Origin of the sequence: Agrobacterium tumefaciens (assembly GCF_005221385.1) — a bacterium.
Taxonomy (GTDB): Bacteria; Pseudomonadota; Alphaproteobacteria; order Rhizobiales; family Rhizobiaceae; genus Agrobacterium; species Agrobacterium tomkonis.
Genome location: NZ_CP039903.1, coordinates 226,448 through 284,118, shown reverse-complemented (window position 1 = coordinate 284,118; position 57,671 = coordinate 226,448). Strand labels below are relative to the sequence as shown.

Genomic DNA, 57,671 nt, shown 5'->3' with positions numbered 1-57,671 from the left:
GTCATTGATATGACGCTCCAGCCAACGGCGCGACGAGGCCTTGAGCTTGGTCTTCTTGACCTTCTGGCCGATCTTGCGGCCGGTACGATTGGTGCTTGTCGGCGCCTTGCTCATGTCAAACCTTCCGTTCTGTCCTGCCGTACCATCTGCATGCGCCTTATGCGGTTGCGCCGCCAAGCGCCGTCATCCGCCATCATATCCGTCAAAAGCCCTTCGCGCAGGCCACGATCAGCCACCCGCATGCGGCGTGACGGCCAGCGGCGGCGAATGGCCTCAAGAATGGCGCAACCCGCCAGAACCAGATCGGCCCTGTCAGGACCGATGCAGGCATTGGCGGCGCGGCCGGCGAAATCCCATGCCAGAAGCTTGTCCTGCATCGCGGTCACCTCGGCATCGGAAAGCCAGAGGCCATCCACCTTGCGGCGATCATAGCGCGGCAGATCGAGGTGAACACCCGCAAGCGTCGTCACCGTGCCGGATGTTCCGATCAGATGGAAATCCTCGTGATGCAAATGCGGCGCCAGAGGCGGGCAATGGAAGGCATCCAGCAGCCCTTCAACTTCCCGCACCATGGCGGCAAAGACATCAGGCGTCACATCACGGCCGCCATGGCGTTCCGAGAGCGTGACGACGCCGACCGGAAGCGAGGTCCAGTGGGTGATGTGGTTGGCGAGCCGGTTCGACCGGTTTTCACCGACCTTGATGACCGCGATTTCCGACGATCCGCCGCCAATATCGAACAGCACAACGGAGCGTGCTTCACGCCCGACAAGCGAGGCGCAACCCGAGACCGCAAGCCGGGCTTCCGTCTCGCGGCTGATGATTTCGAGTCTCAAGCCGGTTTCGCGGGTGACGCGCGACAGAAACTCTTCACCATTGGTAGCCGCACGGCAGGCTTCGGTGGCGATCAGCCGCATGCGCCTTATCGGGCGACCGGAAAGTTTCGCCGAGCAGACCTTCAGAGCTTCGACGGCGCGATCCATCGCGTCGTCGGAAAGCCGGCCGGTGGACACCAGCCCCTCGCCCAGCCGGACGATGCGCGAAAAGGCGTCGACGACCCGGAACTGGCCTGGACGTGTCGGCTGCGCAATCAGCAGGCGGCAATTATTGGTGCCGAGATCGAGCGCCGCATACATATCCGCCGGCGTGTCCTGGCCATGCTCGTGATGACGACCCGCCTGACGTGCGGAATCCGATTGCTGCCGGTGCGGATCCTGAGAAGCCCCGTTGGCGCGACCGTTCTGCTTGCCGACATGTCTTGGTGCCTGGGAGGGAACCAGCGGGCGCCCCTGCGGATCCCGTCCACGCGGATCGCGGTGAGCACGCTTGCGGTTGCGCGATTTGCGAACACCGCCGGGCGGTGCGGAGGATGGATTTGTCGCGTCCGTTGCAACTGGATCCTGCGCCTGTTCACCGGATGCAGACACACTCTGCTGGGTGGACGCGCCTTTGCCGCGAGAACGCCGCCGGCGCTTTCTCTTGCGTGGTTCGGCATCCGGCTCGAGAGCCGACACGTAGGGAGAACCGGCCGGAACATCCGCGGCAACATCATGCGACAGCACAGCGGCGTCACGGGGCTTCCCGTCACGCTTGTGTTTCTTGCCACGACGGGATCGCTTCGCTTTCCCTTTGTTCGCCACCGATGCCCCTTGGTCCGACGGCTTTGGGCCGTTTCCGGGGTCGATCACTGTCTTGTCCATTTCGCCGCGCACAAGCGAAGACGCTATGCTGCTGGCTTTCATAAGGTTTCGTTGGGCAGACAATACCAGCGCAAGAGATTTTAGCCAAATGGTTTTTCCCGCACCGAAAACGGCAACGGTTCACTTGCGATGAGAAAGGCAGGCGCGGACTGCCACAATCGCTGTGATCATTTTCGCGAACTTTTGAAAACCGGGATATCAGACAGGGAGAAAAATTACTCCCATCTCCCGGTAAGTCGTTGTGACATATAGACTTATCGGGAGAAGGGAATGGTACGGTTGAGTGGGGTCGAACCACCGACCTCAGGTGCCACAAACCTGCGCTCTAACCAACTGAGCTACAACCGCACATGAAACGCCGAAGCGGCGTCACGGGGGGTGACATAAAAGGTGTTTCCCCCATTTGCAAGTGCCTCTGTGAATTTTGCGAAAAAAGGCGTCGAAAGGCAAGCGCTTTCATTGCGCCGAGACGGATAAGGGGCGGAGCCGAGGCCTGTTCATGTTAACTCTATTTGGCGATTCATCCGCCGGATGGTGGACCCCGCCGGCCTGTGAAGTTATTTAAAATTCTGTTAACGTGGTGCCATAGCGGGTTTACCTTTCAGCTTCATGAGGAGGCTGAAAAGCCCTCGAGGTCCGGTAGTGCCAGAATAGGTTTCGACATGCCCGCCGTCCAGTATCCCTTTATCGATATAGCAGTGCATGAACGGGTGCGTGAAGGTTTCGGGCGCGGCGAGGCGATGGCTTTGTTTTCGCTCGACCTTCAGAGCGCCCTTTGGGCCAACGGCCGGGGTGCGGCTTTGTTCGGCACGCCGATGGTCTACGATTTTCTGGAACAGGGCCCGAAGCGGCAGGATGTGACCTTCCGGCAGCTGGCGGCAACGGCGGCACGGCTTTCCCAGGCGGGCGACAGCCTGCCGTTTACCATTCGCATCAATGCCGGGTTCCGCAGCATTGCCGTGACCGCCAAGGCGGAAATCATTGAAGCGGAACCGGGCCAGCCCGCAATACTGTTTTCCGCCCTTACCGATCAGGCCGCGCCTGACACGGCGGAATGCGCCCGGCGCATGATCGAAGGTTTTGACGACCCCGATATTCATATGGCGGTTCTGAACGGCGAAAACGAGATTATCGCTGCTTCGCCGCGCTTCTCGTCACTCGGTATTACGCCGAATACGGCAAGGACGCTGGTGCGCATGGCCGCAGGCCAGTCCGGCCATCTCGTCAAACGTCCCGTGCCGACGGGCAAGGGTTATCTGCCGGCGGCTACGGGCCAGATCACGGCGTCACCCGAACTCAACCTGATGTTCGTGGTCGAGACCGCGCTTGGTACGCTCGATCCCGTCAACGGTTTTGCTGAAGACAAGCCGCAGGAAGCACCGGCTGCCGTTCAGCCAGTTTTGCCGGCCGCAGAGGCCGCACCTGTTGCCGCAGCCGCGGCCTCCTTTGATTCCGTGCTTGATGCCGTTGCCGGTATCGAGGATGTGGAGGACGTGCCGGAACTGCCTGCCGATATCGAAGACGAGATTGTGGCGGAACAGGAACTGGACGCCCTTCCCCTGCCGGCAGAAGAACAGGCCGAGGCCCTGCTGGATATTCCTGTCGAAGATGCCGATGCCGCCGCGCAGGAGGCCATGACGGACGATATTGCCGATCTCTTCGAACTCGATGCAGATGATGAAGAGGCGCCGGCAATCGAGCGTGCCGCCGGTCACGACCATGCTGAAGAGGCATTCGAAGAAGCTGAGAGCGCACCAGCGGAAGAGATCACCGAAACCGTGACTGCTCAGGCCGCCGCGCCGGCGGAAGGGGATATCCCGGCGGAAACGGAAGCCGCAGAAGAAGCACCGGCTTTTGTGTTTAATGCCGGTGCCCGCGCATCCCGTTTCGTCTGGAAAATCGATGCAGAGGGGCGCTTCAGCTCGATTTCGCATGAATTCGCAGAAGCTGTCGGCACAAAGGCGGCGGCTGTCGAAGGCATGGGCTTTGCCGATGTGGCCGCGCTTTTCAACCTCGATCCGGATGGCAAGATTCGCGAACTTCTTAGCCGTCGCGACACATGGTCGGGCAAGACGATCTATTGGCCGGTGGAAGGCACCTCACTGATGGTGCCGATCGACCTCGCCGCCCTGCCCACCTATACGCGCTCGCGCGAATTCGACGGATTCCGTGGTTTCGGCATCGTGCGGCTTGCCGACGCCGCGCAAGATCCGCATGCCACCGGCCTGACCTTCCTGGAAGGTCAGGAGATTTTTCCGACCGAGGCTTCGCCACAACCGGACACCGAGGATGAAAGCCACGAATTGCTGGCTTTTCTCGAAGAGGATGACGCCGCCGAAGACGATGCTGTTTCTGCCGGTGGCGATGAGACCCCGGTTGAATCTGACGGCACCACGGGCGAGATTTCAGACGAAGACCAGCATCACGATGACAGCCCGGCGGAATTCGAAGCGCCGACGCTGGCACCCGCTCCAGAAGCCGAGCCCTCCTATTCCGACAAGGTCGTTCATCTGGAAGAGCGCCGCTCACGCTCGAGAGAGGGTCTGACCGCAGGCGAACAGGCCGCCTTCAGGGAAATCGGCCGAACACTTGCGCCCATCGATGCCCTTGCAGACGAGAACCGCAAAGCGGACGAAGAGGCTTATTCCGCCGCGCCGGTTCCGCAGGATAGTCGTGAAGATATCGCCCCGGAAACGCCTGTGGACGAAACGCAGAACGCTCAAGAGGCTGCCAAGGCAACCGAAACGGCGGAAGAGGACGACCTTTTCGCCGATTATGTTCGCGGTGAGCGGCCGGCTGCCGCCCCCGCGCCGACGACTGAAATCGATACCGGCGAGAAGGAAGACACCGCAACGGACCAGCAGCCGACGGCCGATATTGCCGCCGCGATGGTTAGCCCTCCCCCTCGCCCCGCCGGTATACTCACGGCCGAGACACTGGATCAGATGCCGGTGGCGCTTCTTGTCCATGCCGGCGACAGGCTGATCCACGCCAACCCGGATTTCCTGCGGCTGACGGGCTACACCTCGCTTGAGGAACTCCAGGATGTGGGCGGACTGGAAGCGCTTCTGCAGCGGCAGGAGCTGGACGAGATGCCTGACAATGAGGGCGGCATGGTCGTGGTCAGCGCCGAAAACGACATCATTCCGGTCAAGGCGCGGTTACAGTCCATCCGCTGGGAAGAAACCAAGGCACTGATGCTGTCGCTGGTTCCGCTGGAAGAAAAGCAGACGCCGGTTGCAGCAGCGAACGAAAATACGGCAGCAACAGCGGGTGAAGAAGCCGGCAGTGTTTCCGTGCTGCAGGGCGAAGTCGAGGAACTGCATTCCATTCTGGAGACCGCCACCGACGGCGTGGTTTTACTGGGAGACAACGGCGAAATCCGCTCGCTCAACCGTTCCGCCAGCGCGCTGTTCAACTATGACAATGGCGAAATTGCCGGCAAGCCCTTCGTCACCCTGTTTGCGCATGAGAGCCAGCGCGCCGTGCTGGATTATCTCTCCGGCCTTGCCAATAATGGTGTGGCCAGCGTGCTGAATGATGGCCGTGAGGTGATCGGCCGCGAAGCGTCAGGAGGTTTCCTGCCGCTGTTCATGACCATCGGGCGGCTTAAATCCTCGCATGGCTATTGCGCCGTCATCCGCGACATTACCCAATGGAAGCGCACGGAAGAAGAACTCCGCAACGCCAAGCGCGCGGCGGAAACCGCCAATGCCCACAAGACCGATTTCCTGGCCCGCGTCAGCCATGAAATCCGCACACCGCTCAACGCCATTATCGGCTTTGCCGACATGATGGCGACCGAGCGGTTCGGGCCGATCGGCCATCCGCGTTATGCGGAATATTCCAATGATATCGGCCGCTCCGGCCGGCACGTGCTCGACATCGTCAATGATCTGCTCGACATTTCCAAGATCGAGGCCGGGCAGATGGATGTGGATTTCATCGCCGTGCCGCTGAACGAGACGGTGGCCGAAGCGGTCTCGCTGGTGCAGCCGCAGGCCAACAATCAGCGTGTCATCATCCGCACCGCACTGTCACAATCCGTGCCGCAGATCGTTGCCGACCTGCGCTCGATCAAGCAGATCGTGCTGAACATTCTGTCCAACGCCATCCGCTTCACGCCATCCGGCGGCCAGATCGTGGTGTCTACGGCCTACGAGGCGAATGGCAGCGTCTCGCTGCGCATCCGCGACACCGGCATCGGCATGACGCGGGCGGAGCTGGAACAGGCCATGAAGCCATTCCGGCAGGTGGCCTCATCCAGCAAGCGCGTGCGCGGCGACGGCACCGGGCTTGGCCTGCCACTGACGAAGGCGATGGTGGATGCCAACCGCGCAAATTTCTCCATCACCTCGACGCCGAATGAAGGCACGCTGGTGGAAATCACCTTTCCGTCGCAACGGGTTCTTGCCAACTGAGGTCATGCGGGCGTAGCAATGCGAAAGCCACCGGCGGAATGATCGCCGCTCGAGGCTTTCGCAAGACAGGCCCGCATGCCCATGACGGTTTCCCTTCCAGCCACAAAACGCGTTTCGATACTGCCTATCGCGGCGGTCATCGTCGCGGCCATTGCCGCCATGCCCATTCTGGCGATCTTCTGGCTGGCGCTGACCGGCAGTACGGAAGGATGGCAACACCTTCTCGCCAATGTCCTGCCGCGTGCGGGGTTTCGCACCTTCCTATTACTGGGGATGACGGCCGCAACGACGGCCTTTTTCGGCATAGCCTGCGCATGGCTCGTCACGACATTCGAATTTCCGCTGCGGCGTCTGCTGTCTGCGGCACTCGTGCTGCCGCTCGCCATTCCTTCCTATCTGGCTGCCTATGCCTTCGGCGAGTTCCTTGATTTCACCGGCCCGGTGCAGAGCGCAATTCGCGCCGCTTTCGATTATCACAGCATCCGCGATTACTGGTTTCCCGACATACGCTCGCTTGGCGGCGCGGTGATCGTCCTGAGTTCCGTTCTTTACCCCTATGTCTATCTCTCGGCCCGCGCCGCCTTTTCCATGCAGGGCCGGTTTGCGGCGGAAGCGGCCCGCACGCTTGGCGCAAAGCCGCTCAGCGTGTTCTTTTCCGTGCAATTGCCGATGGCGCGGCCGGCGATTGCCATCGGGCTTTCGCTAGTCTTGATGGAGACGCTGAACGATATCGGTGCGGTTGAATATCTCGGTGTCCAGACGCTGACCTTCACCATTTACGAGACCTGGCTCAATCGCGGCAATCTCGCCAATGCGACGCAGATCGCCGCTGTCATCCTCATCATCGTCGGCGCGCTGATCGTCATCGAACGCAATGCCCGCGAAAAACAACGCTTCGGCGCGCCGAAGGCGACAAGCATGGCGCAGCGTCACCGGCTGAAGGCGCTCACCGGCTGGCGGCGCTGGTGCGCGAGCCTGTTCTGCTTCGTTCCTGTCGCGAGCGGCTTTTTCATTCCCGTCATCGTGCTCGGCGGTTACGCCACCAGGAGGCTCGACGCACTGTTTGCGCCGAAGCTTCTGAAAGCGCTCGGACACAGTCTCGAAGTCTCGTTTTCCGCCGCCTTGGTGACGCTGATAGCCGCCTTCGTGTTTTCCTATGCCATCCGCACCGAGCGCTCGCGCACCTCGAAGGTGGCCGCCCGCTTCGGTTCCATGGGATATGGCGTGCCGGGAACCGTGCTCGCCATCGGGGTGCTCATTCCGCTGGCCAGTCTCGACAATAGCGTCGATGGCTTCATCCGCGCGCATTTCGGCTTTTCCAGCGGCCTGCTGCTTTCCGGCACCGCCTTCGCCATCATCTATGCGCACAGCGTGCGTTTCATGACCATGGCGGAAGGCACGCTCGATGCCGGTTTCCAGAAGCTTTCGCCGCATATCGACATGGCCTCGCGCACGCTTGGGCGCAATCGTTTGCAGACGCTGTTCAAGGTGCTGTTGCCGAATATGCGGCCGGCGGCGCTGACCGCTTTTCTGCTGGTGCTGATCGAATCCATGAAGGAACTGCCGGCGACCATCCTGCTCAGGCCTTTCGGTTTCAACACGCTTGCCACGCTGGTCTATGAGGATGCATCCCGTTCCAGGGTGCAGGATGCCGCCGTTCCGGCGATCATCATCATCATCGCCGGGCTTATTCCCGTGCTTCTCGTCTCGAAATCCATGGATCATCCGGAAAACAGCTGAGCAGCGCCCGGTATCTCAGCAAAAAGAAAGGCGGCCTTTCGGCCGCCTGTATTAGTTGTGCTTTTTTTAACGAGAGAAAGGGGGGACGACCTCGCCATATGGAAATTATCAATCCCGGCCGTCAGAAATTTGACAACCCTGCGTTAGGTTTACTTTCCGCCAACTCCTATTAACAAGCGGTTAAAACCAAAATCGAGCAATTACCGACGATAATTCCTATTTTGAGACCGTAGAGTCCCAAAACTAAATTACAGGTTTCTAATTTTATTGCGATTTCAACAGTAACGTGAGGAAATCGAAGCAGAGCCGATAATCAGTTGCGGGCGGCGGCGTGCTCGTCCCGCATCCGCTGCAGTTCGGTGCGTTTGGACGTGATGGAGGTGACAATGACGCCGATCGTCACAAGGCCGATGAGGATCGTGCAGATGGCATTGATTTCCGGCGTCACCCCAAGACGTACCTGCGAGTAAATCTTGATCGGCAGCGTGGTTGCGCCGGGGCCTGTGGCGAAGCTGGCGATCACCAGATCGTCGAGCGACAGCGTAAACGCCAGCATCCAGCCGGCGATGACGGCTGGGAAGATCAATGGCAGGGTGATGCGGAAGAAGGTCTTCACCGGTGGGCAGCCGAGATCAAGTGCGGCTTCCTCAAGGCTGCGGTCGAAGGTGAGCAGGCGCGACTGCACGACGATCGCCACATAACACATGGTGAAAGTCGTATGGGCGATGACCACCGTCCAGAAACCACGATCCACCCCGACAGCCACGAACAGCAGCAGCAACGACAGGCCGGTAATAACCTCCGGCATGACGAGCGGCGCATAGATCATGCCGGAAAACAGCACCCGGCCCGGGAAGCGCGCAAAACGGGTCAGCGATAACGCCGCCAGCGTTCCGAGGATGGTGCCGATGGTGGCGCTGAGGATACCGACGCGCAGCGTCACCCAGGCGGCATCCATCAGCCCCTGGTTCGACCACATGGAGCGGTACCATTGAAGCGAGAAGCCACCCCAGACGGTGACGAGCTTGGAGGCATTGAAGGAATAAACGATCAGGATGATGATCGGGATATAAAGAAAGGCAAAACCGAGGGTGAGGACGGTGATGTCGAATTTTCCGCGCTTCATGGCCTCACCCCACCTTCTTCTGCTGGTTCTGGAAGATGGCGATCGGCACCACCAGCAACAACAGGAGCAGCACGGCCACGGCCGATGCCAAAGGCCAGTCGCGGTTGCCGAAGAATTCCGTCCAGAGCGTCTTGCCGATCATCAATGTCTGCGCGCCGCCGAGCAGATCGGGAATAACGAATTCGCCTGTTATCGGGATGAAGCAGATCATCGACCCGGCGACAACACCCGGCAGCGACAGCGGGAAAGTGATCTTCCAGAAGGCTTTCCATGGCGGGCAGCCAAGATCGGCCGCCGCTTCCAATAGCGTATTGTCGAGCTTTTCCAGCGCTGAATAAAGCGGCAGCACCATGAAAGGCAGATAGGAATAAACGATGCCGATGAAGATCGCCGTCTCAGTGCGGAAGATATTGACCTGCTGGTCGGGTCCGAGAAAACCGAGCCATTGGAACAGCACCGTCAGCAGGCCTTCGGGTTTCAGAATGCCGATCCAGGCGTAAACGCGGATCAGGAACGACGTCCAGAACGGCAGGATCACCAGCATCACCAGCGTCGGCCGCACCGATGACGGCGCGCGCGCCATGGCCAGCGCCATGGGATAACCGATCAGCAGAAGCAGGCAAGTGGAGATGAAGGCGATGCGCAACGACGACAGATAGGCGTCGATGTAAAGCGGGTCTTCCGTCAGGAACAGATAATTTTCGAAATCCAGCTGCGAGAAGAACGCGCCGAGCTTCGAAAAGCCTTCGAAGACCGGCGTGTAGGGCGGCATGGATATGGCCGTATCCGACAGCGAGATCTTGAAGATGATGAAAAACGGCGCTGCGAAAAACAACAGCAACCAGAAATAGGGAACCGCAACGACCAGCCAGCGCCAGGGGCTTTGCCGGTTTTCGGGAGTGGTGACCGCCATGAAAGCCTCCCTCAGCGCGTCAGGACAAGACCTGAATCCGGTTTCCAGTTCAGCCACACCATATCGCCGAAGGTGATCGGGCGATCAACGAGACGTGACACATTCGCCTGCGCCGCGCGGAGGACACGGCCATCGGCGAGCTTGACGATGAAGACCGAGAAGTCACCGAGATAACCAATATCCCAGACCTCGCCATAGGCGGAATTGACGCTGCTGTCAGCCGGTTGGTCGAGCGAGATGCGGACCTTTTCCGGGCGGATGGCGTAAGCCACCTGACTGCCGGTCGCCGCAGCGCATTCCTGCTCCACCGCCACTTTCAGCCCGTCGCAATCGAGCGTCACCAGACCCGGCTTGCCGATATCGGAGGCATTGGCGACGACATTGGCGTCGAAAATATTGATGTCGCCAATGAAGTCAGCCACGTAGCGGCTGTTCGGCGCCTCGTAAATCTCGGCCGGCGTCGCCACCTGCACGACATTGCCCTTGTCCATGACGGCGATGCGATCCGACACCGTCATCGCCTCTTCCTGATCATGGGTGACGATCAGGAAGGTGAGGCCGAGATTGGTCTGGATGTCCATCAGCTCGAATTGGGTTTCCTCGCGCAACTTCTTGTCGAGCGCGCCGAGCGGTTCGTCGAGCAACAACACCTTCGGCCGCTTGGCAAGCGAACGGGCGAGCGCCACGCGCTGCCGCTGGCCGCCCGACAGCTGGCTCGGCTTGCGTTTGGCGAATTCCGTGAGTTTGACGAGCCGCAGCATTTCCTCGACGCGGGCGGCGATTTCCGCTTTCGGCAAGCCGTCCTGTTCGAGACCGAAGGCGATGTTCTTCTCCACCGACATATGCGGGAAAAGTGCATAGGACTGGAACATCATATTGGTCGGGCGCTTATAGGGCGGTACGCCGGAAATATCCTTGCCCTGCAGCAGGATGCGTCCATCCGTCGGCTCCTCGAAACCAGCCAGCATGCGCATCAGCGTGGTCTTGCCGCAGCCCGACGGACCGAGCAGCGAGAAGAACTCGCGTTCATAGATATCGAGCGTCAGATTGTTGACGGCGACGAAATCGCCGAAACGCTTGGTGACGTTTTCAAAGCGGATGAAGGGAACCGCATCGGGGTTGTCCCACGGGCTGAATTTGCGTTTGACCGGCCCCAGAGTTTTCGCCATTCACCCTACCCTCAAATCCCGTTGGTCTTTCGATCGATGCTTCGGGGCGGGCAGCGCCGGCAGGGTGACCTGCCGGCAAAGCTATCAGAGAAACAGGCCCGCCGGCCGTTCCTCAGCCAGCGGACGGAGATGTCAGCTGCCGGTCTTTATCTGCGTCCAGACGCGGTTCAGCACGCGCTGTTCCTTCGGTCCGTAAGGCGAGATGGTGAAGAGCTTCTTCATGGTGTCGGCATCGGGATAGACCGCAGGATTTTTCGAAACCGACTCATCCATCAGCGCCTGCGAGGCAAGGTTGCCGTTGGCGTATTGAACGTAGTTCGACGCCTTGGCGATGACTTCCGGCCGCATCAGATAATTGATGAAGGCATGTGCTTCCTCGACATTCTTGGCATCCGCCGGGATGGCAAGGTTGTCGAACCACATATACGTGCCTTCCTTCGGGATGACGTAGTTCACTTCGACGCCGTTCTTGGCTTCTTCCGCACGGCTTTTTGCCTGCAGGATATCGCCCGACCAGCCGATGGTGATGCAGCTGTCGCCATTCGCGAGTTCGTCGATATAGGCGGAGGAATTAAACGTCTTCACATAGGGGCGAATCTTCGAATAGACCTCGCCGCCCGCTTCCAGATCGGCGGTTTCCTTGCTGTCGGGGTTCTTGCCGAGATAATTCATCGCAATGGCGAAGGTTTCGTCCGAAGCATCGAGAATATTGACGCCGCAGGATTTCAGCTTTTCGGCATTTTCCGGCTTGAAGAGAATATCCCAGCTGTCGACCGGAACATCGCCGAGCGCCGCCTTCACCTTGGCGACGTTATAACCGATGCCTGTGGTCCCCCACATGTAGTTCACGGCATATTCGTTGCCGGGGTCGTATTTCGCCAGGCGCTCGGAGACTTCAGGCCACATGTTCTTCAGATTCGGCAACTTGGACTTGTCGAGCTTCTGGAACACGCCGGCATTGATCTGGCGGGCGAGGAAGGGGCCGGTCGGCACCACGACATCATAACCGGAGCTGCCGGCCAGAAGCTTGGTTTCCACAAGCTCGTTGCTGTCGAACACGTCATAGACGACCTTGATGCCGGTTTCCTTGGTGAAATCGGCAAGCACTGATTCGTCAATATAATCCGACCAGTTATAGACGTGGACGACCTTTTCCTGGGCCATTGCCGAGCCTGCTGCAACGAGCGCGGTGGTGAGAGCCAAGGTCAGGCGGAGAGAACGGTTTTTCATGATGTCTCCTGTTAACGCATCCTCACGGTGGGAGCGTGATCCCCTTTTTTGGGAGAGACTAGAAAGGAAAACAAAAGGGAGCAAGCGGGAAATGTGCAGCACAGCATTTTCAACCGAATGTTTTCCGGCCACAAAAAAGCGAATGGAAACACCTACTGGAAGTCGAAAACACTGAGACCGGTGACCATTTCATCGAGGCCGAGCGGCCTTGTGAGCGGCGCTTCGGCCCGCGACAGACAGCCCTGCCTTTCGCACAGCCGGCACGAAGGGCCGACGGCGACGGGCGCAGCACCCGAAGCGGCGGGGCCATAGACGGTCTCTCCGGCCTGGGCGAGATCGCAGCCGAGAAGCACGGTCGTTCGCCGCACCCTTTCGCCGAAACCCGCCTGAGGACCTTCCAGCGTGCGCGACACTGTGAGGAACGCGTCGCCATCCGGCATCTCCACCGCCTCCACCAACACCTGTCCCGGCTGGGCGAAAGCGGCATGGATATTGAGCCGCGGACAGAGGCCGCCGAAACGCGCCCTTGGAAAACCGCTGGCCCCAGCGAGGCGGAAACGGTTGCCGGCATTGTCGATCTCCATCAGGAAAAACGGGATCGCCGCAGCTGTCGGCCGTTGCAGGCTGACGAGGCGGTTGGCTGCCTGTTCGAAAGAAACGTTGAAGCGCGACCGCAAAACATCGAGATCGTATTTCGCCCGCTGCGCGGCGCTCAGGAACGCGCCATAGGGCATCATCAGCGCATGGGCGGCATATCGCGCCAGTTCGAAACGGGCAATGCGCCGGGCTTCCTCGCCCTTCAGGCCAAGCGCTTCCAGTTCCGTACCGATCTCTTCGCGAAGGGCCAGAAGACAGGTCTCCATCGCCATTTCCCGCAGCTGATCCGGCTGCGACAGGCGCTCGGACAAAAACAGCCGCATGGAATGGCGGTCATAACGTCGCCGCAGATTGGGCATGGCATGCACTGGCAGGGTTCTGACGACGATGCCGTGGTTTTTCTGTAACCATGCGCGCAGACCGGAGGCGAGATCATCGCCGGTCGACAATTGTTTATGGAGTTCTTCAGCCGCCGCATCGATGGAATGAAAATATGCCGGGCGGTTTTCAAAGACGTGCCGCACCTCGTCGATCGGCAGACGGGTGGAGGAAAGCGCCGTTTCATGCCCCTCGCGCGCCAGAAGATCGGAAAGATCCGAAAGGCGCTGCGCCTGTTCCCGATAGGCCCGGTAAAGCTTGAGGACACCGCTTGCCGCATTGGGCGCGGCATCGGCAACCTCGATCAACTCCTGCGGTGACGGCACCTCGCCTACAAGCAGCGGATCGGCGAAGACCTCGCGCAGCTGCCCGGCGGAACCGGCGCTTTCGCCCTGCAGATCATCCAGATCGACCTTATAGACCGAGGCAAGCTTCAAAAGCAGCTGCACCGTCAGCGGCCGCTGGTTGCGCTCGATGAGATTGAGATAGGACGGCGAAATCGCCAGCGCCTCGGCCATGGCCGTCTGCGTCAGCCCCAGACCGTTGCGAATGCGGCGCACGCGCGGGCCTGCAAAAATCTTGTTTTCCGACACCGCCTCACCCCCTGTGCCTGCGACTCATACAAATCTGTTACAAATTCTTGGGGCGAAGGACTTTTACAAAATTTACAATTTTACATCTCCACCCTGTCACGCACACTACAGGATAACCTCTTTCAAGTCACTGTTTTTGTGTTTGTTCTGGCGCTCAAATCTCGAAAAATGTAAATGTAGTCACATCAAACGGCGCCATATGATGTTGAATTCGGCCCGTTACGGAAACCGCATTTATCATGGGAGAGAGAAGTATGACGGATTTTTACAAACTTGTTCCGGGTGCACCGCAGGGGCGCTACGACGGCATTGAGCGCACTTACACTGCCGCCGATGTCGAGCGGCTGCGCGGCTCCGTCGAAATCCGCCATTCGCTGGCCGAAATGGGCGCCAACCGGCTGTGGAAGCTGATCAACGAGGAAAATTTCGTCAATGCGCTCGGTGCGCTTTCCGGCAACCAGGCCATGCAGATGGTTCGTGCCGGGCTGAAGGCGATCTATCTTTCCGGCTGGCAGGTTGCTGCGGATGCCAATACGGCATCGGCCATGTATCCGGACCAGTCGCTTTATCCCGCCAATGCCGCACCGGAGCTTGCAAAGCGCATCAACCGCACCTTGCAGCGCGCCGACCAGATCGAGACGGCGGAGGGCAAGGGCCTTTCGGTCGACACCTGGTTCGCGCCGATCGTTGCCGATGCGGAGGCCGGTTTCGGCGGGCCGCTCAATGCCTTCGAGATCATGAAGGCCTTTATCGAGGCGGGTGCTGCGGGTGTTCATTATGAAGACCAGCTGGCATCGGAAAAGAAATGCGGCCATCTCGGCGGCAAGGTTCTGATCCCGACGGCGGCGCATATACGCAACCTGACGGCGGCGCGTCTCGCAGCTGATGTCATGGGTGTGCCGACGCTGGTCATCGCCCGCACGGATGCGGAGGCCGCCAAGCTCCTGACCTCCGATATCGATGAGCGCGACCAGCCCTTCGTGGATTACGATGCCGGCCGCACCGTCGAGGGCTTCTATCAGGTCAAGAACGGTCTCGAACCCTGCATCGCCCGCGCCGTTGCCTATGCGCCCTATTGCGACCTCATCTGGTGCGAGACATCAAAGCCGGATCTCGAACAGGCGCGCAGATTTGCCGAAGGCGTGCACAAGGTGCATCCCGGCAAGAAGCTCGCCTACAATTGTTCGCCGTCGTTCAACTGGAAAAAGAACCTCGACGACGCGACGATTGCCAAGTTCCAGCGGGAATTGGGTGCGATGGGCTACAAGTTCCAGTTCATCACGCTTGCCGGTTTCCACCAGCTGAATTTCGGCATGTTCGAACTGGCGCGCGGTTACAAGGACCGGCAGATGGCGGCCTATTCCGAGCTTCAGGAAGCGGAATTCGCAGCCGAGGCCAATGGCTACACCGCCACCAAGCACCAGCGCGAAGTCGGCACCGGCTATTTCGACGCGGTGTCTCTGGCGATCTCTGGCGGCACGTCGTCCACGACAGCCATGAAGGAATCCACCGAGCACGACCAGTTCCGCCCGGCGGCCGAATAAATCGAAAAACTGCCCTTCCCGGTGACGGGAAGGGCTTGCAAACTTAGAGCGTAATCCGCTCTAAGTTTTTGTTCAAGCATGGGATTTTCCGAAAACCGCGTAACACTTTTCGGTCCGATGCTCCAATCAAGAACCCCAACCAATAATGAGAGGAGAAATGCCATGAATGCCCATAACCCCATCAAGACCCACGTCAAGGAACGCGCCGAGGAGCAGTCCTCCGCCATGACGCAGGATCAGCAGGCCGCCATCCGCATGCTGGCCAACGATCTGCACCGCCTCAACCAGGCTGTCATGAAAGCCGTTGAGGCCGGCGTTTCCGTCGAGCTGGTTCGCTCGGCCCGCCACCATGGCGGCGGCGGCAACTGGGGCGATCTGCTGATCCCGGTCATCGTCGCGCAGGGCGCTGCGGCCTGAAACGGTTAGAGTTTTTCCGCATTTCCGGACGTAAAACCGCGACACACTTTTACTGGAAATGCTCTCTCACGCCGGGCGGCTCTTGCGCCCGGCATATAAATCGGAATGTCCCTTGATCAGACGGGTCATCCGGTCCGCCACCGTCCGTATATCGCGGCGGTGGCGATCGTCATTGTTCATGACGATCCATTGATTGTGGCGAAGGGTTTCCATCTCGTCACCTTCCCGAGCAAGCCGGGCATCCGCATCGCCCACGAAGCATGGAAGCACGGCAACGCCTGCCCCCGCCAGCACAAGGTCGAGAAGCGCCGTCGGCCGGTTCACGGTTACCGCGATATCATTGCGGCGGTTCTCATGCGGCCAGCGCAGATAGGTTGAAATGGCGTTTTCCTCCGCCACCGCCAGCCAGCGGTCGGCAACCGATGCAGCAGCATTGCGCAACCTGTAGGGCGCATAGGCTACCTCCCCCGTCTTGATGGCGGCGAGGTTCTTTTCCTGCGGCTCGAAAGCGCGGATACCGATGTCGTTTTCGCGATGGGCAAGAGACGCCCTCTGTTCGGCGATGAAAAGATCGATGCGGAAATCATCGCGGTCGGTACAGATGGCGGAAAAATTCCCGGTCAGCAGCCAGGCGTTCCAGGTGCCGACGGCAATGCGCACAACGGAAGAGGCCGATGACGCCTTCTGCCATCCTTCAACATCCTTTGCCGCATTTTCCATTGCCTGAAGCCGGTCGAACAAAGCGCGGCCATCCGCCGTCAGCGCGTATCCCGTCTGGCTGCGCTGGAACAGGGCCTTGCCAATGCGCTCCTCCAGTTCGACCATGCGCCGCCCGACAGTTGCCGGGCTCAAACCCGTCAGCGCAGCGGCGCCCGTCAGGCCGCCGCTGCGTGACACATCGAGGAAAAGCTGATAGGAATCCCAGGTGACGTTTTTCATTGATGAAAAACGTAGCGCATTTTCTTGGGCAGATAAATCAAAAAACGGCGTGCACTATGGCCCTCCGCATTACGAGGAGAGTGACATGCACGCGATTTTTGCAGCCCGGGTCATCATCGAAAACCAGCAGCCGCGCACCCGGCGCGAGGCCATTCTGCAGGAAGAGAAATTTTATACTGATATGGCCGAGGCATCGCGCGCGTGGCGGCTTTTCAGCGCGCTCATCGGCTTGATGAAGGCGAAGAGCCGCCGATCAGTAAAAGAGAGCGATCAGGGCCGCGAGAGCACCGGCTGCGATAAGGCTCAGGCGAAAGGCCAGCCGCCGGCTCTCGTTGTCAGTGCGGGCGATGGCAATGGCGCGAGGGGTGCGATGTGCAGATCTGTTCATGCGCGGGTTCCTGACGAAAAACTCAACCGACCCATGCCCTGTTAAGAGCCTCCAGCAGGACATCATGTGCAGCGGGAGCGCAATGCGATCCGGCTTTGCTGGCATTCGGTCAGGATGACTCCGCGCCCGTTAACAAGGTGTTAAGACAGGCGGTTTCACGCAAATTCGCCTGCCGCCTGCCCTGAGGCCCAAGCCCACTGGAAGTTATAACCGCCGAGCCAGCCGGTGACGTCCACGCATTCGCCGATGAAATAAAGCCCGGGTACGGATTTCGCCGCCATGCTGCGGGAATCGAGGCCCGTCGTATCCACGCCGCCAAGCGTGACTTCCGCCGTGCGATAACCTTCCGAACCGGCGGGCTTGATCTGCCAGTCCTGCACCTCGTCCGCCAGCTTCGCCAAAGCCTTGTCGGACATATCGGCCAGATGGCCGGTGAGGCCAGATTGTTCGACGACGTGCTGGGCGAGCCGTTTCGGCAGGATTTCCGACAAAGCGGTCTGGGGCGACTGGCGGCCGTTCTTCTGTTTCGCCTGTTTCAGCAGCGCGGCAATATCGCGGCCCGGTTCGAGCTTCAGGCGGATGGCGTCGCCTTCACGCCAGTAGGAGGAGATTTGCAGGATGGAGGGACCGCTCAAACCGCGATGCGTGAAGAGCAGCGCCTCTTCAAATGAGGTCTTGCCGTGAGAAACCTCGGCTGGAACCGCGACACCGGCAAGCGGGCTCAGCTTTTCCAGCGCGGCAGGATCGAGCGTCAGCGGCACGAGTCCCGGGCGCGTCTCGATGAGCGGCAGGCCGAATTGCTCGGCGATCTGGTAGGCAAAACCGGTCGCGCCCATTTTCGGGATCGACTTAGCCCCTGTCGCCACGACAAGGCTTTCGGTCTCGATGACACCGCCAGACGTGGTCACGCGAAAACGCCCGCCATCGTGAGCGACCGCCGAGACTGACGTTTCGAGCCGCAGCTTCGCATTCACCGCCTGCATTTCGCCAAGCAGCATGCGGATGATGTCCTTGGCGCTGTCATCGCAAAAGAGCTGGCCGAGCGTTTTTTCATGCCAGCCGATGCGATGCTTTTCCACCAGAGCAATGAAATCGCGCGGCGTGTAGCGGGCGAGTGCGGATTTGGCGAAATGCGTGTTCGCGGAGAGATAGTTCTTCGGCCCGGCATGGATATTGGTGAAATTGCAGCGTCCGCCTCCGGAGATACGGATTTTCTCGCCCGGCGCCTTGGCATGGTCGAGAATGACGACGGAGCGACCGCGCTGGCCGGCGCGGATGGCGCACATCATGCCGGCGGCGCCCGCCCCTAAAATCAGCACGTCACATTTCTCTGTCATCATTCCATCCGATCCGTTTCCTCTCCTCTTTTCGAAGTACTGGCGCTTGTCAATGGCGCTTTCCCCCTCGCCAATTGCCAAACTACGGTTATGATGGCGCCAGTCGAAACACAGACCCGGTGATACATGCCCCCGAAGAAAACCATGCTCCGCCCGAAGAAACAGGCAACCATGGCAAAGACACCTCCCCTCGACCTCTCCTCTACCCGTGGCGTTTCCTCCTGGCGCGAAGCCGCGCAATGGCTGCGGGCGCGCGGGATCGAGGACATAGAATGCATCACGCCCGATCTTGCCGGCGTTGCGCGCGGCAAGATGATGCCGACAGCAAAGTTCACGGGCGACACATCGCTTGCCCTGCCATCCGCGCTCTATCGCCATACGATATCAGGCGAATATCCTGACGAGACGGCGAATTTCCGCTATGAGCCACGCGACAGCGACCTGAAGCTGGTGCCTGATCTTTCCACCTTGTCCGTCGTGCCGTGGGAGAGCGACCCGACCGCGCAGGTGATCTGCGACGTCGTGGATGCCGAGGGCAATTTCGTTCCCTATACGCCGCGCAACGTTTTGAAGAACGTGCTTTCGCTCTATACCGAAAAGGGCTGGAAGCCGGTCGTCGCGCCGGAAATCGAATTTTATCTCGTCGCCATGAACGACGATCCGGATTATCCGCTGCATCCGCCGAAAGGCCGTTCCGGCCGGTCGATCGTCGGCGGGCAGAGCTATTCGATTGCCGGCATCAACGAGTTCGACGAGCTGATCGACGACATCTATCACTTCTCGGAAAAACAGGGCCTCGAGATCGATACGCTGATCCATGAGGAAGGCCCGGCGCAGCTGGAAATCAACCTGCGGCATGGCGACCCTATCCAGCTCGCCGACCAGGTGTTCCTGTTCAAGCGCACCATCCGCGAGGCGGCGCTGAAGCACGGCATCTACGCCACCTTCATGGCCAAGCCGATGCAGGGCCAGCCGGGTTCGGCCATGCATATCCACCAGTCGGTGGTAGAGATCGACAGCGGCCGCAATATTTTCTCGAACAAGGATGGCGGCCCCTCCAAGGAGTTCTTCTCCTTCGTGGGCGGCATGCAGCGTTATGTGCCCAATGCGCTGGTCATGCTGGCGCCCTATGTGAATTCCTATCGCCGCCTGACGCCTGATATGGCCTGCCCGGTCAACAATGCCTGGGGTTACGACAACCGCACGACCGCCTTCCGGGTGCCGATTTCCAGCCCGCAGGCGCGGCGCGTCGAAAACCGCCTGCCGAGTTCCGACGCCAATCCCTATCTCGCGCTTGCCGCTTCGCTCGGCTGCGGCTGGCTCGGCATCGTCAACAATATCGAGCCGACCGAACCGACCGCCGAGACGGCCAATGAAGGCTCCATCGACCTGCCGCGTGGCCTTCTGGAAGCCGTGGCGCTGCTGGAAGGTGAAGAGCAGTTCGACCGGGTTTTCGGCCATGAATTCGTCGGCCTTTATGCCGGCCTGAAACGTGGGGAATTCGAGACCTTCATGCAGGTCATCAGCCCCTGGGAGCGGGAATTCCTGCTTCTCAACGTGTGAGGAACCCCAAGCATGACATGGCAAAGCCCGATTGCGCCGGGGATTTCCTGGTATCAGGCAACCGTCGGTGAGCGGCCGGACTATCCCGCTCTCGATGGGTCGAGAGAAGTGGATGTCGCGATTATCGGCGGCGGTTATACCGGCCTTCAGGCTGCCTGTAACCTTGCCGAAAACGGCGTCTCGGTCGCCCTCATCGAAGCGCATCGTTTCGGCGATGGCGCTTCCGGCCGTAATGGCGGCCAGTTCGGCACCGGCCAGCGCTCTTTTCCCGACGAAATGGAAGATGAGATCGGCTTCGAGCAATCGAAGCTGCTGTTCGACATTGCCGAGGATGCCAAGAATTACGTGCGCAGCTTCGCCGTCAATCGCGGCATAGACATGGAGTATCTGCCGGGACAGCTTTATGTGGCGCACAAGGCGGCCTACGAGGACGACTATCGCAAAAGCGTCGATGCGATGAACAATCGCTACGGCTATCCGCATATTTCCTACATGGAACGCGGCGAGGCGCGTCAACGCGTCGGCTCCACCCATTATTTCGGCGGCACGCGCGACACCGGCACCGGCCATATCCATCCGCTGAAGCTTTTGGTCGGGCTGGCAAAGGCGGCGAAAGCTGCGGGTGCCAGCATTCACGAAATGACGCCGGCAAAATCCATTCGCCAGTCCGGCGGCAAGACAATCATCGAAACGCCCTCCGGCAATCTGACGGCGACAAAGGTGCTGATCGCGACCAATGCCTATATCGGCAATCTGGAGCCGATAACGGCCGCCCATATCATGCCGATCCGCTCCTTTATCGGCGCGACCGCACCGCTCGATGCGTTTCCCGACATCATTCCAGGCCGGGAAGCCGTGGCGGATTCGCGTTTCGTGGTGCGCTATTTCCGCAAGACGGCCGACAACCGGCTGCTTTTCGGTGGACGTGAAGCCTATACGGCCGATACGCCGCGCGACATTTCCAGCCATATCCGCCGGCAGATAGCGGAAATCTATCCCGCACTGAAAAATATCGACATCACCCATTCCTGGGGCGGCTCCGTCGGCATCACCCTGCCGCGACAGGTGTTCGTGCGCGAAGTCATGCCTGATGTCACCTCCATCGGCGGCTATTCCGGTCATGGGGTGATGCTGTCGAATTATTGCGGCAAGCTCTATGCCGATCTCATACTCGGCAAAAAGGACATGCTGGAACCATTTGCGCGGCTGAAGGTGCCCTCATTCCCCGGCGGAACTTCAATGCGCGCGCCGCTGCTTTTCCTGGCGCTATCTTGGTACGCGTTGCGAGACAGGTTTTAGGATAATGTTTACAGCCAGTTACCGAAACAGAACGGGCGAACAAAGCCAAAATTCATAATTTCACATAACTGAGTCTGGCATTTTTAAATCGATTAGATTATTGATGCCCCAACCCTTGAAGATCGAGAGAATCGATATGAGCAGTCAGATCATTCCTGTTGAACCTTTTGATTGTGTCGTTTTCGGCGGCACGGGCGATCTTGCCGAGCGCAAGCTTCTGCCGGCCCTTTATCACCGGCAGGTCGAAGGCCAGTTCACGGAGCCGACCCGCATCATCGGTGCGTCGCGTTCGGTCATGACCCATGAGGAATATCGCAAATTCGCGCAGGACGCGCTGAAGGAGCACCTGAAGGCCGGCGAATATGACGACGCGCAGGTCACGCTGTTCCTCAACCGGCTTTTCTACGTGCCTGTTGATGCCAAGGGCAGCAATGGCTGGGACGTGCTGAAGAAGCTGCTCGATGAGGGCAAGGAGCGCATACGCGCCTTTTATCTGGCCGTCGCCCCGGGCATTTTCGGCGATATCGCCGACAAGATTCGTGAGCACAAGCTCATCACCCGCTCGACCCGCATCGTCGTTGAAAAACCGATCGGCCGTGACCTCGCTTCCGCGCAGGAACTGAACGACACTATCGGCCACGTCTTCAAGGAAGAGCAGATCTTCCGTATCGACCACTATCTCGGCAAGGAGACGGTGCAGAACCTGATGGCGCTGCGTTTCGCCAACGCGCTTTACGAGCCGCTGTGGAATTCTGCCCATATCGACCACGTGCAGATCACGGTTGCCGAAGCGGTTGGCCTTGAAGGCCGCGCCGGTTATTACGACAAGGCCGGTGCGCTGCGCGACATGGTGCAGAACCATATCCTTCAGCTGCTTTGCCTCGTGGCCATGGAGCCACCCGCATCCATGAATGCGGAAGCCGTGCGTGACGAAAAACTCAAGGTTCTGCGCTCTCTGAAGCCGATCAACACCAGCAATGTCGAAAAGCAGACGGTTCGCGGCCAGTACCGCGCCGGCGCTTCCGCGGGCGGCCCGGTCAAGGGTTATCTGGAAGAGCTGGAAGGCGGCGTTTCCAACACCGAAACCTTCGTCGCCATCAAGGCTGAAATCGCCAACTGGCGCTGGGCCGGCGTTCCCTTCTACATCCGCACCGGCAAACGCCTCGCGACCCGCGTTTCGGAAATCGTCGTCACCTTCAAGCAGATCCCGCATTCGATCTTCGACGATGCGGCCGGCAAGATCGAGGCCAACAAGCTGGTCATTCGCCTGCAGCCCGATGAAGGCGTCAAGCAGTCGCTGCTCATCAAGGACCCCGGCCCGGGCGGCATGCGCCTGCGTCAGGTGTCGCTGGACATGAGCTTTGCCGAAGCCTTCAACGTGCGCAGCCCCGATGCCTATGAGCGGCTTCTGATGGACACCATCCGCTCCAACCAGACGCTGTTCATGCGCCGCGACGAGGTCGAGGCCGCATGGGACTGGATCGACCCCATTCTCAAGAGCTGGGAAGATCTGGCGCAGGGCGTGCAGGGTTATACCGCCGGCACCTGGGGTCCGAGCGGCTCGATCGCGCTGATCGAGCGCGATGGCCGCACCTGGCACGATGGAGATTGAGGATGACGGAGATGAGTGAGACATTGCATGTCTTCGACAGCGCCGCCGACCTGGCCTCCACGCTGGCGACAGAAGTTGCCAGTCGCCTTTCGGCCGCAACGCAGGAGCGCGGCACGGCGAGCATCGCCGTTTCCGGCGGCTCTACGCCCAAGCTGTTTTTCCAGGCGCTTTCCAAACACGATCTCGACTGGCCCAATATCAGCGTGACGCTGGTGGACGAACGCTTCGTGCCGCCGGAAAGCGACCGCTCGAACCATCGCCTGGTTGCCGAGAACCTGTTGCAGGACAAGGCGAAAGCGGCCTATTTCGTGCCGCTTTTCCAGTCGGCGGCCTCGCCGGAGGATGCGGCGACGCTCGCAACCGTCAAGACCGAAGCGATCTGCGATCCTTTCGATGTCGTCATTCTGGGCATGGGAACGGATGGCCATACGGCATCGTTCTTCCCCGGTGGCGACAATCTCTATGAGGCGCTGGACCTTGATGAGCCACGCGGCGTCTTGACCATGGCGGCGGAGAATGCGGGAGAGGAGCGGTTGACCTTCAATTTCTCCAGCCTGCATGACGCCGATTTTCTGGTGCTGCACATTGAAGGTGCAGCCAAGAAGGCGACGCTTGAAAAAGCCCAATCGGGTGAGGATGAGGACGAAATGCCTGTTCGCGCCGTGCTGAACCGGGCAGAAACGCCCGTGGATATATACTGGGCGCCGTAAGCCGAAAGTACCGCCGCACGCGCGGCCCGGCGACAAGCGCCCCGAAGACATGAAGACAGAAACACGACAACCGGCCGTTCACCTCCCGGAACGCCGGTTGCCGACCAACGAACAGGATGAACGCCCATGTCCGCCGATTCCCGCATTCAGGCCATCACCGCCCGCATCGTCGAACGTTCCAAGCCTTACCGCGAGACCTATCTCGAGCGGTTGCGGCTGCAGGTCTCAAAAGGCGTTCACCGTTCCGTGCTTTCCTGCGGCAACCTTGCGCACGGTTTTGCGGTCTGTTCCCCCGCCGACAAGGACATCCTTGCCGGCGACCGGGTTCCCAATCTCGGCATCATCACCGCCTATAACGACATGCTGTCGGCGCACCAGCCCTATGAGACCTTCCCGACGATCATCCGCGATGCGGCCAAGGAAGCGGGTGGCATCGCGCAGGTGGCGGGCGCCGTTCCCGCCATGTGTGACGGTGTGACGCAAGGCCAGCCGGGCATGGAGCTTTCGCTGTTTTCCCGCGATGCCATCGCCATGGCGGCCGGCATCGGCCTGTCGCACAACATGTTCGACGCCGCCGTCTATCTCGGTGTCTGCGACAAGATCGTACCCGGCCTCGTGATCGCGGCACTCGCCTTCGGTCACCTGCCCGCCGTCTTCGTTCCCGCCGGCCCGATGACGTCAGGCCTGCCGAATGACGAGAAGTCGCGCATCCGCCAGCTTTACGCCGAAGGCAAGGTTGGCCGCGAGGAGCTACTGGAGGCGGAATCGAAATCCTATCACGGCCCGGGCACCTGCACCTTCTACGGCACCGCCAATTCGAACCAGATGCTGATGGAGATCATGGGCTTCCATATGCCCGGTTCCTCCTTCATCAACCCCGGCACGCCGCTGCGCGATGCGTTGACGCGCGAGGCCGCCAAACGCGCGCTGGCGATTACCGCGCAGGGTAATGAATTCACGCCGGCGGGCGAGATGATCGACGAGAGATCGGTCGTCAACGGCGTCGTCGGCCTGCATGCGACGGGTGGCTCCACCAACCACACCATGCATCTGATCGCCATGGCGCGCGCCGCCGGCATCATCCTCACCTGGCAGGATATTTCCGATCTTTCCGACATCGTGCCACTATTGGCCCGCGTCTATCCCAACGGACTTGCGGATGTGAACCACTTCCACGCCGCCGGCGGCATGGGCTTCCTCATCAAGCAGCTTCTGAAACAGGGCTTCGTGCATGACGATGTCCGCACCGTCTTCGGACATGGCCTTGAGGCTTACACCGTGGATGCCAAGCTTGACGAGAAGGGTGCGGTCGTCCGCCAGCCCTCCCCCGAGCAGAGCCACGACCCGAAGGTGCTTTCCAGCATCGAGACCCCGTTCCAGCCGACCGGCGGTCTGAAGATGCTGACGGGCAATCTCGGCAAATCGGTCATCAAGATTTCCGCCGTCAAGCCGGAACGCCACATCATCGAAGCGCCGGCGATCGTCTTCAACGACCAGCAGGAGCTTCAGGACGCCTTCAAGGACGGCAAGCTCAACCGAGACTTCATCGCCGTCGTGCGCTTCCAGGGACCGAAGGCCAACGGCATGCCGGAACTGCACCGCCTGACGCCGCCGCTCGGCGTGCTGCAGGATCGCGGCTTCAAGGTGGCGCTGGTGACGGACGGGCGCATGTCCGGCGCATCCGGCAAGGTGCCGGCCGCCATCCATGTCACGCCGGAAGCTTCCGACTGCGGCCCGATCTCGCTTATCCGCGATGGCGACATCATCCGTCTCGACGCCATTTCGGGAACGCTGGAAGTGCTGGTGTCCGCCGCCGAACTGGCGAAACGCGAACCGGCGCGCGCCGATCTGTCCGGTAATGAATGGGGCATGGGCCGCGAACTGTTCGCCCCCTTCCGCCGCAATGCCGGCCCGGCCGATCAGGGCGCCAGCGTTCTGTTCCATTGATTTTTGGAGGGCGAAGGCCGATGTGGTTTTCGCCTCTCAACCCTGCTTTGCGGTATCGTTCGACTGCGCTTTCCCGCCTCTGATAATCCGGCACAGAAACCGCTTTATTTCCCATTTCTTAAAAGTCACACTTGTCATGCGGCTGTGATGATCGCCCTATAGGGCCTTCTCGAGCAACCGTGGGACGACGGTGCAGTTTCGGATGATGGGACCAGACATGACGATTTTCTCAAGCAAACGCCGCGATGTGCTGAAGCTTATGGCTGGCACAGCCGTGCTGCCGCTGATTGCCTTGGCCACGCCAGCGACGGCGCAGGATGTCGCGCTGCGTGCGATCGTGATCTCCGACCTGCATTCGGCCTATGAGCGCATCGGCCAGCTTCTCGCGGCCATCGAAATGCGCATCGCTGCCGACAAGACGCCTCATATCATCCTGCTGAATGGCGACCTGTTCGAACTCGGTAACGCGGTGGCCACACGTTCGGCCGGCGAAATCGAGTGGACGTTCCTCGCTGCACTCGCCAAGCTCGCCCCCACCGTCATCAATATCGGCAATCATGAGCCCGATATCGACAATGATCTTGCCAATTTCGTCAGCCGCGCCCAGGCACTCGGCATCACCGTGCTGTCCAACATCAACGATAAGCGCAGTGGAAAGCCCTATGCGCCTGATCGTGCCGAGGTGAGCGTCGGTGGGCGGCAGGTCATCGTGGTGGGTCTCGCCACCAATGCGATCAATACCTATCCGAAGGCGACGCGCGAGATGCTCGACATTCCGCAGCCGGTCGAATGGGCCAAGGCCAATCTGCCTGGCATCGTTAAGTCGGGCGCTATCAACATCGTCTTGAGCCATGCCGGCGTCGTTGCCGACCGCGATATCCTGTCGCTGCTACCGGATGGTACGCTGCTGGTCGGCGGTCACGATCACCTGAACTTCGTGCATGAACAGGGCGCCACGCGTTATGTCCATACCGGCTCATGGTGCACCTCCATGACGGTGGCAACGATCTCCGCTCCCGGCAAGGCTCCGGCCATCGAAACGGTCGCGGTCGATAGCGGCGCTCCCGCCTCCCTGGCCCTCAAGAGCCTGATCGAGCAGACGCTCGAAAAGCACCTGACGGCGGAAGAACGGGCGGTTGTCGGCAAATCCGCCAAGGCAATGACTGTCGATGAGGCCGGACGCCATGTGGCGCAGCTTATCGCTGCGAAAACCGGCGCGGATGTCGGTTTCATCGGCCATACTTCGCTCGGCGCCGGTCTGCCGCAGGGCGATATTCGCCGCTATGATTTCAACGCCTCGCTGCGTTTCGACGGCAAACTGATGGTGACGGAAGTGGATGGCGAAGCGCTTGCCCAGATCCTTGAACGTTGCAACCAGGACGGCGACATTCCGCTTGCTGCGCGCACCGGCGATTATCTCTACGCCATGCCGGAGAAGCCGGAAACGAAACAACGTTACAAGCTCGTCTGCAACGACTGGTCGGCCACCAACCAGAAATCCTATTTCGGCCGCAGCGATCTTGCGTTCACGGAAGTGCCTGAAGTGAAGCTGAAGCAGACGGTTCTGGGCGGGCTTTCTTAAGTCCTTTCGACAGCTTTGGATGTTTCAGAAAGACCGGATATCGAGCTTCCGGTCCCGATGCGCCGGGTGCGTACTGAACACAAAAACGCGGTCCAGTTCTTTCTGCGTCAATATCCGCAGGAAACGGACGTGGATGGTGTTGTTGGCGTTGACGCGCAACATCACGCAGCCGATCTTGGTGATGCGGGCGTCGGGAATATCAAGATAGAACTGGTTCGGCAGGCTGTATTTGGTCAGCAGCGCCAGCACCGCTTCGGTCTGGGAGATGCGGATGACGTCGCAGCGCCGCGCCGCCATATGCATGACGGCCTTCTCGGTATATTCGATGCGCGCGGCATTCATGGTGTCTTCCATGCGAAACCGGCCTTCGCGGTCGTACATGAAGGATTCTTCTTTGCTCAGGTAATTGTTCCTGATGACACCCGCACTGCTCTGCACGCCCGGACTCCCATGCTCTCTTAACAGATCGAGACTAGGCCATAGTCTTTAACAATTCATATCAGACTTGCCTCTAACGGACCGGAAGCGGGACATTTCCGTTGTTTTTCCACAGTGGCAAAAAGTCACGAAAAAACCCCGGAACGGCGAGGTTCCGGGGCGTGTTTTAAGGTACTGCCAGCGATTATGGACGATAGGTCTTGCCGTCAGCGTCGAAGAGATGGAGCTTTTCCTGCGGTGCTGCAAACCGCAGGGTTTCCCCCTTGGAGACTGAAAGGATGCCCGGTATCTTGACGATGATCGGCTCCTGCCCGTTCGGAGCCTCGAGATAGAGCAGCGTCACTTCGCCCAGAGCCTCGACAATCGAGACTTTGCCTTCGAAAAGATAGTCATCGCCGGTGACGATGCTCAGATCTTCCGGCCGGACACCGAAGCTTGCGGCCTTGCCTTGCTCGGTTGCGGGTGTAGGAACATTAACGGCAAGTGTCTTGCCACCGACGAGTTCGATCGAGGTCCGTTCACCGGTTCCGACGATCTTCGCCGAAATGATGTTCATGGCGGGCGAGCCGATGAACTTCGCCACGAAGAGGTTGGCCGGCCTTTCGTAAAGTTCGAGCGGCGGGCCGACCTGCTCCACACGGCCCGCATTCAAAACAACGATGCGATCCGCCAGCGTCATCGCCTCCACCTGGTCGTGGGTGACGTAGATCATCGTCGTATCGGCCATCTGCTCGTTAAGCTTGGCGATCTCGATGCGGGTGGCGACACGCAGGGCGGCATCGAGGTTCGACAAAGGCTCATCGAACAAGAAGACCTTGGGATTGCGGCAGATGGCGCGGCCGATGGCGACGCGCTGACGCTGACCACCGGAGAGCGCCTTGGGCAGACGTTCCAGATATTGCGTCAATTGCAGGATTTCGGCGGCGGCACGAACCCGGCGGTCGATCTCCTGCTTGTTTTCCTTGGCGATCTTCATGCCGAAGGCCATGTTGTCATAGACCGTCATATGCGGATAAAGCGCATAGGACTGGAACACCATGGCGATGCCCCGGCGCGAGGGCGGGATTTCATTGACGAGCTGACCGTCAATATACATCTCGCCGCCGGTGATTTCCTCAAGACCGGCGATCATGCGCAGCAGCGTCGATTTTCCGCAGCCCGAGGGCCCGACGAAAACGATGAATTCGCCCTGTTCGATCTCCAGATCGATGCCGTGCAGGACTTTCACCTGCCCGTATGATTTGCGGATATCCTTGAGAACGAGACTTGTCATGGGTGTTCCTCCCTCATCTGTCAGGCGTAACGGGCGAAGAAAGCGCCCCATGCCGGAAGTTCTACGCTTCTGCCTTCAAGACCGCCTGCAAAGCCGTGACCTTCGAGAACCTCCCAGTTCCCTTCCGGCAGCGTGGCTTTTGCCGGCGTGGCGGCGAGATTGAAGAGGCAAAGCACGGTTTCGTTGCCCAGCGTGCGGGTGTAGCTCAGCACCTCGCCCTCAACCGGCTGGAATTCGATGCCGCCCTTGGCAAAAGCCGGGTGCTTTTTGCGGAAGGTCAGGAAGCGACGATAATGCTCAAGCACCGAGGCCTCGTTGCCCTGCTGGGCGCTGACGGCGCGCTGCTTGTGCTCGGCAGGAATGGGCAGCCACGTCTTGTCGGCGGTCGAGAAACCCGCCTGCGCATGACCGGCATCCCACACCATTGGCGTGCGGCAACCGTCGCGGCCCTTGAATTCCGGCCAGAACTGGATTCCGTAGGGATCCTGCAAATCTTCGAAAGCAATATCCGCTTCGGTGAGGCCGAGTTCTTCACCCTCATAGATGCAGACGGAACCGCGCTGCGTCATCAAGAGCGCCGAAAGTACCTTGGCGAAGGCATCCTTATCTTCGACATGCTCGCCCCAGCGGCTGACATGGCGCACGACATCGTGGTTGGAGAAGGCCCAGCAGGCCCAGCCCTCAGGAGCGGCTCTCGCAAAATCCGCCTGCACATCGGCAACGCGCTGCGGGGTCAGCGCATCCGGCGCCAGAAATTCGAAGGCGTAGCACATCTGCATCTTGTCATCGCCGGAGGTATATTCGCCGACGATTTCGAGACCGCGCTGGCTGTCACCCACTTCGCCGACGGCGGCGATGTCGGGGAATTCGTCCAGCACCGCGCGGAAGCGCTTCAGGAAGGCGATATTTTCCGGGCGGTTCTTGTCGTAGAGGTGTTCCTGGAAGTTATACGGATTGACCGCAGGCGCGGTGGAAGCGTTGCGGCGCTCAGGCGCCAGCGCCGGGTTGTCGCGCAGTTCAAGGTCGTGGAAATAGAAGTTGATGGTGTCGAGGCGGAAACCATCGACGCCGCGCTTCAGCCAGAAGCGGGTGATGTTCAGCAGCTCTTCCTGAACTTCCGGATTATGCAGGTTGAGGTCCGGCTGCGATGTCAGGAAGTTGTGCATGTAATATTGCATGCGGGTCGGGTCCCACTGCCAGCCCGAACCGCCGAAGATCGACAGCCAGTTATTGGGCGGCGTGCCATCAGGCTTGCTGTCCGACCAGACATACCAATCTGATTTGGGGTTATTGCGGCTGGCGCGGCTTTCCACGAACCATGGATGCTGGTCCGACGTGTGCGACATGACGAGGTCGATCATCACGCGGATGCCGAGACGGTGAGCTTCCGCGATCAGCCCGTCGAAATCGGCGAGCGTGCCAAACATCGGATCGACATCGACATAGTTCGAGACGTCGTAACCGAAATCCTTCATCGGCGAGGTGAAGAAGGGCGAAATCCAGATGGCGTCGGCACCGAGGCCAGCAATATGCGCCAGCCGGTCGGTGATGCCCTTGAGATCGCCAATGCCGTCGCCATTGGAGTCCTGATAGGAGCGCGGATAGATCTGATAGATCACAGCACCACGCCACCAGTCCTTGTTGGGCGTCAAAGCGGAAGTCACCGAAGCGGTCATGGAAGTGTCCTGTCTGGTATGGGCGTTCATGGAATGATCAGCCTCCCTTGACGGAGCCTGCGAGCAGGCCACGCACGAGATAACGTTGAAGGGCGAAGAAGACGCAGAGCGGCACGATGATGGTGACAAAGGCCGAGGCGGTGAGAATTTCCCAATTGCCGCCGCGCGAGCCGAGCAGCGCGTTCAACGCACCAGTCAGCACCAGCTCGTCCTTCTGCGTGCCGAGGAAGACCATGGCGACGAGCAGGTCGTTCCAGGTCCACAGGAACTGGAAGATGGCGAAGGAGGCCAGCGCCGGGAAGGAGAGCGGCAGGATGATCTTGACGAAGATTTCGAAATCGCTCGCGCCATCCACACGGGCGCTTTCGATGATCTCCTTCGGCAGGCCGGAAATATAGTTGCGCAGCAGATAGATGGCGAGCGGCAGGCCGAAGGCGGTGTGCGCCAGCCAGATGCCGGCATAGGTCTTGGACGGCACGCCGAAAATGGTGCCTATCTCATTATAAAGCCGCAGCAGCGGGATGAGCGACATCTGCAGGGGCACGACGATCAGGCCCACCACCATGGCAATCAGCAGATTGCGGCCGGAAAAGTTCATCCATGACAGGGCATAGGCGGCGAAGGCGGCGATGAGAATGGGAATGACGGTTGCCGGCACGGCCACGGTCAGCGAGTTGACGAAGGACTGGCCGATGCCTTCCGAGGTCAACACCGTCCGATAGTTGTCGAGCGTAAAGACCGGCGGCGTCGCGACGGAAATATAGACGCGCTTGCCGCGCGAACCCTCAAAGCTTGCAGCCTTGCTGTATTCATAAGTGCCGTCCGAATTGACGAGAAGTGTTTCGCCGTCACCGATATCGGCAGCCTCCCCGGCTTTGAAGGCCGTCGGCTCCTGGACGCGAACACCGAAGGCAGCTACCTGGCCACCCTGCCCGTTCTCGAAAACATTGCCTGATATGACGTAGCGGCTGCCATCCTGCTTCTGCACGGAAGCATCCGCAAGGCGCACCGCCGAGGTCTGTTCGGAACTGGAGAAGGCCGTCCACCAGCCTGAAACGGTGATCTGGTCCTTGTCACGCAGCGAGCTGACGAGAATGCCGAGCGTGGGCAAAAGCCAGAGCAGCACGACGACGAGGACGCTGGCGTGGACGATGAGGCGCGGCAGGCCGACGCGGCGAAGGCGTTTGACGATATTCATCTCAGCGGCCCTCCATCTCGCGGTTCGCCTGGCGGATGTTCCAGACCATGATCGGGGTGACGGCCGCCATGATGATGAGCGCGATGACCGCACTTCGGCCGCTGTCGCCGCCACCGCGGAACATCCAGTCGAACATGAGATTGGCGAGAACCATGGTGTTCCATTGGCCGTTGGTCATGGTCAGCACGATATCGAAGACCTTGAGCACGAGAATGGTGATCGTCGTCCAGACCACGGCGATGGTGCCCCAGATTTGCGGAACCATGATCTTCCAGAAAATCTGCCAGCCATTGGCGCCATCTATGACAGCCGCCTCGATGGTTTCTTCCGGAATGCCGCGCAGCGCCGCCGACAGGATGACCATGGCAAAACCGGTCTGGATCCAGATGAGGATGACCATCAGGAAGAAATTGTTCCAGAAGGGCATGGAAATCCACACCTCCGGGCTACCGCCGAAAAACTCGACGATGGCGTTCAAGAGGCCGATCTGCACCTGGCCTTCGGCGCGGTATTCGTAGATGAATTTCCAGATGACGGAGGCACCGACGAAAGAAATCGCCATCGGCATGAAGACGATGGATTTGGCGATGTTGCCCCACCAGATACGGTCGGTCATGACAGCGATGACGAGGCCAAAGAAGGTGCAGGCGGCCGGCACGACGGCGAGCCAGAGAATATTGTTGAAGATCGACTGCCGGAAACCGGCGTCGAAAAACGCCCAGCGATAATTGGCGAGACCGACGAATTCGCTGCCGGTCCGGTCATAGAAGGACAGGATCAGCGTGGCGATGACAGGGTACACCAGATAGACCAGCAGAAGGATCAGCGCCGGGCCGATGAACAGCCAGGGCCGAACGGCGGCGCGGCGATTGAGGTTGCGGGATGCATGAATGACGTCTCCCGAGCGGACGGGGAAGATCACCTGCAGCGCCTTGTCGGATAGCCAGTAATAGGCAGCGCAGGCAAAAACGCCCGCCACCATGACGCCGATGGCAGACACGAGTTGTTGAGCCATGTTCCCTCCCTTGATCCTCTCCGCGCCGCGCTGATTTTATGCGGTCGTCGGGCCGTTCCATTGGTAAAGGCCCGGCAGCAAACCACCGGGACTTTTTGTTTTACCGCAGATTCTGACCGGAAAACCGCAGAACATTTTTCCGGAATCTGCTCGGCCGATTGTTACTTCAGGCCGTCCCAGGCCTTCTGGATATCGGCGGCGACCTGATCGGCGGACTTGCCGCCGACGAAATCGATCATGCCGGTCCAGAATGCGCCGGCACCAATCTTGCCGGGCATCAGGTCGGAACCATCGAAGCCGAAGCTTGTCGCGGTCGTCAGGATTTCGCCCTGCCGCTTCATCTGCTCATTGGCATAGGTGTCGACATTCACACCCTTATAGGGCGTCAGGAAGCTGGACTGCGCCATCCAGACCTCATGGGCGATCGGGGTCTGCAGGAATTCAACGAAAGCCTTGGCGGCAGGTGCTTCCTTGGTGATGGTGACGAGCGTGCCGGCACCGAGAACCGGCTTGCCGAGGTCAGGCTTGGACGCGTAAGTCGGCATGTAGAAGAAATCCGCATCCGTCCCCACCTTGGTGCCTTCAGGGAAGAAGGACGGAATGAACGATGCCTGATGGTGCAGGTAGCACTTCGGCGGAATGTCGAAGAGGCCCTTCGGGCTATCGCGGAAGTCGGTGGAGGCCACGGCCGCGACGCCGCCGCTGACATATTTTTCATTCTTGGCGAATTTGCCGAACTCGTTGATCGCCTCGACCACGGCCGGATCGGTGAACTTGACCTCGTTGGTCGTCCATTTCTGGTAAACGTCGAGCGGCTGCGTGCGCAGCATCAGGTCTTCCACCCAGTCGGTTGCCGGCCAGCCGGTGGCGCCGCCGGAACCGAGACCGATGCACCAGGGCGTGCCGCCATCGGCAACGATCTGATCCGTCAGCTTGAACAGGTCTTCCATGCTCTCGGGCACTTTATAGCCCGCTTCCTCGAAGTTCTCAGGCACGTACCAGACAAGCGACTTCACATCCGCCTTGAAGGGGAAAGCGAAATAGGCCTTGTTGCCGTCCTTGCCCTTGTAGCTGCCGAGATCGACCCAGGACTGGCCCGCGCCGTAATTTTCCTTGACCCAGTCAGCGGTCTTGTCGCCGAGCGGCACGAGGAAGCCCTTGGCGGCGAGATCGGCCAGAAGACCAGGCTGCGGCAGGATGGCGATATTGGGCGGCGAGCCAGCCTGCGTATCGATGACGATCTGCTGTTCGTAATTTTCCGACGAGGAATAACGGACATTCACGCCGGTCGCATCGGCGAAATAAGCGAGCACCGACTGGAACAGGGCCTCATCCTCACCGCGCCAGGGCCCGAAAATCGTCAGCGTCTGGCCCTTCAGGTCGGCATGGGCCGCCTTGAAGTCCTCGTAGCTTTTCCAGTTGAACTTGGCGTCTCCGCCGGGTGCAAATTTCAGGTCGGCGGCAAAGGCCGCACCGGACAGCAGCATGATCGAAGCCGCCGTCGCCAAAAGAGTCTTCTGCATGTGATTTACCTCCCATCACATAAAAGGCTCAAAGCGTCCTCTCCAATCAAAGCGCTTTGGCTGTCTATTCATCTCATTGTCATCAAGACGGAGTCAAGAGGCTCTTTGTTCGGAAACGTTGCAGTGCCTTATGAATAGTCATATTTAATTAGGAAGGCGGCTATGCTTTTCGATTGAGAAATGGGGTGGAGGCTGGTAAAAATCTAAAGCGCTTTGGAATTGAGGAGAGGCTTTGCCGTGTTCTCGAGCGCACGCATGGAGGACATTAGAGACATGAACCTGAAACAGTTGTCGCAACTGCTGGGCATTTCGCAGACGACCATCAGCAGGGCGCTCAACGGCTACCCCGAGGTTAGCGCCGAAACCCGCCGCCGCGTCATGGAAGCCGCCGAGAAGACGGGCTATCGCCCGAATGCCGCGGCGCAGCGGCTGGCGACCGGCAAGGTCGGCTCCATCGGGCTCGTCATGCCGATTGGCGAACACCACCGTTCCGATGTGCATTTCGGCGAATTCTTAAGCGGTCTCGGCGAAGAAGCGTCGCGCAGCGGTTTTCACCTCGTCATCATGCCGACGGAGCCGGAAAAGGAGCGCGAAGCGCTGCGTGGGCTGGCGGCAAGCGGCAGCGTCGATGGCATCTATCTCGCCTATATGAAAAAGAACGATGCGCGCATTGCGATGATGCAGTCGCTCTCCCTGCCCTTCCTCGTGCATGGCAGGTCCGTCGGCGTGGAGGAGAATTATCCCTATCTCGATGTGGACAATGAAGGCGCTTTTCGCGATGCGGCCCAGCTTCTCCTCCAGCTCGGCCATAAGCGCATCGGGCTTTTGAACGGCCCGGAGGGCTACGATTTTACCTATCGGCGCTGTCTCGGGGTGGAGAAGGCGCTCGAAGCAAGCGGCCTCGCCCTGCACCCGGCCAATAAACGGCACAGCAGCATGACGGACGAGGAAGGTTATCTCGGCATGGAGGCGCTGTTGTCCCAGCCGGAAAAACCGACCGCCATTCTCTGCGCCAGTACCGCGCTTGCGCTGGGCGCTATCCGCTCGATGAACCAGCGAGGGTTAAAACCCGGCAAGGACATTTCGCTGATCGCCCATGACGACGTGCTGCCGCTGCTGAAACCGGATAATTTTTCCGTGCCGCTGACGACCACCCGCTCGTCGCTGCGGGCGGCGGGCGTGCGCGTCGGCCAGCGCCTGATCAACCGCATCAAGCTGAACCAGACGGAACCGCATCAGGAACTCTGGAAGGCGGAGCTTGTGGTGCGCGCTTCGACGGGGCCGGCTCCGAAAGAATAGCCGGCCAGTCAATTCAATCAGAATTTCGGCGCGGTCTCACCCAGCGCGCGATGAGCGGCGATGACGGTATTCGCCATCAGCATGGCGATCGTCATCGGGCCAACGCCGCCGGGCACGGGGGTGATGGCGGCAGCAACGGCACTTGCCTCGTCAAAGGCGACATCGCCAACAAGCTTCGACTTGCCTTCGCCCTTTTCGGGAGCAGGAATACGGTTGATGCCGACATCGATGACGGTTGCGCCCGATTTCACCCAGTCGCCCTTCACCATAGCCGCGCGGCCGACCGCCGCCACGAGAATATCGGCCGTCTTGCAGACGGTCGCGAGGTCACTGGTGCGCGAATGCGCCATGGTCACCGTGGCGTTGGCATTCAGGAGAAGCTGACCCATGGGCTTGCCGAACAGGTTCGAGCGACCGATGACCACGGCGTTCAGGCCGGAAAGATCATCGCCGTGAATGCCGCGCACCAGCAGCATGGCGCCGGCTGGTGTGCAGGAAATAAGCCCGGTGGCGAGATCGCCGGTCGCCAGCTTGCCCGCGTTCAACACGCTCAGGCCATCGACATCCTTCTCGGGCAGGATCGACTGGATGATTTCATCGGAATCGAAATGCTTCGGCAAAGGCAGCTGCACCAGAATGCCGTGAATGGAGGCGTCGGCGTTCAATTCGCCGACCAACTTCAAAAGCTCACCTTGCGTCGTCTCTTCCGGCAGCGTGTGCTGGATGGAGTTGAAGCCGCATTGCTTGGCCATCTTGCTCTTGGAGTTCACGTAAGCGTGGCTGGCCGGATCATTGCCGACGATGACGACTGCGAGACCGGGCTTTACGCCCTTTTCCGCCTCAAGCGCTTCTGCCGATTTGCGGACCGCCTCCGTTACCGAAGCCGCCTTCGCCTTCCCGTCAATCACAACTGCCATGCGTCTTGCTCCTGCTGGATTACGTTGGCCCCGTATGGTGCCCCCTTTGCAGGAATGCAAGCAAAAATACGGCCTCGTCAGGCAGTTTTGCGGTAGTCGTCCTGGTGATCGGCGTAATCGGCGAGACGCTCCCTCAGAAGCGCCAGCTCGCGTCTCAATTCCGCCAACTCCTCGGCTTCGGCCTGCTCATGATCGAAGTGCCCGGCAAGGGCTTCACCAAGCAATGGCGGAAGCTCCGGTGACATTTGAGTGGCGTTTCTGACCGTTCGGTTACCCATCAGCACCTGCCGCACGCGCTCGTCCAGCGGCATATCATCGGCATCATTTGCAGCCTCGGCATAATAGTCAGCGAAGGCGTCTTCAGGCTGGACATAATCTGCTGCGGCAAGGTCTTCCAGATCATCGAAAACCCCCGGCTCAATCTGCTCGAATTCGGAAAATTGCAGCGATTGCTCCGGCCCATCGAGGGAGGCGGGAAGTTGCACTCCATTTTCGACGACCAGCTCGCCCTCTTGTTCCTCGTCATGACGACGATAGCTCAGGAGATAAAGACTGCCCAGCAGGCCGATAAGGCCGCCGCCGCCTGCCATCATCGCCGCCTGTGTCAGATCACGCGACAGTTCACCCGGTCCGGCCTTCCTTGCAAGGCGGGTCTCGATGGCTGGCGTGGTGGAAGAGGACAGATCGCGGCGCTCGCTTGCTTCCAGATAGGCATTTCTCGCCGTCTCAAGTTCAGCCTGCAATCGCGAAAGCTCACCGGGGGCGACGCCGAGGCTATCCAGGCGATCAAGATGTTTCTTGCGCTCGCCATTCGCGGTCGCAATCTCCTGGGCGATGCGCTTTTCATCCACCCGCAAACCTTCAACCAGTTGGCGCAATGCGGGAGCTGCCAGCGCCTGCACGGCATCCACCGCATTCTGGGCGGCGATGCGGCGCGGATGCTTGGGACCATAATCAACCGAGACACTGGCAAGCGCCATATTGGCGGTCGCCTGTTTCTGCCTGATATCCTCGAGCGCTGCGAATGCCGCGCCGGTCGGCAAAGGCTTCGACAAAATATCATTCGGCTTGAGGGCGGAGGCCGCCGTCAAATCCGCCTGAAGCGACTGCTGGTGTTGCGTGCTGCCCGCAAGGCTGTCGTTTACGTCGCGCAATTGCTGTTCGAGCTGCTGCACATCAGAGAGAACGGCATCGCCATGGCGCATCTGGAAACCGTTCAACGCCGCTTCCGCCTCGTCCAGTCTTTTGCGCGCTCGCTCCGTCTCACGCATGGCGGGCGTCATGGTGCCGGCCTTGCCATCCGCCATGACCCGCATTGACAGATAATCGGTCAGACGCATCGCGCTTTCCGGCGTCGCGGCCTTTGCGGTCACGATCAGCATATTTTCATCCGGCGTCAGTTCCAGCCGGATCGCCTCACCCACTGCACCATTCAGTGCTTCTCGCGGGGAAAGCGGACGTGCGTCCGCCCCTGTCAAAAGATCGACAAGCAGGCCAAGCTCACCCTGATTGCGAACGCCCACCATATCGGCGGGTTTCAGCTTCAGATCGCCGCTGACCCGGTCAAGCCCGGCGGGAGATAACAGGGTACGTCGCGCCATCGCCAGAAAACGGGCGGCATCGGGTGCGTCATAGGACGTCTGGGTGATCTCGATCCGGGCCTGCGAAACATATCCGCGAAAACCGGAATCGATCAGCAGCAACGGAAGAGCCGCGCCGGTAGCGGTAGCGGCAAAGACGCAACCTGCCGTCAGAAGCCGCAGCCAATGCCTGCGCCATTGCGACGGCGGCACGGCAAAATCGTCCTCGTCGGGACGGGTCGCCATCATGTCCGGACTGTTATCAACCATCTGAAGCCGTCTGCCACCCTCGGTGCCGCCCGCGACGGGCGACTGTCAAAACCTTACGAGAGGTTAAAGGATCGTGGCAAACAAATGGTTAACGCGGGCTGCGCGAACCCGTCTCAGCTTTGCCGAGTGCAATGTGCCAGGGTTCGGCGCAGAGGCTGTAAAGCCAGCTCATATGCAGCTTGCGGAAGATTTCCGGCATGCCCGCCACTTCGGACGACAACACCTTGAACAGCGGGCCGACCGCGATTGCGACACGCACATCCTGACGGCTGACAGTTCTGTGCAACCATCTCTCCTGGTTTTCACCGCTCATGCCGGCGAGCAGAACATCAACCTTCACCCCGGACGCATCCCGACCCAGCATCACGAAATCATGCCATGGCGCGTGGGCACGCAGCTTTGCCAGCACTTCACCGACCTGCGCCGCATCGTCGCCGGCAACACCAATCCGTTTCGGCACAGCCATATAGGTCAGAAGCGCCATGACGAAAGCAACGCCATCGATGGCAGCGGACAGAGGCTTGCCATTTTCCACACGGGCGGCTGCATTCATCGCCTTGCCCTGCGGCAAAAGCAGGCAGCTTTCCAGAATCTCGCGGTAAGCGATATCCTTGAGCGACAGGCGGGCTTTATCGATGGTCAGAAAGGAGAGCATCGTGTGCCCTTCGCAAGCCGAAGCCCGGCCGCTGACCAGCTCCAGTGCCCCACTCCAGTCCAGATCACAGACACGCAGTCCGTGGATATTCCGTTGCGATCCCGGCCGCGCAAAACCTGCCGCGAAATTCATTGCCAACCCCCGAATGCCAAATCCACCGTCACCGATCCGGCGCATGGTTGCGGCACGGCGGCTCATGGATTTGTTTATACAGGTGCAGGTTGAAGTTATGCTGAAAGCAATCGATCGAATATTCGGGCTCGCGCAAAGGAACGGTTAACCAGACCGGCGAACCACGTGTGGGCGGCCCCTTGAGCCGCGCCCTGCGACATCAGTGGCTGGGCGCAGCGGCCGCTTCTTTGCCAGCCTCGGCCTTCTCGCCCTCGACGATCTTGACCGACCGGGGTGTGCCATTGCCATTCTGCTCGCGAATATCTGCCTTCGACAGATAATCCAGCTGCTCGATCAGCACATCCTCGACCACCTCGTCATCGAGCCTCTTGTTCAGCCCCTCGCGGATGCGCTGCTTGAAAGCCTCGGGATCGAAGGTGGAAATATTGGCGATGTTGACCATGGAAGAGCCAGCCAGAAGCGTGAACAACTCGTCGGTCATCAGCTGCGTTGCCGGCAACTCGATCTTCGCCATCTTGTCCTTGTCGACACGCAGCGAAATACGGCTGAGGAAATAGCCGTTCACCCCGCCATCATTGATGACGGGAATGGTGATGCTTTCACCCTTGACCAATTGCAGATTGGTCTTTTTCTCGCCCGCCTCATCTCCCGGCGCCGTCGCCATCTGGACGGAGAAATACACCGCGCCGAGCGTGACGGCGCAAACCCAGACGCCGGTGAGAAGAAGCTTCAACATCAGGAGGCGGCACCGTACATGAACTGTTCCTGCGAATAGGTGCCGTCCGTATCGGCTTCCTGGATCGCGTTTTTCAGCAGGTCCGCAACAGCGCGAACCGCGTTCAGATGCGCCTCAACGCGGCTGGCATTGGTCGCGAGCTTGGACTTGATGCCCTTCACCTGCTCCAGATAACCACCGGCGATGTCTTCGCGCGGTGTGTCGCGAAACAGCATGGTGAGTTCATAGAGGCAACGGCTTTTATGGGCGTTGGAAACCTTGAAGTCGAATTGCGGATCCTTACCGATATTGTCGTTCTCATTGTCAATGATCATCTCAAGGCGGCCGAGAACGGATTGGATACGGTGGTCGTTCGACATAAGGTCCATGCTTGTCTCCTCGTTAAGGTTTTTCATTCTCAAGCCTCGTCCGTTTTATCATTTGAAACGCCGAGGACCTGCCGCTCGAACTCCGCCACCATCCGAATTGCAGCATTATGGTCTTTTTCATTCATCGATACGTCGGTAATGCCTTTGCTTTCGGCTTTCCTCAACGCATCCTTGTAGGCCTGTTCCGCAATGCCGACGCCGCCATTTCTGGAGATCGTGTCGGCGAACTGTTCCGCCATCATGCTTTTCCAGATCTCGCCGGCATTACCCTTGCCATAAACTTCCTCGCTGTCTTTCGGCAGCATGTTGGCAACGAAGGTCTGGAGAACCGAGGCTTCATATTTGCGGTAGGTTTCGGGAATCTCCGTGCGCGCCGAGCGAATATTGGTGTCGCCAAGGCCCGCCTTCGAGGAGGCGCCATCCAGCATATCGACGGCGGCGCCAAAGCCCTTGCCCGCATCTGCAAGGCTGGTTGCGGCAAAAGCCGCCTTGTTCGCCTTCAGCTTTTCCTGGGCGATCTGTACTTCCTGGGGGTCCGCAGCGCGCACCACATCCATCACCAGATCACTTATAACCGATATCGCCACGTCCCGATCTCCCGAGCTGACGAACGTGTGGCATGGAAAGCCGACGCGTCCGTTCAATCAAGAAACATCGCCGGAGACGTCTTTCGAACGCCCGCGATGCAACAATGGAACGGACTATGGATCGCCAACCTTGCTGGAGGCTGGTGTCCGGGATGCGTTTGTCATTTCAAGCAGATCATAGATTGCATTGTCGTCGGCCTCGCGATCCTCGAGATCGCGGGCAAGGTGCATTCTGTCCTCAAGCCGGTCGGCCTTGGTCTTTTCCTTCAGCACCTTGTTTTCCTGCAATTGCTGCACGCCGGCAAGCTGGCGATCCTTGACCACAAGGCGGCCGTAACGATCCGAATAATGTCTGGAAAACGTCTGATGCACCGGCTCCATGGAACTCATGGCTTCCAGAACGTTGTCCATGGATTGCGCCACTTCGGTACGCACGCGGGTGGTATCGGCCAGCTCCACCTCGGCCATTTTTTCCATGTGGCGCTGGACCGTTACCAGACGCTTGAGTTTTGCCGACCGCTTGTCTGAAGCCATGGGTTTCTCCAGATCAAAAACCGATGAAGACCGGGCCAAAACCATCCACGAACTGACGGATGAGGGCCGCGACCGAAAGGTAAAGCATGAAAAGACCGCCCGCCAGAACGAAAGGCGTCGAGATGAAATAAACCGGAATCTGCGGTGCCAGCTTATTGATGAGACCGACGGCAACGTTGAACATCAGGCCGTAAATCACAAAGGGGCTGGCAAGCCGCAGCATGATGGAGAACGACGCCCGCAGCGTATCGGTGAGTGTGATCAGCATCTTCTGGCCACTGATAAGCGCCCCGACCGGCGTGGCGGTATAGGAATCAACCAGCGCTTTCAAAACGATATGGTGGAAATCCAGCATGAACAGCACCAGCAGACCACCGAAGGTGATGAAGTTGGATATCTGGTTTTCCTGCACCTCTTCGATGACGTCAGCACCGCCGGGCGCGCTGAGACCGATGGAAGCGCCGATGAGCGCACCGGTAAACTGGAAACCGAGCGTATAAAAGCGTGCGATCAGGCCATACATCGAACCGATGACGATCTCGGTGAAGATGAGGCCGACGACCGTGCCCTGGCTTGCGCCGGAGACTTTCGGATAGATCGTATCCCACAGCACCGGCAGAAGCGCCATGGACACCGCAACACACAGCAGCATGCGGATCTGCGGTGAAATGCGCGAGCTGGAAAAGCCCGGCATTGTCATGAAACAGGCGCCGATACGGCAAATGGCAAGGAACAATGCGATAATTGTCCCTTGCGGGTCGGTTATCATGAAATGGCGCCTAGGATCTTGATCTCCAGACCCTTGGCCAGTTCCACATGTGAAAGAACCGGCAGGGTCGCAAAGAGTCGCTCGATAATCATGCGCACATAGGACCGCGTTTCCGGCGAGGTTACAAGGACAAAGGGCAGTCCGCGATCCATGAATTCACGGATAACTTTCGAAGCCTGCTCGGAAAACTCTTCGAGATGGCGCGGATCAATATCGAATTCGACGATTTCGCCCTTCTGATCGCGCTTGAGCGCCTGATGGAAGACCATGTCCCACTTGTTGCCGAGGCGCAGGACGCGCAGCACGCCGTTGTCGGCGAGATCGCCGCAGAGCTGCTGCGACATGCGCACCCGCACATGTTCGACGATCTGTTCCGTCTTGCGCACATGGGGTGCGAGTTCGGCGACCGCTTCCAGAATGAGATGCAGGTTGCGGATCGATACGCGTTCGGCAAGCAGCAGTTTCAGAACCGCCTGCAGGCCGGAATAGGACATGTGCGACGAGCAGATTTCGTCGGCCAGCTTCTTGTATTCCGGATCAAGCCTGTCGATCAGGATTTTGACGTCCTTATACGACAGGAGCTGCGGCAGGTTGTTGCGGATGACTTCGCTCAGATGCGTCAGCACGACAGAGACATTGTCGATCGGGTGGAAGCCTTCGCGTTTCAAATCTTCGGTGAAGGTTTCGAGGATCGAGACGGCAGGCATGCCGAAGGCGGGTTCGCGGATTTCGTCGCCGGGAATGCTCGGCTTGCGCCCTGCCCCGGTCACCACGAGAACATCGCCGACACGCAGGTTGCTCGACGCGATGGTCGTGCCATGGACGCGGATCTGATAGGCCTTTTCCGGGATCATGATGTCGTCGGAGACCTTGATCTCCGGCACGACGAAGCCGTATTGGGTCGCAAATTTCTTGCGCATCTTGCCGACGCGGAAGGCCAGCTCCTGATGCGCGCCGAGAAGGCGGGTCGACACCTGCTTGCCGAGCGCCAGTTCGATCTCGGCGGTTTTCAGCACCTGCTTGACCGAATCCTTTTCCGCTTCGGTAGTCTGGAGAACCTTGTTCTCCTCCTCCTGACGGCGGAGAGCGTTTTCAGCTTCGGCCTGGCGCGGAATATACCAGCTGCCGAAGGCCATGATGCCGCCAAGGAAGATGAAGGGCAGGAAGGGAAGACCCGGCATAACCGCCAGCAAGCCCATCAGCATGGCTGAAACCATCAAAGCGCGGGGATAGCCGCTCAGCTGATTGACGACCGCCTGATCCGTCGAGCCGGCGGTGCCGCCGCGCGACACCAGAAGGCCGGCCGCCAGCGACACGATAAGCGCCGGGATCTGCGAAACGATACCGTCGCCGACCGAAAGCTTGACGAAAACATCCGCCGCCTCGCCGATCGGCATGCCGTGGCGGAAGTAACCGATGATGATGCCGCCAAAGACATTGATTGCGGTGATGATCAGACCGGCGATCGCATCGCCGCGGACGAATTTCGAGGCACCGTCCATCGAACCGAAGAAGGAGCTTTCCTCTTCCAGTTCGCGGCGACGGCGCTGTGCTTCCTTTTCATCGATAATGCCGGCGGACAAATCCGCGTCGATCGACATCTGTTTGCCGGGAATGGCATCCAGCGTGAAGCGGGCACCGACTTCAGCGATACGAGTGGCGCCCTTGGTGATGACGATGAAGTTGACCGTGATCAAGATCAGAAAGACGATCAGACCGATGACGAAGTCGCCGGACATGACGAGGCTGGAGAAACCCGCAATCACGCCGCCCGCCGCCGTCGGCCCCTCATTACCGTGCGAAAGGATGACACGCGTTGTCGCAATGTTCAGCGACAGGCGGATCATGGTCGCGATCAGCAGCACGGTCGGAAACGACGAGAAATCCAGCGGACGCTGGATCCAGAGCGCCACCATGAGGATGAGAACTGAAAGCGCTATCGAAAACGCAAGCCCGATATCCACCATAACGACTGGAATGGGCAGAAACAGAACGCAAAGGATTGCCACGATGCCCAGCGCGAAACCGACGTCCCGCATGCTCGGACTTACCTTGGGCAAGGAGATGACTGGTGGTTGCGCCATAAAATCGTCCTGTCTCTTCATGAGAAGGGCGACGGAAAAGCCGCCGCACGGTTCGCGACACCGGCTTTTCGAAATTGCGCGCGCAATTCGGTCCGATGCTTCAGCCTATCCCTAGTCGCTGAAGCTTGCGCGAGGGTGGCATCCGCAGCGCTCAGATGTCAGAAGCCGGACTGGATGCGCGAAAATACGAGATTGGAAAAAAGGCCGATCTGCGCACCCACAAAGGGGGCGGCAATGCCAAGGACGAGCATGATCGTCACGATTTTAGGAACAAACGTCAGCGTCATTTCCTGAACCTGGGTCAGGGCCTGTATGAAGGCAATGGCGACACCGACGATCATGGCGGCCAGAACGGCCGGACCGGCGGCGACGAGAACAGTCCAGACTGCTGCCTGCATGATATCAAGCGCATCGGCCTCGTTCATCGTCGCATCCTTTATTTCAGAAGGGCGGCATCATACCGCCCCTACACTATCACGAATCGGCAGGCTTATCCGAATCGGTATCGCTATCAGGTGTAGTCGCGATCGGACCGTTCGAGAAGCTCACACCGGCCTGCAGCAGCACTTTGTCACCAGCTTCGGTAATGGCGACAACGCCGTCCGAATAGACTTCGACTTCCTTCACCACACCGGTGACCTTGTCGTCGGCGCTCTTGACCGTCTTGCCGACCAGATCGGAAGCGCGTGTCAGGGCTTCGGCCTGCAGCATGCTCTTCAGATGGGTGTTGGTCTTGATCGTCTGCTCAACCTGCGAGAAGCTTGCCAGCTGCGACATCTGCTGACCGGCATCCATCGGGCTGGTCGGATCCTGATTCTTCATCTGGGCGATGAGGAGCTTCAGAAAGCTGTCGTAGTTCAGCGAAGCTGCGTTCTTGTCATTGCTGCTCGCCCCGGCATTGGCCCAGGGGTTAGAGGCTGCCGAGTTGACTGCATCTACCGCCATGGTGCGATCTCCTTGCGAATCTGTTCGATCGTTGCGGGGGTCATTTCCTGATTGTTGAGGATTTTTTCCTCGGTCGGATAAAGACCGCGAATGGCCTTCAGCGCTTCGAAGGCCTTGCCCGAGGCAACCAGCCCGTCGATCCGCTTGAGTTCCGCCAATATCTCATCATGCTGGAAGCAGTTCAGCAGCATGCTGACGGACTTGCGGAACATGTTCGTAGACTGTTCGCGCCCTTCCGGGTTGATGAGGATCATCTGCGCGATGAAATAAAGCTGCCTCAGCGGCGTCGTCGCCTGCTCCGGCTGCAAAACGTGGTTTTCAAGCAGGAACGTGACATCGTTCAGGAATTCGAGCGCCACCTTGCGATCCACCCGCAAAACTGCACCGTTGATGAAAATCTTTTCGCCCGATTTCAGCGAGATTCGAAGTGTACTTTTCATTTCAGTCCATCCCTGATGATGGTTGTCACGTCAATTATGCCCTGGAAATTCGTCGACTGACGTTTCCGGATCAGTTCGCACTCTTTCAAAATCCAGATCGCGATCGAGATCAGATTGGCCCTCAGTTCCATAGCCAGCTGGTTATCCGGCTGCTTGAGGTCCTCAATGAAGCGGATCCAGACCCGCCGAGTGTAAAAAAGTGCTTCGATCGTATGGCGTTGGGAAGACGAATCCTTTGCCTCCACAAGCAGTTCGATCGATTTGGTCAACGCCTGCCGCTCGCGATCCTTCGCGTCTGCGACACCATCCTCCATGATTTCGGCGTAGGAAAACTGGTACATTCATGTATCCTTTATCTGCCGCCACCCCTGTTCATCAGAGGTAGTTCACCAGACTCATTTTTTGCAGACGCGACGTCAGGCTGTAGGCGATTTCGATCTGCTGCTGCAGCAGGTCGAGACGGGTCTTCGCTTCGTAGGTATCGATACCTTCGATATCCAGCAGATGCGTCTCGATGATCTTCTTCTGCGCGGCCAAAGAGTCGTTCGACTTTTTGACGCGTTCCTGCGAGAGGCCGAGGCCGCTGGCCTGCTGGTTCAAACCGTCGATCGCGGTACCGATAGTCGTAACCGCGCGGGTGGCGACAGCTTCACGGACATCGCTCGGAACCTTGTCGTCGAGGAAGGTCATCGCCGTCATTGCCGTCATCGCGAAATAACGCATGCCCTGCGAATTACTGTTGGTCGATGTCTCGATCACTTCGTTCTGGCTGATCCGGCTCGTCATGTTGGTGTCGCTGGCCTTGGAGCCGAACGTCGTCCAGAAATCAACGTTCTGACCGGTGGTGAGACTGCTGTGCGGCGGGTTGGTGACCGTCGTCGTGCCGTTGAATACACCTTCCATATGGGTCATGAAGGCGTTGACCTGATCCTTGGACAGGTTGGCGATGCTTCCCACCGGCGGCGTCTGCGTCGCCATGAAATGGTTCAGCTCATCATTATAAGCGGTCTTCAGCGTCGAACCATCGGCGAAATAGTCATCGACCGGCTTCACATCCGTATTCGTACCGGAAAACAGATATTCGCCATCGACAGCAGTGTTCGCGAAGCTGGTGAAATTGTTGAGCGCATTGGTAATTTTCTGGTTGACGGTGGCAAGCGTGGGCTGCGCGCTGCTCGTATTCGGCACCAGAACGCCAAGGATTTCCTGGGCGGCCTTTGCCATGCCGTCCAATGCCGTCTGCGACGATTCAAGACGTTGCGTGGCAAAGGAATTGACCGTGACAAGCGAAGAAATCCGCTCCACATCCCGATTGAGATCGAGGCTGCGGGCCGTATTGGCACCGAGAGTGACGCCGAGATCCGCGTGCTTGCCCGTTGTCAGTTCGGTATTGAGCTTGGTCATCTCAAGCTGGGCCTTGAGGATGGTGCTGCGCATGCTGTTCTGCATCGCCAGCGATGAAATGAATGACGTTTTCATCTTTTACCTCACCATGTCCATCAAGGACTTGAGCATTTCATCGACGGTGGTCACCAGCTTGGTGGCTGCCTTGTAAGACTGCTCGATATCCATGAGCAGCGACAGCTCCTCATCCAGGCTAACCGCCGTATTGTTCGAATAGGAGGCGGCGGAGCGCTCATAGAGCGCGCTTTTCGCTTCGTTCGCCGAAGTCGCACCGGATCGTTCCTGTTCGAGCCAACCCATCGAGTTGGTGCCGTATTTCAAGATGCTGGTATTCGTATCGATACGTGTCGACGCGGCAAAATTCATGGGCGCGTCGAATGCGGTCACATAGCTGTCGATCAGGGCGGAAAAGCCAGTGCCGCCCGTAGCTGTGGTATTGACAATATAAGCGGTACCGTTGATGCCGCCGTCGCGCAACAATTCCGGGTTTCCACCTTTCGAAATAATTAACGCGGAGTTGACGTTAATGCTGGCAGCGAGTCCCGGAACGATAACGCCAGCGGCAGGAATCTCGCTTGTGGCCGTTGCTCCCGCCCATGTGAACAGGCCAGGTTTCGCCGTCAGGGGCGTCGCGGGCGGTGCCGGCTGCGTGATCGGCTTTTCCGCAAACATGGTGATCAGGCCGCGAGCGATTTCGTCGAGCTGGCTCTGCATGGTCGGTGCCAGATCGTCACGAACCTGCATCAGACCCTGCAGCGACCCTTCCGCTGTCGTGTTGCTGCCGTTGCCGGCCTTGAGCGCCACGCCATCGACATAGATCGCATTGCCCGTGGTCGTCGCATCGTAGCCCGGCTGCGCCTTGAAGGTGACCTTGCGCGGCACGACTTCGAAGAGGGTCGCACCTTCCGTGGTGTAAAGCGCCACATCGTTGTTTGGACGATTGACGACATTGATGCCCATGATGGACGAAATGTCCTTCAACAAGGTCTCGCGCTGGTCAAGGGCGTCGCTCGGATCACCGCCGATCGCCGTCTGCGCCTTGACCTCGTTATTGGCTTCCTCGAATTTTGCAAGCAGGCCGTTCAGCTTGTCGACCTGAAGGGAGATTTCCTTGTCGGCACGCAGACGCATCGCCTGCAATTCGGAAGACGCCTTGTTCAGGGAACTGGCGACATCCGCAGCCGAGGTCACAGCCGTCGCCGCAAGGGCAGCATTGCTCGGCTTGGCGGCGTAACCGCTCAGGCTCTTCAGCAATTCCTTCATGTAGGTAGACGGCGAACTTTCATAATTGTTGCCGCCGAAAATGCTCTTCATCTCCTCAAGGCCGGTCAGAACGGTGTTCTGACCGGTGGCCAGCGAGGCGCTGGAGATCGTCTGCCTGAGAAGACTTTCATTCTGGGCACGGCCATTGGAGACGATACTCGCTCCGGCCATGGTCGTGCCGAGAATGGCGGTTCGCTTGACGTAATTCGCATTGCCGACATTGGCAATATTCTTCGAAGTAACGTCTGTCTGCTTACCTGTATTATTGAAAATCGACTGCGCAGTATTCATTGCTGACGTGAGCGACATTCATCTGTCCTCGTAGGAATTACTATCTCTTCAGATTGATCAGGACGTCCATCAAATCCGATCCAGTCTGGAAGACCTTCGAATTCGCGGTATAGATACGCTGGGATTCAATCATGTCGGTGAGTTCACTGGCGATATCGACGTTTGAGCCTTCCAGTGCACCCTTCTGGATGTAACCAAAGCTGCCCGTCTGCGCGAAACCGATGGTAACGACGCCCGACTCGTTGCTGGGCAGATAGACGTTGCCGTTCTGCGGGCTGAGGTTGTCGACGCTCGGCACGGTTGCCAGCGCCAGCTGGTAGATGTTGCGGCGGCCACCATCCTGATAGACTGCCGTCACCACACCGTCCTTGCCGATTTCGACATCCTTGATCTGGCTCGGACCGTTACCGTTCAGGATTGCGGTGCCGGGCGTGAACTTCGAGGAGAACTGCGTCATCTCGGACAGATCGATCTTGATCGACTGCGCTACGCCGCTGACCTGATCGTCGATGGTGATGGATGTCGGAGATGCAGGGGTTCCGGTTTTCAGCTTGTTGGTCGCCGGATCGAAGACCAGCGTTACCTTCTCCTGCACCAGATTTGCAGCCGGTGTTGCCGTGTAAGGGAAGCCGCCATTCGTCGACTGATCCTGACGATAGACCGACACTTCCCATTGCGGGTTGCCGGACGTGTCATTGTCGATGCGCGTATAATAGAAATCGTAAAGGACTTTGGCACCACCGCTGTCGAATGCCGTCAGCGATGTTTTTGCGCCGATCTTTGCGGTTGCGACGTTGTCAATGGGGCGCGAACCTGCCGGTACGATTGCTTCGTCACGGTTCAGGTTGGCCGGGAAGCTGCCCTGTGTCGAGGGCGAGGCCGTCAGACCGAAATTGTTGACGTTGATGGCCTCAAGACCAGTAAAGCCGTTGACGACGGCAGCCGGCGGGTTGGAGCCGTAGGGGTAACCCATCAGCTGGAAGCCCGCTGCGTTTTCCAGATAACCTTCGGCATTCTTCACGAAGGAACCGGCGCGTGTGAGGTAAGGCGTGCCTGCACCATCCTGAACCACGAAGAACCCATTGCCCTGAATGGCAAGATCGGTGCTTGAGGTGGTGTAGGAGAGGTTGCCCTGCTCGGAAATGCTGTAGCGTACATTGGACTGCACGCCGCCGGAGGCATAGCTGCCCGACGAGGAGGGCAGAACGAGCGAGGAGAACGACGTCGATGCGCGCTTGTAGCCGGTGGTGCTTGCGTTGGCGATGTTGTCGCCCACGGTGCCCAGCTTGTTCGCCTGCGCATTCATGCCGGACACACCGGTTCGCATAGTGCCGAAAATACTCATTCAAAAACCCTCGTGGTCATCTTTCAGGGAGAAGGTAAAGCGTTTGGCTTGCGTGAAGCTGTCTGAAATACCGCGTTTGAAAAAGACCACGCGGGTCAATGAAGATCATTGCCAATCAATGCTGTAGCCGAGGAACCGCTTGGAATCGACCGGATCGTAGCCGAGCTTCTTGCGCAGCTTCTTGCGCAGCTTGCTGATGTGGCTTTCGACGACATTCTCTTCGACGTCATCATCGAAGATGCCGTAAATGGCATTGAAAATCTGCGTCTTGGAGACGCGGCGTCCGCGATTGGCGATCAAATATTCAAGGATGCGGCGCTCACGGCGCGGCAAGGGAAATACTTCGCCACCGACTTCCGGATCACGGCCATCGGAGAAAACCCGGATAGGGCCAGCATCGGTAAAGTTCGAAATGACCTGCAGCCGGCGACGGATCGCCGCCGCACGCGCCAGGATTTCACGGGGGTGAACCGGCTTGCGCACGACATCGTCGACGCCGCTGTCGAACAGTGCCAGCGTCGATTCCAGCGAGGGCTGGTCGCTGACCGCAATAACCGGCGCCGTCGTGCGATCCCTGATCGCCTTCGGCAAAGAGAAGCTCCGGTCGCCCTGGCCGATCAAGAAGGCCTCCACGGCCGCAAGATCGCTTTCCGCTGCCGTCGAGACCCATTCCCCGAATTCGACCGGATCGAACCCGGTCGAGGGAATGCCCTCACGCCCAAATAGAGATGTATAGCCGTCTTTAACGAGCTCGCGCTCATCAACCACTACGATCATTCGTCCGCCTCCGAATCAGTGTGGTGTTTTCCAATAAGGCATTGGTACGAATCGGGGGATTCAGCGACAACTGTAGGAAATCATCGATAGATATTAATAATTGATTAACTATTTTGTGCCGATTTGATCTATATATAGTGGTTGTTAACCATATATGGCACAAAATTTTTGTGTAAAAATTTTAAAATTCCCAAAAAACCGCTTGCAGCGCCTTTTTTCGATCAATCTATCGCCACATTTCAAATTACGAGTCCTGCGGTTTTTAAAGACAATTTCAGGTTGTCAACCGTCGCAGAAATTTTTCGCGTTGGCAGTCCATTTTCCGTAGCCCGTCGCCACCAGATTGGCGATGACCCGGCAGACATATTTCTTCTGCGCCGGATCGTTATTGGGGCCCGCATGATAACGCGCGACCGCCATGGTCCAGGTTTCATGCCTGTTGTGAAGGTTGCGCAGGAACATGGCGGCATATTCGACATTGCGGCGCGGATCGAACATTTCGCGCGCGGATGTGAAGTTTTCGCCGTGAAAATAGTGGTTTATCTGCATGCATCCGAGGTCGATCAGCTTGGCGCCATTGCGCTTCGCCGCCTCGAAAGTGGTCAATGCCTCCTCCGTGGATGCGGCAAATACCGGTTTTCCTTCAATATTCATGGCATTGGGGTCAAGCCGCCCCTTGCGGCCCGTCTCGGTCAGGCCAACGGAATAGAGAATTCCCTCCGGCACGCCATATTTGCGGGCGGCGGACTGGATTTCTCTTTCACAGACACCTGATGTTGCCGAAGCCGAGGCTTTTTCAGAGGTAGACGCCATTGTCAGCAGAAGAACGGCCAGAGCCGAGAGCGCCATCCATGCCTTCATTATGCACCCCCAAATTATCACCATTGCCTTGCCGGCCATCCCGTGCGCCGGACTCGTCACGGTTGCGCCCTGCAGCGGCCTGCTGGCCCTGCTGCTGCGCCTGCTGATTTTGCTGATTGTTGCCTTGTGTGCCCGTTTGGTCACTCTTGTCGGAAGAAGCGATGCTGATCGTGATGTTATCGACCGTCAGACCCTGCGCTTTCAGGCCATCAAGGATGCTCTTGCTGTCTTCCTGAAGCTTTTTATAGGCCGCAACGCTCTCCACCGTCATGTGAACGGCGAGCTCGTCGCCGGCCAGACGCAGCGACATCGTCACCGATCCAAGCTCGATCGGCGTCATATGCAGCTTCAGCGTATGGACAACCTTGCCTGTGCTGCTCTGGGCAGCGGCGTTGGAGAGCGACGAACCGGGCTGCATCGCGCTGACCCATTCCGGATCATTAGCGATGAGACCGGTCAATGCGGATGCGTTGGTCGATGGCGCCAGGCCGATGAACCGCCGTGAATCGAGAACCGTTATCGTATCCGCCGCCTTGCCGGTGCTTTCCCGGGCATCAAATTCAACACGGCCTTCGCGCTGAACCGTGCTCATATCGAGGGCGCGGGACGTGCCGGAACGCGAGGAGGCGAAGCGGAATGCCGAAGCACCATTTTCGCTATCCGAGCCGGATTCGGCCTCATTGCCAGCAAGCTCGGCTCGTGTCGGCATGTCCTTGGGCGAAGGCTCCGTCTTGCCACGGACGGTCTCGGTCCTGTCGGATTTGACCAGATCGGCCTTGCCGGCGATCGCCTGTGCGATCTCCTCAAGCGGTGTCTTGGCCGTCGCGATATCGCCGACATTGGTCGCGATCGTATTCATATCCGCCAGTTTCGGCTCAATGGCATCCGCCGTCGTTTTCGTATCCTTGTCGGCGTCGTCCTTGAGCTTCTTGCCGGTCTTGCCGTTTTCAGCCGATGTGCGCGCCGGTTTCCCCGCGTTCTGAAGTTCGGCTGCCGTCTCATGGCTGCGACCTTCTGCGGAATGGTCGTTGCCGATCACATTCAGGAAGGTCGAAGGCCGCTTCACCGGCGTCTTTGCTTCTTCTTCGCCACCTTCGGGCTGCGCATGCTGCTCCTCAGCCGAACCTGCTTCCTGCTGATGGCGCGAATGCGGTGCCTGCGTTGGGCGCTCATCGCGAACGGTGGACAGGGCCTCGCCGAAACTTCCGCCCTTGGCGTCGTCCCTGACTGCGGCGCTGCCGGCACGCGGATCATTATATGGCGCATTCACTATCGCGTTGATGGTTCCGTCGATCATGGTGCCCCCTCGCCTTTCTTCAACAGGCTATCGATTTCATCAAGCTTGCTGCGGCCGCTCGTTACGAGTTGCCGCACATTCTCGCCCTCATCGTCAGCCTTGTGGGTTTCAACCCGCCATATGCTCTTTTCTCCAGTGCCAGCTGTCCCATTCGAGGATGGGTTCTGTCTGGCGTCCTGCTGGGTAGTCGCAGCGCCGACCTCGGCGCCGGGCTGCCCCGGCTGCAACGAGGGTGCGCGGACCACCTGCTCGGCGATCGCCCTTGCTGCATCCCGCAGCGCCCTGTCGCGATCTGAAAGCTGCCCTTCGGGGATCTGCACGATCGTCTCGATCGCACTCACCACATCGGGCGTGCCGATGTTGGAAAGGCTTTCATAGAGATTTGCCTGTGCTTCCGGCTGGTCCGGCAGGGCGGGAGACAGAGCTTTCGCCTTCAGCGCCGCCATGCGTGCCAGCCCGTCCTTGCCGCTGATCGCCGCCAGACGGGAGAGGCGCAGATAGGCTTCCTTCTGCCTTTCCGTGTCCATCATGGCGAATGTTTCCTGTATCGCTTCCTCGCTGATGGAATCCGCCCGCTTGACCACCAGCGAGACCAGAAGATCCGCAAACTGGCTGGCATATGGCGAATGCAGGAAGCGCCGCGCGTAGCGCTGCGCATAATCGACACCGCGCGCCGCATCGCCGTCTTCAACCGCAATTGCCAGCGAGCGGCGAAGGGCTGCCTCCTCCACGATGGTGCCGGGTGCTTCCAGCCGGGCTATGTCGTAAAAACCCAGTGCGGCCAGCGGATCACGCGGGATTGTCACATTGCCGCCGATCAGTGCCAGGTAGGCACCGATCCGCGTGCCGCGATATTCAGGCACCATAGCTGCAATGCTCTGCGCCACCAGCGTACCCTTGCCCGAGAGGTATTTGCGCAAGATATCGGCGACGCGGCTGTCGAAATTGCCGTCCACATCGCGCGCGACCAGCAATTCCAGCGTCGCCGGATTGCCGCCGCTCATGGCATAGACAAGCGCCGCATCGACATTACGCGGATCCTTGAAGATCGCCGATGGTGCACTTTTAAGCCGCTCATCGATAGTCTGGAGCAGGAACCGCTGCATTTCCGTTGCCGAATGGTCGCCCATGGCAACCGAATCCTGCACGAATTGCAGGGAGCGCAACATAGCATAGGGCATGAGGCTGTCTTGCGATTGCGAGAATGCCTTGATCGGCTCCGCACCGAGACCGCAAAGCGTCGCCGCGAGAAAAAGCCAGCGTTTCGAGGATTTCGTCACACTCACCCCCGATCGGCCTCAAGTAGGATTTCGATACGGCGGTTGGCATCCGCCAGAGGGTCTGCCGGCACCTGCAATCTGCGATCCGCAAAGCCCGAGACCTGTTTCACCCGCTCTTCCGAGAGACCACCGCGCACCAGCATGTAATAGGCGCTGTGGGCGCGATCCATTGAAAGCCGCCAGTTGTCATTGGCTTCGCCCTTGAACTGTCGTCCGTCGGTGTGGCCGCGGATCACCACGCTGCCGCCCCGTTCCTGAAGCAACTTGCCGATCTTTTCCATGGCCAGAACCATTTCACCCCGCGGCACGGCCGATCCGACATTGAACATCGGCGTCTCCGACTGGTCGGAAATGGTGAGCAGCAATCCACCTTCGGCCGGCGTTACCACCAGGCCTTCAGAGAGCTTGCCGGTAATGCCCGAAATCTGCTTTTCGATTTCTTCGCGCAGCGTGTCGGCCTTTTGCCATTCGGCATCAGTGGCCTGCTGCTCATCCGGCTGCGGTTTTACAAGTGCTGCCTGCTCGATGGCATCCGGGCGCTGCTGCGGCACAACGGCGGCAACTTCCATCGGCTTGCCATCTTGCGAAGGATCAGCGGGCTTTTGAGATGCTGCGGCTAACACCGCTTCGGCGTCCTTGGCCGCATCCTGCTGCTTCTCCGCCGTCTGCTGCGGCTCCGTCGGGTTCTGCTGCTGGTCGGCGCGGGTGATCTTCACCTGCTGGGTCCAGAAATCGGGATCGAAGGGATCGCGATAGGCTTCACCACCGCTTGCGCCCGTCGCCGGGCCGGAATCAGCTGCACCGCCCTCACCCTTGGCGCTGACATTGGCCTGCTGCCCGACCTGCTGGGCGATTTCCGCCAGCACGGAATAGGGGTTCTCGAAGAAGTCGGCTTCCGAGAAATTCGACTGTTCGCCAGTCTGGGACGTCAAGTCCTCGCCCGTCGCCGCGGCAGAGCCCTGGGTTACCTTTTCCGCCTTGATATTCGACTGGTCCTTTTTCTCAACACCCTCTTCCTTGTCCACGGGCTTTTCCAGCCCCTTGGACGAGGGTTTTTCATCGGACAGTTTTATCGGATTGAAATAGCTGGCAACCGAGGCTTTGGTCTCCTCATTGGCGGCATTGACCAGCCACATGACGAGGAAGAACGCCATCATGGCCGTCATGAAGTCGGCATAGGCGATTTTCCAAGCACCGCCATGGGCGCCATCGTGCCCACCCTTGTGGCGTTTGACGATGATGATCTCGTTTTTGCCGTGGTGGTGATTTTCGCCTTCACTCATTTCATCACCTTGCGAAGACTGGACGCCCAGGCGGACATGCGGGTTACGAACACGCTCTCACCCAGTTCGACGGAAAGGTCGATGTCCGTGGTCTCGGTAAATTTCATCGTTTCTTCTTCGAAGCCCGGTTGGGCCTTCAAATGCTCGAACAAATCTCTGGGACCTTTGACGACAATTGTGACAGCCTCGCCATCCGGCATGGAAGCGCGCACCACATCCGCCAGCGCCGAAACCGCCTTGAGCGACAGCTCTTCCGTCAGAACCGGGGCAAGGATACTGGCCGTCTGTTCGCTGAGATTGGCCGCGATCGCATCGATGCCCTCACGCAGACCACGGGACAGGAAAACCGCGATCTCCTCGAGGTAGACGGAACGCAGGGCCTCCAGTTCGGCCGCATGGGAAGCCAGTAACGCGTCCTGCTCGGCCTGCATCTTCTCAGTGATTTCCCGGGTCGCATCGTCGCGGCCACGGGCATAGGCAGCCTGTTTTTCGCTTTCGACATCGACGGTCTCGAACTCATCGAAACCGGCAGCGACGTCACCGAACCCGGACATGCCCTCGGCATCCGCCAGCGGATCGCCAAACGCCAGCCCGGCGGGCTGGCTGTCACCGAAATCCTTGAGATATCTTGCAATGGAGGCGCTCATGCGCGCCCCCGGCAAAACTGGCCAGAGAGGCGAGACATGTTTCCTTGCCTGCGATTTAAGCCGTTTGGCGGCACCATCGTCATCCTTGCTACCCTGTCCGTCTCTTCCATTGCTCCGGCCGGATCACGCCATGCGATCCAGCCGATATTGCCCCGACGTTAGGTGTTCAAACTTGTGCGAGGATGAAGGCGGCCTGTTCCGGAAGCCCGCGTCTTGTCTCCGCGCCTGCCCATGCCGGGCCAAACCCTTACTTGAAGAGCTGGAGGATATTCTCCGCGTTGGCATTGGCGATCGAAAGCGACTGTATGCCGAGCTGCTGCTGCGTCTGCAGCGCCTTCAGCCTGGTCGATTCCTCGTTCATATCCGCATCGACGAGACGACCGATGCCCTTGTCGATCACGTCCATCAGGCTCGAAACGAAGTTTTCCTGCATATCGATGCGGCTCTGCAGCGAACCAAGGCTGGATGCCGCGCTGGTCATCGCTTCAAGCTGTCCGTCGACAAAGGACATCATCGCATCCAGCACATCGGCTTCGGTATATTGCTCTCCCGTCATCGTTCCCATTTTCTGGGCGAGGTCGGTCAGCTTGTTGATGTCGAGCGTCGATACCGAGATTCCGAGTTTGCGGGTGTCGGGATCGACCGCCGCGGAAATGTCGTAGTACCAGTTGGTGTTCGGCGATGTCGTCGTTGCGACCGGTGTGGTGCTGTCGGTGGCCGGAGCAGTGGCACTTGCCGGATCCGTAGAGGTGAGCTTTACCCAGACGCCGTCGCCGATCTTCAAATATCCCTGGGTACTGGCGGCATTCGTATAAATACCCGTTGCCTTGAGACTGAAGCCGGCCAAAGCAGCGACCTCGCTGTCCTTCAGCGTAGTAACCACGTAATTCTTGTCGGTGACTGTAGGAAGTGCAGGTAGCGCGGGCGTGTCCGTCGTGCGCATCGTGACCGACATCTCGTTCTTGCGGAGGAAGCGGGCCTCGGTGTCGAGAATGCCGAATTTTCCGCCGCTCAGATCGAACAGCACGGTGCTCGAATCAAGCGAATAATCGACAGTCGTTACGCCCACCGAGCCTGCAGCGGTGCGGGTAAACGAGGCAACGATCTTCTTGATGGTCGGCTCTTCGGCAGCCGGTGTCTTGCCATCGCCGATTTTCGCCTGGAGCCAGTTTTCGCCGGAGAAGGAGGCCGATTCGGAAATGCTTTTCAGCTGGTCCTGAAGCTGCTTGATTTCTTCCTGGATCTTCGTCCGGTTGCTACCTACGCCATAGGCGGCGACCAGCTTCGCCTTCAAAGACTTGACCGTCTCGATGGCACTTTCAACGGCCTCGAAGGCGGTGTCGACCTTTGCGGCTCCCAGACCCAGCGCATCCTGTACGGCCGAAAGCGCCGTGTTGTCGGAGCGCATGGTCGTGGAGATAGACCAATAGGCCGCGTTATCCGCCGCCGTCTCGACACGGTAACCCGAAGAGACACGCGCCTGCGTTGTCTCAAGGCTCTTGTCGATCATGCGCAAGGTTTGCAGCGCGGCCATTGCCGCCGCATTGGTCATAATGCTGGTCATGGGTTCCACCCAATT

The 57,671-nt window shown here is 59.2% G+C and carries 50 protein-coding genes and 1 tRNA gene (1 of these 51 cut by a window edge); 12 read left to right on the top strand and 39 right to left on the bottom strand.

What is annotated here, in order from left to right; translation table 11 throughout:
- The 3 genes from CFBP6623_RS01435 to CFBP6623_RS01425 all read right to left on the bottom strand — a co-directional run.
- Positions 1 to 114: the 5' portion of an RlmE family RNA methyltransferase gene (locus CFBP6623_RS01435; protein ID WP_046800634.1), read on the bottom strand. The gene continues 627 nt to the left of window position 1, outside the view; only the first 114 of its 741 coding nucleotides appear in the window; it begins with the start codon at positions 112 to 114; its stop codon lies beyond the left edge, outside the window.
- Entirely contained in the window at positions 111 to 1,742 is a 1,632-nt protein-coding gene (locus tag CFBP6623_RS01430) for a Ppx/GppA phosphatase family protein (protein ID WP_046800633.1), read from the bottom strand. Before CFBP6623_RS01430 ends, CFBP6623_RS01435 begins: the two co-directional genes overlap by 4 nt.
- A 229-nt stretch (positions 1,743 to 1,971) precedes the next feature.
- Positions 1,972 to 2,048 (bottom strand) — tRNA-His (locus CFBP6623_RS01425).
- Between the two features lie 314 nt (positions 2,049 to 2,362).
- Between CFBP6623_RS01425 and CFBP6623_RS01420 the strand changes: the two genes are divergently transcribed.
- Together CFBP6623_RS01420 and CFBP6623_RS01415 are read left to right on the top strand one after the other, a co-directional pair.
- A complete protein-coding gene (locus tag CFBP6623_RS01420; protein WP_046800632.1) occupies positions 2,363 to 6,121 on the top strand; it encodes an ATP-binding protein in 3,759 nt (1,252 codons plus the stop codon).
- Positions 6,122 to 6,196: 75 nt separating this feature from the next.
- Entirely contained in the window at positions 6,197 to 7,861 is a 1,665-nt protein-coding gene (locus tag CFBP6623_RS01415) for an ABC transporter permease (protein WP_046800631.1), read from the top strand.
- 313 nt (positions 7,862 to 8,174) lie between these two features.
- On the opposite strand, the gene CFBP6623_RS01410 is transcribed toward CFBP6623_RS01415, so the two are convergent.
- The 5 genes from CFBP6623_RS01410 to CFBP6623_RS01390 form a co-directional block, all read right to left on the bottom strand.
- A complete protein-coding gene (locus CFBP6623_RS01410) occupies positions 8,175 to 8,987 on the bottom strand; it encodes an ABC transporter permease (protein WP_046800630.1) in 813 nt (270 codons plus the stop codon).
- Positions 8,988 to 8,991: 4 nt separating this feature from the next.
- A complete protein-coding gene (locus tag CFBP6623_RS01405; protein ID WP_046800629.1) occupies positions 8,992 to 9,900 on the bottom strand; it encodes an ABC transporter permease subunit in 909 nt (302 codons plus the stop codon).
- Positions 9,901 to 9,911: 11 nt separating this feature from the next.
- Complete coding sequence (locus CFBP6623_RS01400) at positions 9,912 to 11,069, bottom strand: ABC transporter ATP-binding protein (RefSeq protein WP_046800628.1); 1,158 nt, start codon at positions 11,067 to 11,069, stop codon at positions 9,912 to 9,914.
- A 132-nt stretch (positions 11,070 to 11,201) separates the two neighbouring features.
- Positions 11,202 to 12,299, bottom strand: a complete 1,098-nt coding sequence (locus CFBP6623_RS01395; protein ID WP_080842289.1) for a polyamine ABC transporter substrate-binding protein — start codon at positions 12,297 to 12,299, stop codon at positions 11,202 to 11,204.
- Positions 12,300 to 12,451: 152 nt separating this feature from the next.
- Positions 12,452 to 13,867 carry a helix-turn-helix domain-containing protein gene (locus CFBP6623_RS01390; protein WP_046800626.1) on the bottom strand — a complete coding sequence of 472 codons (1,416 nt, stop codon included), beginning with the start codon at positions 13,865 to 13,867 and terminating at the stop codon, positions 12,452 to 12,454.
- Positions 13,868 to 14,121: 254 nt separating this feature from the next.
- Between CFBP6623_RS01390 and aceA the strand changes: the two genes are divergently transcribed.
- Both aceA and CFBP6623_RS01380 read left to right on the top strand, forming a co-directional pair.
- A complete protein-coding gene (gene aceA / locus CFBP6623_RS01385; protein ID WP_046800625.1) occupies positions 14,122 to 15,411 on the top strand; it encodes an isocitrate lyase in 1,290 nt (429 codons plus the stop codon).
- A 162-nt stretch (positions 15,412 to 15,573) separates the two neighbouring features.
- Complete coding sequence (locus tag CFBP6623_RS01380; protein WP_046800624.1) at positions 15,574 to 15,828, top strand: hypothetical protein; 255 nt, start codon at positions 15,574 to 15,576, stop codon at positions 15,826 to 15,828.
- 66 nt (positions 15,829 to 15,894) lie between these two features.
- Here CFBP6623_RS01380 and CFBP6623_RS01375 read toward each other — a convergent pair whose 3' ends face one another.
- Positions 15,895 to 16,767 carry a LysR family transcriptional regulator gene (locus CFBP6623_RS01375; RefSeq protein ID WP_046800623.1) on the bottom strand — a complete coding sequence of 291 codons (873 nt, stop codon included), beginning with the start codon at positions 16,765 to 16,767 and terminating at the stop codon, positions 15,895 to 15,897.
- Here CFBP6623_RS01375 and CFBP6623_RS01370 point away from each other — a divergent pair.
- Entirely contained in the window at positions 16,754 to 17,200 is a 447-nt protein-coding gene (locus CFBP6623_RS01370) for a hypothetical protein (protein ID WP_232370422.1), read from the top strand. The genes CFBP6623_RS01375 and CFBP6623_RS01370 overlap by 14 nt on opposite strands.
- A 110-nt stretch (positions 17,201 to 17,310) precedes the next feature.
- Here CFBP6623_RS01370 and CFBP6623_RS01365 read toward each other — a convergent pair whose 3' ends face one another.
- Positions 17,311 to 18,495: an NAD(P)/FAD-dependent oxidoreductase gene (locus tag CFBP6623_RS01365; RefSeq protein WP_046800621.1), complete on the bottom strand. Its 1,185-nt coding sequence runs from the start codon at positions 18,493 to 18,495 to the stop codon at positions 17,311 to 17,313.
- A gap of 123 nt (positions 18,496 to 18,618) precedes the next feature.
- On the opposite strand from CFBP6623_RS01365, the gene CFBP6623_RS01360 reads away from it, so the two are divergent.
- From CFBP6623_RS01360 to CFBP6623_RS01335, 6 genes are all read left to right on the top strand, one after another.
- Positions 18,619 to 20,055: a glutamine synthetase family protein gene (locus CFBP6623_RS01360; protein ID WP_046800620.1), complete on the top strand. Its 1,437-nt coding sequence runs from the start codon at positions 18,619 to 18,621 to the stop codon at positions 20,053 to 20,055.
- 12 nt (positions 20,056 to 20,067) lie between these two features.
- Positions 20,068 to 21,354, top strand: coding sequence for an NAD(P)/FAD-dependent oxidoreductase (locus CFBP6623_RS01355; protein ID WP_046800619.1), 1,287 nt, complete (start codon positions 20,068 to 20,070; stop codon positions 21,352 to 21,354).
- Positions 21,355 to 21,490: 136 nt separating this feature from the next.
- On the top strand, positions 21,491 to 22,966 hold the full coding sequence (gene zwf / locus CFBP6623_RS01350; protein ID WP_046800618.1) for a glucose-6-phosphate dehydrogenase: 1,476 nt from the start codon (positions 21,491 to 21,493) through the stop codon (positions 22,964 to 22,966).
- Positions 22,967 to 22,977: 11 nt separating this feature from the next.
- Positions 22,978 to 23,676, top strand: a complete 699-nt coding sequence (gene pgl / locus CFBP6623_RS01345) for a 6-phosphogluconolactonase (protein ID WP_046800739.1) — start codon at positions 22,978 to 22,980, stop codon at positions 23,674 to 23,676.
- A 126-nt stretch (positions 23,677 to 23,802) separates the two neighbouring features.
- Positions 23,803 to 25,623: a phosphogluconate dehydratase gene (edd, locus tag CFBP6623_RS01340; RefSeq protein WP_046800617.1), complete on the top strand. Its 1,821-nt coding sequence runs from the start codon at positions 23,803 to 23,805 to the stop codon at positions 25,621 to 25,623.
- Between the two features lie 217 nt (positions 25,624 to 25,840).
- Positions 25,841 to 27,205, top strand: coding sequence for a metallophosphoesterase (locus CFBP6623_RS01335; RefSeq protein WP_046800616.1), 1,365 nt, complete (start codon positions 25,841 to 25,843; stop codon positions 27,203 to 27,205).
- A gap of 24 nt (positions 27,206 to 27,229) precedes the next feature.
- Here the strand turns inward: CFBP6623_RS01335 and CFBP6623_RS01330 are convergent, their stop codons facing one another.
- From CFBP6623_RS01330 to CFBP6623_RS01305, 6 genes are all read right to left on the bottom strand, one after another.
- Entirely contained in the window at positions 27,230 to 27,586 is a 357-nt protein-coding gene (locus CFBP6623_RS01330) for a hypothetical protein (protein ID WP_046800738.1), read from the bottom strand.
- A gap of 241 nt (positions 27,587 to 27,827) precedes the next feature.
- Entirely contained in the window at positions 27,828 to 28,916 is a 1,089-nt protein-coding gene (locus CFBP6623_RS01325; RefSeq protein ID WP_046800615.1) for an ABC transporter ATP-binding protein, read from the bottom strand.
- A gap of 20 nt (positions 28,917 to 28,936) precedes the next feature.
- On the bottom strand, positions 28,937 to 30,592 hold the full coding sequence (locus tag CFBP6623_RS01320; RefSeq protein ID WP_046800737.1) for an alpha-glucosidase family protein: 1,656 nt from the start codon (positions 30,590 to 30,592) through the stop codon (positions 28,937 to 28,939).
- A gap of 37 nt (positions 30,593 to 30,629) precedes the next feature.
- Positions 30,630 to 31,790 (bottom strand): carbohydrate ABC transporter permease, encoded by a 1,161-nt coding sequence (locus CFBP6623_RS01315; RefSeq protein ID WP_046800614.1) that lies wholly within the window; start codon positions 31,788 to 31,790, stop codon positions 30,630 to 30,632.
- Between the two features lies 1 nt (position 31,791).
- Positions 31,792 to 32,805 (bottom strand): carbohydrate ABC transporter permease, encoded by a 1,014-nt coding sequence (locus CFBP6623_RS01310; RefSeq protein WP_046800613.1) that lies wholly within the window; start codon positions 32,803 to 32,805, stop codon positions 31,792 to 31,794.
- A 161-nt stretch (positions 32,806 to 32,966) separates the two neighbouring features.
- Positions 32,967 to 34,328 (bottom strand): ABC transporter substrate-binding protein, encoded by a 1,362-nt coding sequence (locus CFBP6623_RS01305; protein ID WP_046800612.1) that lies wholly within the window; start codon positions 34,326 to 34,328, stop codon positions 32,967 to 32,969.
- A gap of 273 nt (positions 34,329 to 34,601) precedes the next feature.
- Here CFBP6623_RS01305 and CFBP6623_RS01300 point away from each other — a divergent pair, with 273 nt between their 5' ends.
- Complete coding sequence (locus CFBP6623_RS01300) at positions 34,602 to 35,627, top strand: LacI family DNA-binding transcriptional regulator (RefSeq protein WP_046800611.1); 1,026 nt, start codon at positions 34,602 to 34,604, stop codon at positions 35,625 to 35,627.
- A 17-nt stretch (positions 35,628 to 35,644) separates the two neighbouring features.
- Here the strand turns inward: CFBP6623_RS01300 and folD are convergent, their stop codons facing one another.
- The 23 genes from folD to CFBP6623_RS01185 all read right to left on the bottom strand — a co-directional run bounded on the left by folD (position 35,645) and on the right by CFBP6623_RS01185 (position 57,656).
- Positions 35,645 to 36,544, bottom strand: coding sequence for a bifunctional methylenetetrahydrofolate dehydrogenase/methenyltetrahydrofolate cyclohydrolase FolD (folD, locus tag CFBP6623_RS01295; RefSeq protein ID WP_046800610.1), 900 nt, complete (start codon positions 36,542 to 36,544; stop codon positions 35,645 to 35,647).
- A 77-nt stretch (positions 36,545 to 36,621) separates the two neighbouring features.
- A complete protein-coding gene (locus tag CFBP6623_RS01290) occupies positions 36,622 to 38,394 on the bottom strand; it encodes a GumC family protein (RefSeq protein WP_046800609.1) in 1,773 nt (590 codons plus the stop codon).
- Between the two features lie 88 nt (positions 38,395 to 38,482).
- A complete protein-coding gene (locus CFBP6623_RS01285; protein ID WP_052817833.1) occupies positions 38,483 to 39,181 on the bottom strand; it encodes a WecB/TagA/CpsF family glycosyltransferase in 699 nt (232 codons plus the stop codon).
- A gap of 199 nt (positions 39,182 to 39,380) precedes the next feature.
- Positions 39,381 to 39,917, bottom strand: a complete 537-nt coding sequence (locus tag CFBP6623_RS01280) for a flagellar basal body-associated FliL family protein (RefSeq protein ID WP_046800608.1) — start codon at positions 39,915 to 39,917, stop codon at positions 39,381 to 39,383.
- Positions 39,917 to 40,285, bottom strand: coding sequence for a hypothetical protein (locus tag CFBP6623_RS01275; RefSeq protein ID WP_046800735.1), 369 nt, complete (start codon positions 40,283 to 40,285; stop codon positions 39,917 to 39,919). The genes CFBP6623_RS01280 and CFBP6623_RS01275 overlap by 1 nt, the downstream gene beginning before the upstream one ends.
- 29 nt (positions 40,286 to 40,314) lie before the next feature.
- Positions 40,315 to 40,872 carry a rod-binding protein gene (locus CFBP6623_RS01270; RefSeq protein WP_046800607.1) on the bottom strand — a complete coding sequence of 186 codons (558 nt, stop codon included), beginning with the start codon at positions 40,870 to 40,872 and terminating at the stop codon, positions 40,315 to 40,317.
- A gap of 114 nt (positions 40,873 to 40,986) precedes the next feature.
- A complete protein-coding gene (locus CFBP6623_RS01265) occupies positions 40,987 to 41,406 on the bottom strand; it encodes a hypothetical protein (protein ID WP_046800606.1) in 420 nt (139 codons plus the stop codon).
- 13 nt (positions 41,407 to 41,419) lie between these two features.
- A complete protein-coding gene (fliR, locus tag CFBP6623_RS01260) occupies positions 41,420 to 42,175 on the bottom strand; it encodes a flagellar biosynthetic protein FliR (protein ID WP_046800605.1) in 756 nt (251 codons plus the stop codon).
- Positions 42,172 to 44,259 (bottom strand): flagellar biosynthesis protein FlhA, encoded by a 2,088-nt coding sequence (gene flhA / locus CFBP6623_RS01255; protein ID WP_046800604.1) that lies wholly within the window; start codon positions 44,257 to 44,259, stop codon positions 42,172 to 42,174. Before flhA ends, fliR begins: the two co-directional genes overlap by 4 nt.
- Positions 44,260 to 44,417: 158 nt before the next feature.
- Positions 44,418 to 44,684, bottom strand: coding sequence for a flagellar biosynthesis protein FliQ (gene fliQ, locus CFBP6623_RS01250; RefSeq protein WP_046800603.1), 267 nt, complete (start codon positions 44,682 to 44,684; stop codon positions 44,418 to 44,420).
- Between the two features lie 49 nt (positions 44,685 to 44,733).
- The gene (gene flgD, locus CFBP6623_RS01245; protein WP_046800602.1) at positions 44,734 to 45,204 is read right to left on the bottom strand and encodes a flagellar hook assembly protein FlgD; all 471 of its coding nucleotides are present in this window, start codon (positions 45,202 to 45,204) and stop codon (positions 44,734 to 44,736) included.
- Entirely contained in the window at positions 45,195 to 45,644 is a 450-nt protein-coding gene (flbT, locus tag CFBP6623_RS01240; protein ID WP_046800601.1) for a flagellar biosynthesis repressor FlbT, read from the bottom strand. Before flbT ends, flgD begins: the two co-directional genes overlap by 10 nt.
- A complete protein-coding gene (gene flaF / locus CFBP6623_RS01235) occupies positions 45,641 to 45,985 on the bottom strand; it encodes a flagellar biosynthesis regulator FlaF (RefSeq protein ID WP_045021979.1) in 345 nt (114 codons plus the stop codon). Before flaF ends, flbT begins: the two co-directional genes overlap by 4 nt.
- A 34-nt stretch (positions 45,986 to 46,019) precedes the next feature.
- Positions 46,020 to 47,123 carry a flagellar hook-associated family protein gene (locus tag CFBP6623_RS01230; RefSeq protein ID WP_046800600.1) on the bottom strand — a complete coding sequence of 368 codons (1,104 nt, stop codon included), beginning with the start codon at positions 47,121 to 47,123 and terminating at the stop codon, positions 46,020 to 46,022.
- A 3-nt stretch (positions 47,124 to 47,126) separates the two neighbouring features.
- Positions 47,127 to 48,620 carry a flagellar hook-associated protein FlgK gene (gene flgK, locus CFBP6623_RS01225; protein ID WP_046800599.1) on the bottom strand — a complete coding sequence of 498 codons (1,494 nt, stop codon included), beginning with the start codon at positions 48,618 to 48,620 and terminating at the stop codon, positions 47,127 to 47,129.
- A gap of 22 nt (positions 48,621 to 48,642) precedes the next feature.
- Entirely contained in the window at positions 48,643 to 49,947 is a 1,305-nt protein-coding gene (locus tag CFBP6623_RS01220) for a flagellar hook protein FlgE (RefSeq protein WP_046800598.1), read from the bottom strand.
- Positions 49,948 to 50,052: 105 nt separating this feature from the next.
- A complete protein-coding gene (locus CFBP6623_RS01215; RefSeq protein ID WP_046800597.1) occupies positions 50,053 to 50,724 on the bottom strand; it encodes a response regulator transcription factor in 672 nt (223 codons plus the stop codon).
- A gap of 282 nt (positions 50,725 to 51,006) precedes the next feature.
- A complete protein-coding gene (locus CFBP6623_RS01210) occupies positions 51,007 to 51,573 on the bottom strand; it encodes a lytic transglycosylase domain-containing protein (RefSeq protein WP_046800596.1) in 567 nt (188 codons plus the stop codon).
- On the bottom strand, positions 51,521 to 52,882 hold the full coding sequence (locus CFBP6623_RS01205) for a flagellar hook-length control protein FliK (protein ID WP_080842294.1): 1,362 nt from the start codon (positions 52,880 to 52,882) through the stop codon (positions 51,521 to 51,523). The genes CFBP6623_RS01210 and CFBP6623_RS01205 overlap by 53 nt, the downstream gene beginning before the upstream one ends.
- The gene (gene motC, locus CFBP6623_RS01200) at positions 52,879 to 54,168 is read right to left on the bottom strand and encodes a chemotaxis protein MotC (protein WP_046800594.1); all 1,290 of its coding nucleotides are present in this window, start codon (positions 54,166 to 54,168) and stop codon (positions 52,879 to 52,881) included. The genes CFBP6623_RS01205 and motC overlap by 4 nt, the downstream gene beginning before the upstream one ends.
- Positions 54,165 to 55,445 carry a MotB family protein gene (locus tag CFBP6623_RS01195; RefSeq protein WP_046800593.1) on the bottom strand — a complete coding sequence of 427 codons (1,281 nt, stop codon included), beginning with the start codon at positions 55,443 to 55,445 and terminating at the stop codon, positions 54,165 to 54,167. The genes motC and CFBP6623_RS01195 overlap by 4 nt, the downstream gene beginning before the upstream one ends.
- Positions 55,442 to 56,092, bottom strand: a complete 651-nt coding sequence (locus CFBP6623_RS01190) for a hypothetical protein (protein ID WP_046800734.1) — start codon at positions 56,090 to 56,092, stop codon at positions 55,442 to 55,444. The genes CFBP6623_RS01195 and CFBP6623_RS01190 overlap by 4 nt, the downstream gene beginning before the upstream one ends.
- A gap of 247 nt (positions 56,093 to 56,339) precedes the next feature.
- Positions 56,340 to 57,656: a flagellin gene (locus CFBP6623_RS01185; protein ID WP_046800592.1), complete on the bottom strand. Its 1,317-nt coding sequence runs from the start codon at positions 57,654 to 57,656 to the stop codon at positions 56,340 to 56,342.
- Between the last annotated feature and the right edge of the window lie 15 nt (positions 57,657 to 57,671).

Bases quoted from the DNA above. Each gene is read 5' to 3' on its own strand.
- flgD (WP_046800602.1), bottom strand. From the start codon at position 45,204: ATGGCGGTAGATGCAGTCAACTCGGCAGCCTCTAACCCCTGGGCCAAT.
- fliQ (WP_046800603.1), bottom strand. From the start codon at position 44,684: ATGAACGAGGCCGATGCGCTTGATATCATGCAGGCAGCAGTCTGGACT.
- CFBP6623_RS01405 (WP_046800629.1), bottom strand. From the start codon at position 9,900: ATGGCGGTCACCACTCCCGAAAACCGGCAAAGCCCCTGGCGCTGGCTG.
- CFBP6623_RS01420 (WP_046800632.1), top strand. From the start codon at position 2,363: ATGCCCGCCGTCCAGTATCCCTTTATCGATATAGCAGTGCATGAACGG.
- aceA (WP_046800625.1), top strand. From the start codon at position 14,122: ATGACGGATTTTTACAAACTTGTTCCGGGTGCACCGCAGGGGCGCTAC.
- zwf (WP_046800618.1), top strand. From the start codon at position 21,491: ATGAGCAGTCAGATCATTCCTGTTGAACCTTTTGATTGTGTCGTTTTC.
- edd (WP_046800617.1), top strand. From the start codon at position 23,803: ATGTCCGCCGATTCCCGCATTCAGGCCATCACCGCCCGCATCGTCGAA.
- pgl (WP_046800739.1), top strand. From the start codon at position 22,978: ATGAGTGAGACATTGCATGTCTTCGACAGCGCCGCCGACCTGGCCTCC.
- CFBP6623_RS01365 (WP_046800621.1), bottom strand. From the start codon at position 18,495: ATGATGACAGAGAAATGTGACGTGCTGATTTTAGGGGCGGGCGCCGCC.
- CFBP6623_RS01290 (WP_046800609.1), bottom strand. From the start codon at position 38,394: ATGGTTGATAACAGTCCGGACATGATGGCGACCCGTCCCGACGAGGAC.
- CFBP6623_RS01315 (WP_046800614.1), bottom strand. From the start codon at position 31,790: ATGAATATCGTCAAACGCCTTCGCCGCGTCGGCCTGCCGCGCCTCATC.
- CFBP6623_RS01190 (WP_046800734.1), bottom strand. From the start codon at position 56,092: ATGAGCGCCTCCATTGCAAGATATCTCAAGGATTTCGGTGACAGCCAG.
- CFBP6623_RS01205 (WP_080842294.1), bottom strand. From the start codon at position 52,882: ATGATCGACGGAACCATCAACGCGATAGTGAATGCGCCATATAATGAT.
- flhA (WP_046800604.1), bottom strand. From the start codon at position 44,259: ATGGCGCAACCACCAGTCATCTCCTTGCCCAAGGTAAGTCCGAGCATG.
- CFBP6623_RS01355 (WP_046800619.1), top strand. From the start codon at position 20,068: ATGACATGGCAAAGCCCGATTGCGCCGGGGATTTCCTGGTATCAGGCA.
- CFBP6623_RS01195 (WP_046800593.1), bottom strand. From the start codon at position 55,445: ATGAGTGAAGGCGAAAATCACCACCACGGCAAAAACGAGATCATCATC.
- CFBP6623_RS01265 (WP_046800606.1), bottom strand. From the start codon at position 41,406: ATGGCTTCAGACAAGCGGTCGGCAAAACTCAAGCGTCTGGTAACGGTC.
- CFBP6623_RS01430 (WP_046800633.1), bottom strand. From the start codon at position 1,742: ATGAAAGCCAGCAGCATAGCGTCTTCGCTTGTGCGCGGCGAAATGGAC.
- CFBP6623_RS01330 (WP_046800738.1), bottom strand. From the start codon at position 27,586: ATGTACGACCGCGAAGGCCGGTTTCGCATGGAAGACACCATGAATGCC.
- CFBP6623_RS01380 (WP_046800624.1), top strand. From the start codon at position 15,574: ATGAATGCCCATAACCCCATCAAGACCCACGTCAAGGAACGCGCCGAG.
- CFBP6623_RS01185 (WP_046800592.1), bottom strand. From the start codon at position 57,656: ATGACCAGCATTATGACCAATGCGGCGGCAATGGCCGCGCTGCAAACC.
- CFBP6623_RS01275 (WP_046800735.1), bottom strand. From the start codon at position 40,285: ATGGACCTTATGTCGAACGACCACCGTATCCAATCCGTTCTCGGCCGC.
- CFBP6623_RS01325 (WP_046800615.1), bottom strand. From the start codon at position 28,916: ATGACAAGTCTCGTTCTCAAGGATATCCGCAAATCATACGGGCAGGTG.
- CFBP6623_RS01320 (WP_046800737.1), bottom strand. From the start codon at position 30,592: ATGACCGCTTCGGTGACTTCCGCTTTGACGCCCAACAAGGACTGGTGG.
- CFBP6623_RS01280 (WP_046800608.1), bottom strand. From the start codon at position 39,917: ATGTTGAAGCTTCTTCTCACCGGCGTCTGGGTTTGCGCCGTCACGCTC.
- CFBP6623_RS01305 (WP_046800612.1), bottom strand. From the start codon at position 34,328: ATGCAGAAGACTCTTTTGGCGACGGCGGCTTCGATCATGCTGCTGTCC.
- CFBP6623_RS01395 (WP_080842289.1), bottom strand. From the start codon at position 12,299: ATGAAAAACCGTTCTCTCCGCCTGACCTTGGCTCTCACCACCGCGCTC.
- CFBP6623_RS01220 (WP_046800598.1), bottom strand. From the start codon at position 49,947: ATGAGTATTTTCGGCACTATGCGAACCGGTGTGTCCGGCATGAATGCG.
- CFBP6623_RS01375 (WP_046800623.1), bottom strand. From the start codon at position 16,767: ATGAAAAACGTCACCTGGGATTCCTATCAGCTTTTCCTCGATGTGTCA.
- CFBP6623_RS01300 (WP_046800611.1), top strand. From the start codon at position 34,602: ATGAACCTGAAACAGTTGTCGCAACTGCTGGGCATTTCGCAGACGACC.
- flbT (WP_046800601.1), bottom strand. From the start codon at position 45,644: ATGAAAAGTACACTTCGAATCTCGCTGAAATCGGGCGAAAAGATTTTC.
- CFBP6623_RS01230 (WP_046800600.1), bottom strand. From the start codon at position 47,123: ATGAAAACGTCATTCATTTCATCGCTGGCGATGCAGAACAGCATGCGC.
- CFBP6623_RS01410 (WP_046800630.1), bottom strand. From the start codon at position 8,987: ATGAAGCGCGGAAAATTCGACATCACCGTCCTCACCCTCGGTTTTGCC.
- fliR (WP_046800605.1), bottom strand. From the start codon at position 42,175: ATGATAACCGACCCGCAAGGGACAATTATCGCATTGTTCCTTGCCATT.
- CFBP6623_RS01400 (WP_046800628.1), bottom strand. From the start codon at position 11,069: ATGGCGAAAACTCTGGGGCCGGTCAAACGCAAATTCAGCCCGTGGGAC.
- flaF (WP_045021979.1), bottom strand. From the start codon at position 45,985: ATGTACCAGTTTTCCTACGCCGAAATCATGGAGGATGGTGTCGCAGAC.
- CFBP6623_RS01310 (WP_046800613.1), bottom strand. From the start codon at position 32,805: ATGGCTCAACAACTCGTGTCTGCCATCGGCGTCATGGTGGCGGGCGTT.
- CFBP6623_RS01285 (WP_052817833.1), bottom strand. From the start codon at position 39,181: ATGAATTTCGCGGCAGGTTTTGCGCGGCCGGGATCGCAACGGAATATC.
- CFBP6623_RS01210 (WP_046800596.1), bottom strand. From the start codon at position 51,573: ATGGCGCTCTCGGCTCTGGCCGTTCTTCTGCTGACAATGGCGTCTACC.
- CFBP6623_RS01215 (WP_046800597.1), bottom strand. From the start codon at position 50,724: ATGATCGTAGTGGTTGATGAGCGCGAGCTCGTTAAAGACGGCTATACA.
- CFBP6623_RS01335 (WP_046800616.1), top strand. From the start codon at position 25,841: ATGACGATTTTCTCAAGCAAACGCCGCGATGTGCTGAAGCTTATGGCT.
- flgK (WP_046800599.1), bottom strand. From the start codon at position 48,620: ATGTCGCTCACGTCAGCAATGAATACTGCGCAGTCGATTTTCAATAAT.
- CFBP6623_RS01415 (WP_046800631.1), top strand. From the start codon at position 6,197: ATGCCCATGACGGTTTCCCTTCCAGCCACAAAACGCGTTTCGATACTG.
- CFBP6623_RS01360 (WP_046800620.1), top strand. From the start codon at position 18,619: ATGCCCCCGAAGAAAACCATGCTCCGCCCGAAGAAACAGGCAACCATG.
- folD (WP_046800610.1), bottom strand. From the start codon at position 36,544: ATGGCAGTTGTGATTGACGGGAAGGCGAAGGCGGCTTCGGTAACGGAG.